Annotated in this window: 55 protein-coding genes and 1 pseudogene (1 of these 56 running past the window's edge); 25 read left to right on the top strand and 31 right to left on the bottom strand. The window is 70.3% G+C overall.

The features are described from left to right. Positions 1-169, bottom strand: the 5' portion of a protein-coding gene (locus tag AB0M56_RS44645) for an NAD(P)H-dependent oxidoreductase (protein WP_364187987.1). It extends 401 nt beyond the left edge of the window; only the first 169 of its 570 coding nucleotides appear in the window; the start codon lies at positions 167-169; its stop codon lies off the left edge, out of view. A 338-nt stretch (positions 170-507) separates the two neighbouring features. On the opposite strand from AB0M56_RS44645, the gene AB0M56_RS44640 reads away from it, so the two are divergent. The 4 genes from AB0M56_RS44640 to AB0M56_RS44625 are packed head-to-tail and all read left to right on the top strand — an operon-like array spanning position 508 to position 2,715. Then, complete coding sequence (locus AB0M56_RS44640; RefSeq protein ID WP_364187984.1) at positions 508-1,503, top strand: LacI family DNA-binding transcriptional regulator; 996 nt, start codon at positions 508-510, stop codon at positions 1,501-1,503. Positions 1,504-1,543: 40 nt separating this feature from the next. Further along, positions 1,544-2,104, top strand: coding sequence for a helix-turn-helix domain-containing protein (locus AB0M56_RS44635; protein WP_364187981.1), 561 nt, complete (start codon positions 1,544-1,546; stop codon positions 2,102-2,104). Continuing rightward, positions 2,101-2,229: a hypothetical protein gene (locus AB0M56_RS44630; RefSeq protein WP_364187978.1), complete on the top strand. Its 129-nt coding sequence runs from the start codon at positions 2,101-2,103 to the stop codon at positions 2,227-2,229. The genes AB0M56_RS44635 and AB0M56_RS44630 overlap by 4 nt, the downstream gene beginning before the upstream one ends. Before the next feature lie 9 nt (positions 2,230-2,238). Further along, positions 2,239-2,715 (top strand): class I SAM-dependent methyltransferase, encoded by a 477-nt coding sequence (locus tag AB0M56_RS44625; RefSeq protein ID WP_364187976.1) that lies wholly within the window; start codon positions 2,239-2,241, stop codon positions 2,713-2,715. Positions 2,716-2,974: 259 nt separating this feature from the next. Here the strand turns inward: AB0M56_RS44625 and AB0M56_RS44620 are convergent, their stop codons facing one another. From AB0M56_RS44620 to AB0M56_RS44610, 3 genes and pseudogenes are all read right to left on the bottom strand, one after another. Continuing rightward, the gene (locus tag AB0M56_RS44620) at positions 2,975-3,865 is read right to left on the bottom strand and encodes an ROK family protein (RefSeq protein WP_364187973.1); all 891 of its coding nucleotides are present in this window, start codon (positions 3,863-3,865) and stop codon (positions 2,975-2,977) included. Then, a pseudogene (locus tag AB0M56_RS44615) lies at positions 3,862-6,776 on the bottom strand (beta-mannosidase). Before AB0M56_RS44615 ends, AB0M56_RS44620 begins: the two are co-directional and overlap by 4 nt. Then, positions 6,773-8,227 (bottom strand): APC family permease, encoded by a 1,455-nt coding sequence (locus AB0M56_RS44610; RefSeq protein ID WP_364187971.1) that lies wholly within the window; start codon positions 8,225-8,227, stop codon positions 6,773-6,775. The pseudogene AB0M56_RS44615 and the gene AB0M56_RS44610 overlap by 4 nt, the downstream one beginning before the upstream one ends. Positions 8,228-8,333: 106 nt before the next feature. Between AB0M56_RS44610 and AB0M56_RS44605 the strand changes: the two genes are divergently transcribed. Further along, positions 8,334-9,536, top strand: coding sequence for an ROK family protein (locus tag AB0M56_RS44605; RefSeq protein WP_364187968.1), 1,203 nt, complete (start codon positions 8,334-8,336; stop codon positions 9,534-9,536). 3 nt (positions 9,537-9,539) lie between these two features. On the opposite strand, the gene AB0M56_RS44600 is transcribed toward AB0M56_RS44605, so the two are convergent. Continuing rightward, positions 9,540-10,166, bottom strand: coding sequence for a TetR/AcrR family transcriptional regulator (locus AB0M56_RS44600; RefSeq protein ID WP_364187965.1), 627 nt, complete (start codon positions 10,164-10,166; stop codon positions 9,540-9,542). A gap of 248 nt (positions 10,167-10,414) precedes the next feature. Between AB0M56_RS44600 and AB0M56_RS44595 the strand changes: the two genes are divergently transcribed. Further along, the gene (locus tag AB0M56_RS44595) at positions 10,415-11,512 is read left to right on the top strand and encodes a DnaJ domain-containing protein (RefSeq protein WP_364187962.1); all 1,098 of its coding nucleotides are present in this window, start codon (positions 10,415-10,417) and stop codon (positions 11,510-11,512) included. Positions 11,513-12,302: 790 nt separating this feature from the next. Continuing rightward, a complete protein-coding gene (locus tag AB0M56_RS44590) occupies positions 12,303-12,908 on the top strand; it encodes a LysE family transporter (protein ID WP_364187959.1) in 606 nt (201 codons plus the stop codon). A gap of 47 nt (positions 12,909-12,955) precedes the next feature. On the opposite strand, the gene AB0M56_RS44585 is transcribed toward AB0M56_RS44590, so the two are convergent. Beyond that, positions 12,956-15,412 carry a M14 family zinc carboxypeptidase gene (locus AB0M56_RS44585; protein WP_364188033.1) on the bottom strand — a complete coding sequence of 819 codons (2,457 nt, stop codon included), beginning with the start codon at positions 15,410-15,412 and terminating at the stop codon, positions 12,956-12,958. A gap of 199 nt (positions 15,413-15,611) precedes the next feature. Here AB0M56_RS44585 and AB0M56_RS44580 point away from each other — a divergent pair, with 199 nt between their 5' ends. Continuing rightward, positions 15,612-16,286: a DUF998 domain-containing protein gene (locus AB0M56_RS44580; RefSeq protein WP_364187956.1), complete on the top strand. Its 675-nt coding sequence runs from the start codon at positions 15,612-15,614 to the stop codon at positions 16,284-16,286. 27 nt (positions 16,287-16,313) lie between these two features. On the opposite strand, the gene AB0M56_RS44575 is transcribed toward AB0M56_RS44580, so the two are convergent. The 10 genes from AB0M56_RS44575 to AB0M56_RS44530 form a co-directional block, all read right to left on the bottom strand. Beyond that, positions 16,314-16,706, bottom strand: coding sequence for a hypothetical protein (locus tag AB0M56_RS44575; protein WP_354877522.1), 393 nt, complete (start codon positions 16,704-16,706; stop codon positions 16,314-16,316). A 129-nt stretch (positions 16,707-16,835) separates the two neighbouring features. After that, entirely contained in the window at positions 16,836-18,767 is a 1,932-nt protein-coding gene (locus AB0M56_RS44570; protein WP_364187953.1) for an AMP-binding protein, read from the bottom strand. Positions 18,768-18,806: 39 nt separating this feature from the next. Beyond that, positions 18,807-20,024, bottom strand: a complete 1,218-nt coding sequence (locus AB0M56_RS44565) for an acyl-CoA dehydrogenase family protein (RefSeq protein WP_364187950.1) — start codon at positions 20,022-20,024, stop codon at positions 18,807-18,809. 136 nt (positions 20,025-20,160) lie between these two features. Further along, complete coding sequence (locus AB0M56_RS44560; RefSeq protein WP_364187947.1) at positions 20,161-20,784, bottom strand: TetR/AcrR family transcriptional regulator; 624 nt, start codon at positions 20,782-20,784, stop codon at positions 20,161-20,163. A gap of 5 nt (positions 20,785-20,789) precedes the next feature. Continuing rightward, positions 20,790-21,563 carry a LuxR C-terminal-related transcriptional regulator gene (locus AB0M56_RS44555; protein WP_364187944.1) on the bottom strand — a complete coding sequence of 258 codons (774 nt, stop codon included), beginning with the start codon at positions 21,561-21,563 and terminating at the stop codon, positions 20,790-20,792. Positions 21,564-21,864: 301 nt separating this feature from the next. Next, positions 21,865-23,013, bottom strand: a complete 1,149-nt coding sequence (locus AB0M56_RS44550; RefSeq protein WP_364187941.1) for an SDR family oxidoreductase — start codon at positions 23,011-23,013, stop codon at positions 21,865-21,867. Beyond that, a complete protein-coding gene (locus tag AB0M56_RS44545; RefSeq protein ID WP_220238784.1) occupies positions 23,010-23,774 on the bottom strand; it encodes an SDR family oxidoreductase in 765 nt (254 codons plus the stop codon). The genes AB0M56_RS44550 and AB0M56_RS44545 overlap by 4 nt, the downstream gene beginning before the upstream one ends. Next, positions 23,767-25,146 (bottom strand): MFS transporter, encoded by a 1,380-nt coding sequence (locus tag AB0M56_RS44540; protein WP_364187938.1) that lies wholly within the window; start codon positions 25,144-25,146, stop codon positions 23,767-23,769. Before AB0M56_RS44540 ends, AB0M56_RS44545 begins: the two co-directional genes overlap by 8 nt. Then, complete coding sequence (locus tag AB0M56_RS44535) at positions 25,143-26,033, bottom strand: polysaccharide deacetylase (RefSeq protein WP_364187935.1); 891 nt, start codon at positions 26,031-26,033, stop codon at positions 25,143-25,145. The genes AB0M56_RS44540 and AB0M56_RS44535 overlap by 4 nt, the downstream gene beginning before the upstream one ends. Positions 26,034-26,085: 52 nt before the next feature. Continuing rightward, positions 26,086-27,075, bottom strand: a complete 990-nt coding sequence (locus AB0M56_RS44530; RefSeq protein ID WP_364187932.1) for an asparaginase — start codon at positions 27,073-27,075, stop codon at positions 26,086-26,088. A 147-nt stretch (positions 27,076-27,222) separates the two neighbouring features. Here AB0M56_RS44530 and AB0M56_RS44525 point away from each other — a divergent pair, with 147 nt between their 5' ends. Next, a complete protein-coding gene (locus AB0M56_RS44525; protein ID WP_364187929.1) occupies positions 27,223-28,290 on the top strand; it encodes a LacI family DNA-binding transcriptional regulator in 1,068 nt (355 codons plus the stop codon). Between the two features lie 40 nt (positions 28,291-28,330). On the opposite strand, the gene AB0M56_RS44520 is transcribed toward AB0M56_RS44525, so the two are convergent. From AB0M56_RS44520 to AB0M56_RS44500, 5 genes are all read right to left on the bottom strand, one after another. Continuing rightward, positions 28,331-28,690: a DoxX family protein gene (locus AB0M56_RS44520; RefSeq protein WP_364187926.1), complete on the bottom strand. Its 360-nt coding sequence runs from the start codon at positions 28,688-28,690 to the stop codon at positions 28,331-28,333. A 16-nt stretch (positions 28,691-28,706) separates the two neighbouring features. Beyond that, a complete protein-coding gene (locus tag AB0M56_RS44515) occupies positions 28,707-29,228 on the bottom strand; it encodes an NAD(P)H-binding protein (protein ID WP_364188030.1) in 522 nt (173 codons plus the stop codon). Next, positions 29,225-29,368 carry an NAD(P)H-binding protein gene (locus tag AB0M56_RS44510; RefSeq protein WP_364188027.1) on the bottom strand — a complete coding sequence of 48 codons (144 nt, stop codon included), beginning with the start codon at positions 29,366-29,368 and terminating at the stop codon, positions 29,225-29,227. The genes AB0M56_RS44515 and AB0M56_RS44510 overlap by 4 nt, the downstream gene beginning before the upstream one ends. Positions 29,369-29,869: 501 nt before the next feature. Next, entirely contained in the window at positions 29,870-31,996 is a 2,127-nt protein-coding gene (locus AB0M56_RS44505) for a bifunctional polysaccharide deacetylase/glycosyltransferase family 2 protein (RefSeq protein WP_364187923.1), read from the bottom strand. Then, the gene (locus AB0M56_RS44500; RefSeq protein WP_364187920.1) at positions 31,996-32,472 is read right to left on the bottom strand and encodes a hypothetical protein; all 477 of its coding nucleotides are present in this window, start codon (positions 32,470-32,472) and stop codon (positions 31,996-31,998) included. Before AB0M56_RS44500 ends, AB0M56_RS44505 begins: the two co-directional genes overlap by 1 nt. 1,010 nt (positions 32,473-33,482) lie before the next feature. Here AB0M56_RS44500 and fabG point away from each other — a divergent pair. From fabG to AB0M56_RS44450, 10 genes are all read left to right on the top strand, one after another. Further along, positions 33,483-34,244, top strand: a complete 762-nt coding sequence (fabG, locus tag AB0M56_RS44495) for a 3-oxoacyl-ACP reductase FabG (protein ID WP_364187917.1) — start codon at positions 33,483-33,485, stop codon at positions 34,242-34,244. A gap of 5 nt (positions 34,245-34,249) precedes the next feature. Next, a complete protein-coding gene (locus tag AB0M56_RS44490; RefSeq protein WP_285968699.1) occupies positions 34,250-34,702 on the top strand; it encodes a MaoC family dehydratase in 453 nt (150 codons plus the stop codon). A 157-nt stretch (positions 34,703-34,859) separates the two neighbouring features. After that, complete coding sequence (locus AB0M56_RS44485; protein ID WP_364187914.1) at positions 34,860-35,885, top strand: phosphotransferase family protein; 1,026 nt, start codon at positions 34,860-34,862, stop codon at positions 35,883-35,885. Positions 35,886-35,887: 2 nt separating this feature from the next. Then, positions 35,888-37,111, top strand: a complete 1,224-nt coding sequence (locus tag AB0M56_RS44480) for an acyl-CoA dehydrogenase family protein (protein ID WP_364187911.1) — start codon at positions 35,888-35,890, stop codon at positions 37,109-37,111. Then, positions 37,108-38,286, top strand: coding sequence for an acyl-CoA dehydrogenase family protein (locus AB0M56_RS44475; RefSeq protein WP_364187909.1), 1,179 nt, complete (start codon positions 37,108-37,110; stop codon positions 38,284-38,286). The genes AB0M56_RS44480 and AB0M56_RS44475 overlap by 4 nt, the downstream gene beginning before the upstream one ends. Beyond that, positions 38,283-39,401: an acyl-CoA dehydrogenase family protein gene (locus AB0M56_RS44470; protein WP_364187906.1), complete on the top strand. Its 1,119-nt coding sequence runs from the start codon at positions 38,283-38,285 to the stop codon at positions 39,399-39,401. Before AB0M56_RS44475 ends, AB0M56_RS44470 begins: the two co-directional genes overlap by 4 nt. A gap of 155 nt (positions 39,402-39,556) precedes the next feature. Next, complete coding sequence (locus tag AB0M56_RS44465; protein ID WP_364187904.1) at positions 39,557-40,411, top strand: alpha/beta hydrolase; 855 nt, start codon at positions 39,557-39,559, stop codon at positions 40,409-40,411. A gap of 369 nt (positions 40,412-40,780) precedes the next feature. Beyond that, positions 40,781-42,613, top strand: coding sequence for an amidase (locus AB0M56_RS44460; protein ID WP_364187901.1), 1,833 nt, complete (start codon positions 40,781-40,783; stop codon positions 42,611-42,613). Beyond that, complete coding sequence (locus AB0M56_RS44455) at positions 42,610-42,810, top strand: hypothetical protein (protein ID WP_364187898.1); 201 nt, start codon at positions 42,610-42,612, stop codon at positions 42,808-42,810. The genes AB0M56_RS44460 and AB0M56_RS44455 overlap by 4 nt, the downstream gene beginning before the upstream one ends. A 51-nt stretch (positions 42,811-42,861) precedes the next feature. Next, positions 42,862-43,425, top strand: a complete 564-nt coding sequence (locus tag AB0M56_RS44450; RefSeq protein ID WP_364187895.1) for a GrpB family protein — start codon at positions 42,862-42,864, stop codon at positions 43,423-43,425. Positions 43,426-43,585: 160 nt separating this feature from the next. On the opposite strand, the gene AB0M56_RS44445 is transcribed toward AB0M56_RS44450, so the two are convergent. Genes AB0M56_RS44445 through AB0M56_RS44435 form a run of 3 tightly spaced genes read right to left on the bottom strand, consistent with a single transcriptional unit; the run spans position 43,586 to position 46,894 of the window. Then, positions 43,586-44,197 carry a TetR/AcrR family transcriptional regulator gene (locus AB0M56_RS44445; RefSeq protein ID WP_364047859.1) on the bottom strand — a complete coding sequence of 204 codons (612 nt, stop codon included), beginning with the start codon at positions 44,195-44,197 and terminating at the stop codon, positions 43,586-43,588. Between the two features lie 54 nt (positions 44,198-44,251). Beyond that, a complete protein-coding gene (locus AB0M56_RS44440) occupies positions 44,252-45,226 on the bottom strand; it encodes a phosphotriesterase-related protein (protein WP_364187892.1) in 975 nt (324 codons plus the stop codon). Between the two features lie 12 nt (positions 45,227-45,238). Continuing rightward, on the bottom strand, positions 45,239-46,894 hold the full coding sequence (locus AB0M56_RS44435; RefSeq protein WP_364187889.1) for an AMP-binding protein: 1,656 nt from the start codon (positions 46,892-46,894) through the stop codon (positions 45,239-45,241). Positions 46,895-47,174: 280 nt separating this feature from the next. On the opposite strand from AB0M56_RS44435, the gene AB0M56_RS44430 reads away from it, so the two are divergent. Next, complete coding sequence (locus AB0M56_RS44430) at positions 47,175-47,537, top strand: hypothetical protein (protein WP_364187886.1); 363 nt, start codon at positions 47,175-47,177, stop codon at positions 47,535-47,537. A 215-nt stretch (positions 47,538-47,752) separates the two neighbouring features. On the opposite strand, the gene AB0M56_RS44425 is transcribed toward AB0M56_RS44430, so the two are convergent. Beyond that, the gene (locus AB0M56_RS44425; RefSeq protein WP_364187883.1) at positions 47,753-48,100 is read right to left on the bottom strand and encodes a transcriptional regulator; all 348 of its coding nucleotides are present in this window, start codon (positions 48,098-48,100) and stop codon (positions 47,753-47,755) included. Between the two features lie 728 nt (positions 48,101-48,828). On the opposite strand from AB0M56_RS44425, the gene AB0M56_RS44420 reads away from it, so the two are divergent. Further along, positions 48,829-49,992, top strand: a complete 1,164-nt coding sequence (locus AB0M56_RS44420) for a hypothetical protein (RefSeq protein ID WP_364187880.1) — start codon at positions 48,829-48,831, stop codon at positions 49,990-49,992. Between the two features lie 2 nt (positions 49,993-49,994). On the opposite strand, the gene AB0M56_RS44415 is transcribed toward AB0M56_RS44420, so the two are convergent. Genes AB0M56_RS44415 through AB0M56_RS44400 form a run of 4 tightly spaced genes read right to left on the bottom strand, consistent with a single transcriptional unit; the run spans position 49,995 to position 53,088 of the window. Continuing rightward, positions 49,995-50,768 (bottom strand): ESX secretion-associated protein EspG, encoded by a 774-nt coding sequence (locus AB0M56_RS44415; RefSeq protein ID WP_364187877.1) that lies wholly within the window; start codon positions 50,766-50,768, stop codon positions 49,995-49,997. 18 nt (positions 50,769-50,786) lie between these two features. After that, the gene (locus tag AB0M56_RS44410; protein ID WP_364187875.1) at positions 50,787-52,034 is read right to left on the bottom strand and encodes a hypothetical protein; all 1,248 of its coding nucleotides are present in this window, start codon (positions 52,032-52,034) and stop codon (positions 50,787-50,789) included. Between the two features lie 35 nt (positions 52,035-52,069). After that, the gene (locus AB0M56_RS44405) at positions 52,070-52,627 is read right to left on the bottom strand and encodes a DUF3558 domain-containing protein (protein ID WP_364188024.1); all 558 of its coding nucleotides are present in this window, start codon (positions 52,625-52,627) and stop codon (positions 52,070-52,072) included. Positions 52,628-52,680: 53 nt separating this feature from the next. Continuing rightward, positions 52,681-53,088 (bottom strand): hypothetical protein, encoded by a 408-nt coding sequence (locus AB0M56_RS44400; RefSeq protein ID WP_364187874.1) that lies wholly within the window; start codon positions 53,086-53,088, stop codon positions 52,681-52,683. Positions 53,089-53,313: 225 nt separating this feature from the next. On the opposite strand from AB0M56_RS44400, the gene AB0M56_RS44395 reads away from it, so the two are divergent. Beyond that, positions 53,314-53,904, top strand: coding sequence for an NUDIX hydrolase (locus tag AB0M56_RS44395; RefSeq protein ID WP_364187872.1), 591 nt, complete (start codon positions 53,314-53,316; stop codon positions 53,902-53,904). On the opposite strand, the gene AB0M56_RS44390 is transcribed toward AB0M56_RS44395, so the two are convergent. Beyond that, the gene (locus tag AB0M56_RS44390; RefSeq protein WP_364187869.1) at positions 53,848-54,984 is read right to left on the bottom strand and encodes a tetratricopeptide repeat protein; all 1,137 of its coding nucleotides are present in this window, start codon (positions 54,982-54,984) and stop codon (positions 53,848-53,850) included. The two genes, AB0M56_RS44395 and AB0M56_RS44390, sit on opposite strands and share 57 nt — an antisense overlap. Before the next feature lie 167 nt (positions 54,985-55,151). Continuing rightward, entirely contained in the window at positions 55,152-55,532 is a 381-nt protein-coding gene (locus AB0M56_RS44385; protein ID WP_364187867.1) for an XRE family transcriptional regulator, read from the bottom strand. Positions 55,533-55,698: 166 nt separating this feature from the next. Here AB0M56_RS44385 and AB0M56_RS44380 point away from each other — a divergent pair, with 166 nt between their 5' ends. From AB0M56_RS44380 to AB0M56_RS44370, 3 genes are read left to right on the top strand one after another with little or no spacing between them, the layout of a single operon-like run. Further along, positions 55,699-55,893, top strand: coding sequence for a helix-turn-helix domain-containing protein (locus tag AB0M56_RS44380; protein ID WP_364187864.1), 195 nt, complete (start codon positions 55,699-55,701; stop codon positions 55,891-55,893). Next, a complete protein-coding gene (locus AB0M56_RS44375) occupies positions 55,890-56,222 on the top strand; it encodes a WhiB family transcriptional regulator (protein WP_364187861.1) in 333 nt (110 codons plus the stop codon). The genes AB0M56_RS44380 and AB0M56_RS44375 overlap by 4 nt, the downstream gene beginning before the upstream one ends. After that, on the top strand, positions 56,219-56,596 hold the full coding sequence (locus AB0M56_RS44370; protein ID WP_364187858.1) for a hypothetical protein: 378 nt from the start codon (positions 56,219-56,221) through the stop codon (positions 56,594-56,596). Before AB0M56_RS44375 ends, AB0M56_RS44370 begins: the two co-directional genes overlap by 4 nt. Positions 56,597-56,630: the final 34 nt, after the last annotated feature.

The raw sequence follows: 56,630 nt of genomic DNA, 5'->3' as shown, positions 1-56,630 counted from the left end.
GCCGCGCGGGGTAACACGCCGGGATCGCGAAGTCGGCGAGGTCGACCACGTCGAGGTCCAGCCCGGTGCGCGCACCGGCCCGCTCGACGAACCACCGGCCGACGCCGTCACCCACCCGGCCCTCCCGGGTGCTGGCGACGACCACGGCCACCCGCAGTTTCTCCTGCACACCCTGAAGGCGCCAGATGCGCGCGAGCCGCCGCCAGATTCGATCTGGCGGCGCGCGTCAGGCGTAGAACGGGTGCGGCCGCGGCCGGCCCGACCCACCGCGCGTGCCGCACGTCAAGCACCGTTGAAACGAGCGCCGCGGCGCCGACCAGCATCGCGACGCCGGCGGTGAAGCCCTCCCTGCGTGAACAACGGCTTACCCGTCAGCAGCACCACAGCACGAGGTTCACAGCGCCGACGCCAACGTGCTCCGGCCGGGACCGGTCCCGCGCCGACGGCGCCCGCTGAAACGTTTCATCATCGTGTTAGGCTGGCCACCCCAAGGGCGAGGGGAGGGCCGTGGTCGGCATCAAGGAAGTCGCGAAGCGCGCGGGCGTTTCGATCGGCACTGTGTCCAATGTGGTCAATCGGCCCCACGTCGTCGCGACGGCCACGCGCAACCGGGTGCTGTCGGTCATCCAGGAGCTGGGCTACGTGCGCGACGAGTCCGCGCGGCAGCTGCGCGCCGGGCGATCGCGGATCATGGCGCTGCTCGTGCTCGACCTCGGGAACCCGTTTTTCGTCGACGTCGCCCGCGGGGCTGAGGAAGCCGCACACGCGCAGGGGATCAACATCATCACGTGCAACAGCGGGCAGCGGGTCGAGACCGAGGCGTCGTACCTCGCGATGCTCGCCGAGCAACGCGTGCGCGGTGTGCTGCTGAGCCCGGTCGACACCGCCGGCGACGCCATGCAGGCGTTCCGCCGTAGTGGGATTCCGTACGTGTTCGTGGACCGCAAGGTGCCCGCGGACGAGGCGAGCTCCGTGTCGGTCGACGACGTCGCGGGCGGTGCGCTCGCCGCCCGGCACCTGCTGGAGACCGGGCACCGCCACATCGGGTTCGTGAACGGTCCCACCATCCTCACGCAGTGCCGCGACCGCGACGCCGGCGTGCGCTCCGTGCTCACCGGTTCGGGCGCGCAGCTGTCGGGGGTGGAGGCAATCGGCCTCGACGTCGCGTCGGGCCGCGACGCGGGCGCGCGCCTGCTCGGCATGAGCCCCCGGCCGACGGCCGTCTTCTGCGCCAACGACCTGCTCGCGCTCGGCGTGCTGCAGGCGATGGTCGGTGCCGGCGTGCGCGTGCCGGACGAGATGGCCATCGTCGGCTACGACGACATCGAGTTCGCGGGCGCGGCGGCCGTCCCGCTCACGTCCGTGCGCCAGCCCGCGTTCCGGCTCGGGCGCACGGCCGCCGAGCAGCTGCTCGCGGAGACGGAGGAGAACCCGGCGCCGCGCCGCGAAGAGGTCTTCACGCCGGAGCTGGTGGTGCGGGAGTCGACGCGCGTTCGCCGGTAACTGTTTACACCTGGGTGTACAGAGCGCTATAAACACTTTCGTGGACACCGGCCGCAAACTCATGCCCCGCGCCGAACGCCGCGCGCAGATCCTCGCCGCGGCGCGGACGGCCTTCGCCCGCGACGGCTACGCGGCCACCACGATCGAACTGGTCGCCCGCGAGTCCGGCGTGACGGCGACGATCATCTACCGCCACTTCGCCGGCAAGCCCGACCTGTACCGCGCCGTGCTCGACGACGTCGGCGACCGCCTGCGGATGGCCACGTCGGGCCGCGTCGACCTGGTGCGTGCGGCGGTCGCCGCCGCGGCCTCCGATCCGGACGGCTTCCGGCTGCTGTTCCGCCACGTCGCGCGTGAACCGGAGTTCGACTCGTGGGCGGCCGACTTCCGCTCCCGAAGCTCCCTGGTGGCCGAATCGGCGCTGCCGGCGGAAATCCCCGATCCCTCGCGCCGGGCTTGGGCCGCGACCCTGCTGACCACCCTCTCGGTCGAAACGATCCTCACCTGGCTTGACGCCGACCGCCCCGCTCCCGAGGAGACCGTCGCCACCGCCATCGACGCCGCCTCCGCCGCCCTCATCGCCACGATCGGAGCACCATGACTTACCACGACGTCGGCCGCTTCGACGCCCGTGCCGACACCTACGACAAACCGACCATGCAGGGCTTCTTCGGCGCCGTCCACCGCGCGACGCTCTCCTTCGCCGCCGCTGCCCCGCCCCACTAGGTCCTCGACGTGGGCGCCGGCACCGGCGAGCTCCTCGCCCTGGTCCACACCCGCTTCCCGGATGCCGCTTTGTCCGGCGTGGACCCCGCGTCCCGCATGCTCGCGCGGGCGCGCGAAAAGCCTTTCCCTGCCGCGTTTTCCGTCGGCACCGTGGAATCCCTCCCGTACCCTTCGGAGAACTTCGACCTGGTGCTCTCGACGATGTCGTTCCACCACTGGGCCGACCCCGCCCGGGGCCTCGCGGAAAACCACCGCGTCCTCGCTCCGGGCGGCACCGCCGTCGTGGCCGAACACTTCACTCATGGGTGGCTGCGTTTTGCTTCCCGCGTCCTGCCCCGCCGCAACCGCACGGAGACCGTCTCGGAAGTTGTCGCACTGGCTCGCGACGCCGGCCTCGACTTCGCCGGCCAAGCCACCGTCTTCCGCCTCGCCGGGCTGCCTTTCGTCACCGCTCTGCGGTTGCGCAAGCCACAAGCTCCTGAGTGACAACACAAGAACCGTGTGCGGGCGGGCCACCAGCCGCCGGGAAACAGCCCCCGCCCTCCCTGAGGGGGGTGTCCCCACGTCCATTCTATCGGCCACCCCCGACAAAAACGGGGCCCAAGCCGAAAAGGAGCCGAGCTGTCCACAACTCCGGCCTGCTGTGGACAAACGGCTGAGGGGCAGCACCGAAAACTGCACCGCCCCTCAGAACGCGGGTACCCGAAGCTGTGCCGGGTCGGGGCACCGGCACACCTTCGGGCAGCTATCCCCCCGTACCCAGCCGCATGGCCAGAGCCACCGCGCCGAGCAACGACGCGTCCTGGTCGAACCGGGCCGCCACCAGGTCCGGCGGGAACGGCACCGCGCCCGCCAGCCGGTCGCGCAGGGCCGGCAGCAACACATCGGCCGACCGGACAAGTCCGCCACCCACGGCGATCCGCGAGGGATCGAACGCGATGGCCAGATTGGCCACGTGCATGGACAACTCGTCCAGCGCCGACGTGACCAGTTCCTTCGCCTGCGTGTTCTCCCGGGCGAGCGCGAACAGCGATGCAGCCGTCACCGGGCGGCCCAGCAATTCCGCGGCCCGGCGGCCCAGCCCTCGCCCGCCCACGGCTTCCTCCAGCGGCGCGGAGCCGCTGGCGAAGCCGTCGGTCCCCTGGGGCGCGAGCAGGTTGTAGCCGATCTCGCCCGCGGCCCCGTTGGCGCCGGCCAGCACAACACCGCCGATGAGGACCGCGGCGGCGATGCCGGTGCCGAGGGACAGGAAGACCGCCGGGTCGGCGCCGGCGAGGGTGCCGAACTCCCATTCCGCCAGGGCGGCCGCCTTGGCGTCCGTGCCGGTGGCGATGGGGACGCCGCCGAACTCGGCAGCGACCAGCGAGCGCAGGTGCAGCTGTTCCCACCCGGGCACGTTGGGCGCGAGCAGGATCCGGTCCTCGAGAACGATCCCGGGGCTGACGACACCGACCGAGTCGACGCGCGCGCCCTCGTCCGCCACCAGGGCCTTGGCCCCGGCGAGGGCGCGCGTCACCACCTGCTCGGCCCCCGCCTCGGCGTCGGTGTCCAGCCGGCGCGTGGCCAGCAGGGTTCCGGCGTCGTCGGCGAGCCCCAGCGCCACTTTCGTGCCGCCGAAGTCGATACCCAGGATCACTCGCGAGTCCCCTCGATCGCCGGCGGGCGGACGGCGTGGCCACCGTGGTGGCCGTAGCCGCGGGCGGCGGGCACGACCACGTTGCCGGTGTTGAACCCGTCGACGCTGATCACGGCGGGAGCGCCGTGCAGGTCGGCGGAGCGGTAGGTCACCGTCAGCGTCTGCGACTCGCCGGGCCACAGCGTGATGTCGTTGTCGTCCCACGTCGCCGCGGCGAGCTGGCTGTCGCCGGACGCCACGCCACCCGAAGCGGTGCCCCGGCGGACGTCGGCGCGCAGGAAGAACCCGACGGATGGCGTCTTCGACGTGTTGGTCACCGTCACCGTGGTCGCCGTGTCGGCCCCGTCGGGACCCGCCACGTGCTTCGTCGAGCTCTCGACGCCGATCTGCGCCTTCGGCAGGTCGCGCAGCGCGGACATGTCGCTGTACTGGCTGAGCGTGGCCTGCGGCTCGCCCAGGGTCTTGTTCCAGTCGACGACGTCCTTCTGCGTGGAGAGCCAGTAGACGTTGCGGTCGACGACCTTCCCGCCCTGCGTCACCTGCAGCTCCACGAAGTACACCTGCGCCTTGGCCGGCGCCTTCGTCTCGGCCGGCACCTTCGGCTTGAGCAGACCGGTGACGACACCCTGCGAATTCAGCGACACGTTCTTCGCCGTCTGGTCGTCGAGCACCTTGCCCGCGGTGTCGTAGACCTTGGCCCGCACCGAAACGCCGGCCTGCGTGCCGCCGCCGAGGTTGGCCACGGTCACGGAACCGTTGTCGTAACCGTAGATCGCGTGCAGCGGCGCGTTGGCCTTCTTGGCACCGAAGAACGCGCCCGGCTGGTCACCGTCGTCGTTGTAGAGCGACCACAGCAGCGTCGGCCAGCCCTTGTTCAGCTGCCAGTACACGACACCGGTCGACGGGTTGTCCTTGTCGGTCGAGTGCGCGATGAAGGACTCGAACTGCGAACGGGTGTTCTCGTAGTTCGCGACCTGTGCTGACTCCACATAGGACTCCAGCGAGTCCCACTTGCCGTAGCGCTGGGTGATGGAGTTGTTCAACGTGTACAGCGTGCCGAAGGCGTAACCGCCGTGGTCGGGCTCGAAGTTCGCGTGGTACTGGTTGTACGCCGGGTCCTGCCACAGCTTCGCCTGCTCCTCGGGCGAGAGGAACCGCTTGATGGAGTCCAAAGTGGGCACCGTGTGCCCAGCACTCTGCTCGCTCGCGAAGCCCCACGAGCCACCGGCGTTGGTCCGGCTGGAGTCACCGGAGTCGAAGTGCGACGTGTCGTACCAGTAGGCCGGCGGGACCCAGTCGTACGGGCCTTCCTTCTCGCCCGAGACGCCGAGCGTCGGGGTGCTCTTGTACTCCGCCGAGGCGATCACCGGAACCTGGAAATCGGCTTCGGAGAACGCCTTCAGCGTCTCGGACTCCTGGCGCGCGACCGGCTCGTTGTCGCTCCAGCCGTAGTTGAACACGCTGGGGTGGTTGCGCTCGCGCTGCGCGATCGAGTACGCGGAGTCGTGCATGATCCGGTAGTCGCGATCGGTGAGCTTCGAGGCGTCCTCGGGCTGCCAGGCGTCGCAGCACAGGAAGCCGCCGATCACCAGCAGGCCCGCGCGGTCGGCCTGGTTGTAGAAGTCCTGCGGCATGTCGTGGCCCTCGAGCCGCACGCCGGACAGGCCCATGTTCTTGATCAGCGCGATCTGGTGCGCGGTGTCGGCCTTGTCGTAGCGCAGGAACAGGTCCGGGGCGAAACCGCCGCCGCGGAACACGAAGTCCTTGCCGTTCACCGCAAACAGCCGCGAGCCCTGCGGCAGCGGCGCGGACTTGCCGACGAGCTTCGAGGTCACCGTGCGGATGCCGAAGGTGTCCGAAGAGGACGTGGACACGACGCCGCCCTGGGCCACCGAGGTGTCCAAGGTGTACAGCGGCTGCGCACCCATCGAGTACGGCCACCACACCTGCGGCTTGCGGATCTTCAGCGCGGCGAACTTCGCCGGCGTGAACGTCACCGTCTGCTTGGCGTGTGCCGGGACCTTCACGCTCTGCTTGACCACGATCGGCGCGCCCGACGGCGGGTTCACCGTGGCCGTGACGTCACCGGTCTGCGCCGAGCCGGCGTTGTTGGTGACGTCGACCTTCACCGTCAGCGAGGAGGTGGACAGGTCGGCGGCGTTGTCCTGCACCACGTGGGCGTTGTCGCCGGTGAGCGCGTCGGACAGCTGCAGGGTGGGCGGGTACTGGATGCCGGTGTTGTTGTCCGGCGGGATCTGGCCCCAGTCGACCTGGTCGAGCGTGTACATCGTGAGGGGGTTGTTCGGGTAGACCTTGATCGCCAGCGTGTTCTTGCCCGGCTTCAGCAGCTTGGTCACGTCGAAGGTGTGGCCGGCGAACGCGCCGCTCACCACGTCCTTGCCGCCACCAGCGTGCCGTTGACCCACACGTCGCCCTCGCCGACGATGCCCGGGATCGTGAGCTTGCCGTTCTTGCCCTTGGCGAAGCCGGGGTCGAAGTCCGTGCGGTACCACCACGGGTCGGAGAACGGCTTCGTGGTCACAGGGCCGAGCTTGTCGACGTACCCGAAGCACTTGCGCATGTTGTCGGAGTAGAAGACGTCGGGGCACTTGCCGTTCTGCACCAACGCGTTGATCTCGGTGCCCGGCGCGCCCGCGTCGTCGGACTTGACCGGCAGCCAGCCCTTCGTGGCGTACCCGGGCTGCGAGACGCGGTCACCGCCGTCCTTCACACTCGCGGTGGTGAGCACCTGCCAGCCGGAGGTGCCGATCGTGGACAGTCCCTGCTCTCGCGGAGCGTGGTGCTGGGGCGACGCGGCGGGCGCCTGGGCCGACGCCGTCGCGCTCACCACCCCGGGGACCAGGATCAGCGCGGCGGCCGCCGCGATCCCGGCGACGAGCGGTTTCCTCATGCCTCAAGCCCCTCTTCGGTCGGCTGCTGCTGCGCGAGGACGAACTCCTCGCGGATCTCCTTGGGCCCGAACGGCCACGTCTTCTCCGCCGCCGCGTAGATCAAGAACGCGACGACGCCGAGCACGATCCACGCCACCGAGAGGATGATCGAGAGCGTCGTGGCGGAGATGTAGATGTACACCCAGCCGGCGAGCGCGATGATCGTCGGGATCGGGTAGAGGAACTGGCGGTACGGCCGCTTCAGCGCGGGCTGGCGCCGGCGCATCACCCAGATCGCGGCGACCTGCGCCAGCGACTGGATGATCACGAGCACGGTCACGGCCGCGTTGATCACGTCGGTCAGGGTGAACAGCGAACCGATCGCGGTGATCACGCCCATCGTCAGCACGCCGGCGGTGGGCAGGTTCAGCTTCGGGTGCAGCTTGGCGAACACCGGCAGGAACACCTTGTCGCGCGCGGCTTCGAACGGCACGCGCGAGCCGCCGAGCAAGCCGGCGAAAACCGAGCCGATGGCCGCGATGACGATGAAGACGGTGATCACCTTCGCGGTGACCGTGCCCCACGCCTGCTCCAGCACGGTGGAGGCGACCGACGTCGCGTTCTTCAGCTCGTCGAGCGGGATCGAGCCGAGCACGCCGACCTGCAGCAGGAAGTAGAGCGTCATGATGCCGAGGATCGAAAAGATGATCGACCGCGGGATCGTGCGGCCGGGGTTGCGAACCTCACCACCGAGGTAGGCGGTGGTGTTGTAACCGAGGTAGTCGTAGATGGCGATCACGAGGCCGGCGCCGAGGCCACCCCAGAACGCGCCGCCCGAGCCGAACGCGCCGGGCGTGAAGGCGAACGCCTGGCCGCCGCTGAAGTGTGAGAAGGCCGCGACGATCACGGTCAGCACGGCGAACAGCATGATCACGAACAGCACGGTGGTGAGCTTGCTGATCTGGCCGATGCGGCGGAACAAGGCCAGCACGATCACGGCGATGATCACGATGCCGATGATCTTGCCGAGCGGCGTCACGCCACCGTCGTCGACCACACCCGGGATCAGGTACCCGAGGTACTGGACGAGGCCGATGATGCCCGTGGACATGATCAGCGGGATGAACAGCACGGCGCTCCAGGCGAACAGGAACGGCATCAGCCGCCCGGTGCGGTACTGGAAGGCCTCGCGGAGGTAGATGTAGGTGCCGCCGGCGCCGGGCAGCGCCGCGCCGAGCTCGGCCCACACCAGCCCGTCGGCCAGCGCGATGATGGCGCCGATGATCCAGCCGAACATCGCCTGCGGGCCGCCCATCGTGGCGACCATCGCCGGGATGGTCACGAACGGGCCGATCCCGCACATCTGCGTCATGTTGATCGCGGTCGCCTGCAGCGGCCCGATCTTGCGTTCGAGACCGGTCCGTGGAAGATCCGCCGTTCCGGAACCCCCCGAACGGGTGGGTGAGCTCACGTCGTGCCTCCATCCAATAGTTAGTAAAGCTTCTTAACATAAGATTTGCGGGGTCGGAAGAGCCGCGTTCGTAAAGTTGTGGAAACGGCGAGGGGTGGCGGTGAGCATGGCAGGGCCGCAGGTGGGCACACCGGCGAACATGCGCGAGCTGAACCAGCGGCTGGTGCTGGACCGGTTGCGCACCGGCGGTGAGGCCACTCGGCCCAGGATCGCCGCGGACACAGGGCTTTCGAAGCCGACCGTGGGCCAGGCGCTGCTCGATCTGGAGCAATGCGGATTGGTCCGGGCCACCGGCCACGGCCCGTCGGGGCCGGGGCGCGCCGCCGTCGTCTACCGCGTGGCGCCCGAGGCCGGACACGTGGTGGGCGTGGACATCGGCCGGCGTTCGATCCGCGTAGCTGTCGCTGATCTGGACGGAAGCATCGTCGCGCGGCTCGACGAGCCGAACCGGTGCCGTTCGGGCAGCGCGCTCGTCGGGACGGTCGGCGACGCGGTGGGCCGCGCGGTCGCGGCGGCCGGGCTGGAGCCGGCCGACGTCGTGGCCACCGTGGTCGGCACGCCGGGCATTCCGGACGCGCGCACCGGAACCGTGCACCGGGCGCCGAACCTGCCGGGGTGGGAGCGCAAGGGGCTGCTGCACTCGCTGGCCGACCGGCTGTGCGCGCACGGTTCGGACCTTGTGGTGGAGAACGACGCGAACCTGTGCGCGGTCGGCGAGCACGCATTGGGGGCGGCGCTGGGCGTGGACGTGCTGGTGTGCCTCACGGTGGGCACCGGCATCGGGATGGGCGTGCTGGTCGGAGGGAAGCTGTTCCGGGGCGCCCACGGCGCGGCGGGTGAGATCGCGGACCTGCCCGCGGGCGCCGGTGCTTCCGGGGCGCGTGCTCATCGGCCCGGGCCGATGGAGGACGTCGCTTCGGCGCACGCGATCGTCGCGCGCGCCCGAGCGCTGGGCTTGACCGCTCGAAGCGCCCGGGAGGTCTTCCGGTCGGCCGCGGACGGGGATCCGGCGGCGCTGCGCGTGGTCGAGGAGGAGGCCGCGCACCTGGCACACGTGGTGGCCGCGGTGACCACGGTGCTCGACCCCGGGCTCATCGTGCTGGGCGGCGGCATCGGGAGCAACGCGGCGCTGCTCGCCGGGCCGATGCGACGCGCGCTGGCCGCGACGACGCCGTTCGCCCCGGAGATCGTCGCCGGGCAGCTGGGGTCCGACGCCGTGCTGGCGGGCGCGGTGACCACGGCCCTGGGCACGGCGCGGGAGCTGGTGTTCAAGCGACGCGAACCCCGGCGGACGGCCGCGCAAGCCTGAGCGTCACTTCGCGGCGGCCTCGACGATCGTCAGCAGGTCTTCGAGGTCTTTCGCGAACTCGGCGTCGCAGTCGACGTGGTGCGGCAGCGGGCCGAGGCGGTGGTGGGCGGGCAGGTCGGCAGGGCCGAGCTCGACGCGGCGCGAGCGGGCGAGGCGGGTGCTCGCGGCGAAGCGGCCTTCGACCTCCGAGAGGACGTAGCCGAGGACGAACGTGGACAGTAGGCGTTCCAGGCGCGGGACTTCGGCCTCGGGCACGCCCGCGTCCAGCAGGGCTTGGTAAACGCGTTCGGCCGGGAGGAGGGACTCCTCGCTCGCTGCCGGACGGGTGAACAGCAGACCGGCCACGGCCGGGTGCTCGCGCGCGACCGCCCGCGCTCCCCCGGCCAGTTCACGCAACCGGGTGAAGGGATCGAGGTCCGCGGAGGGCGCAGGCAGCAGGGTGAGCAGGTGGGCGGCGATGCCGTCGAGAAGGTCGTTCTTGCTGCGGAAGTAGCCGTACAGCGCCATGGGCGTGAGGCCGAGCCGGGCGGCGACGCCGCGCATGGACAGAGCGGGCAGACCGCGTTCGGCCGCCAGCTCCCAGGCCGCGCCCACGATCTCGGACCGCCGGGCGGTCTTGAGTCTGCGCACCCCGCGGAGTCTGCACCGTAGACCCGCGGGTCTACGGCGTAGATCACACCGGGGCCACCCGATCGATCACACAACGGAACCCGATCGAGCGATACTGCGCAGCCAGGCCGTGGTCCGCACTGTCCACTGTGGTCACTGGCGCGCGACGATGAACGGGGTTCACCCCGGCGCGCCGCGGAGGCGGTTGCCGAGGGCGATCACCGACCCCATATCGTTGCGCGGCAGCCATTCGGAGGTGGAACGCGAACGTGCCCGAAGTCGACTACTACGCGGTGCTCGGCGTGGGGAAGACGGCGTCGCCCACGGAGATCAAGGCTGCCTACCGCAGGCTGGCGAAGACGCTGCACCCCGACGCGGGCGGCACCGTCGGCACGTTCCAGCTGCTGCGCGAGGCCTACGACACGCTGAGTGATCCCCGCGCTCGCGCTGCGTACGACGCCGGGATCCCGACCGTGCACGCGCGCCCGCCGGCGAAGCCGAAGCGCCGCCGGTTCAGCGAGGAGCCCGGGTTCGTGCCCGAGCCGCTGGACCTGGAGCCGGACGAGCTCGAGTGGTGGGAGTTCGCGGCGCAGGACCCGCGCGTACGCCACGGGCGGCGCCGCGGCCCCGGGCACACGCCGGTGGTCGCGGCCGTCGCCGGGATGGTGCTGGTGCTGGCGCCGCTGGTCCTGGGCGTGGACTTCACGCCGCCGGTGCTCATCGTGTGGCTGGTGCTCACGGCCGGCACGGCACTGCTGGTGCAGCGCCTGGCCCGCGGCTACCTCGCCGCGCGGCGCGCCCGCAGCGAGTTCGCCGCGGAGTTCGGCGGCGGCGCGGTGTTCGGCAGCCCCGGCGTCGAAGCCGACGAGCTCGCCGAACGCCTCACAGCCGACCTCCTCGAGCGCTACCTGACCCGGCTGCCCGCCGCCCGCATCTTCCACGGCCTCGCCTGGCCGGGCTCCGTCTTCGCCGATGTCGACCACGCTGTGCTGTGCGGCAAGCGCCTCGTGCTCATCGAGTCGAAACAATGGCTCCCCGGCCACTACGAAACCGCCGACGACGGCCGCCTGCTCCGCAACGGCCGCCCCTTCCGCGGCGGCGGCTCCCGCCTCGCCGAAAGCCTCGACTCCTACCGCGACCTGCTGCCCGGCATCGCTCTGCGCGGCGCCATGATCGTCTACCCGAGCCACACGGGCGCCATCACCACCACCGACGACGCCGACGGCGCCGACGGCGCTCCGCCCATGACACCGGAACAGTTCCTGCACGAAATCGGCGGCTGGCTGTCGGCAGAACCGTCCACTGTGGACCACAACGCGCTGCGGACGCTGCGGGGGCAGGTCGTGGGGAGTGGTCGGGCCGCCTGACCACGACGTCGGCTGCGGGTGGCGCAGGATCATGTCCGCTCCGCGCCGGGGGCGCGCGGTGATGCACCAAAATTCGCCACCGGGGCGACCCCGCCACCCGCCACGCACGTGCGAAGCAGCAAAGCCCGACCTGACGCCCCACCGACCACGGCAGCGAAACCGCGGCAGCCGGCGACGCCGGTCTGCGCCGGCGACGGCACGGCGCAAACCGAGCAGCCACACCCGGCACGACGCCTCCCGCGCAGCAACGCAACTCGCCACCGCAGCCGGTTCCGCCCGACCCGCGCCGCCCTCAACCCCGCGACTGCGCCTCGTTGGACGCAGCAGCGCAACCCGCCACCGCGCCGGCTCCCGCCGCGCCACCTCTCCCGGCAGACACGAGCCAAGGAGCCAAACGCCGCGCGGCACCATACCGACCACACCGCCGCAACTCGCCGCAGCAGCCGGTTCCGCCGGACCCGCGCCACCCTCAGCCCCCGCGAATGCCCCCGCCGAACTCGCCACGGCAGTCCCCGCCCGACCCCCACCCGACCCACGCCACTCTCAGCCTCCGCCAGCGCCCCAGCCGAACTCGCCACGCCAGTCCCCGCCCGACCCCCACCCGACCCACGCCACCCTCAGGCCCCGCGAATGCCCCGGCCGAACTCGCCACGGCAGTCCCCCGCCCAACCCCCACCGGACCCGGGCCACCCTCAGCCCCCGCCAGCGCCCCAGCCGAACTCGCCACGGCAGTCCCCCGCCATCCCCGCCCGACCTCCGGCGCCCCGCGCACACGCGAGAGGATGGCGGTGTGAACACCGCAGCGACTCTCGGCACGGTGCTGCTCGTCTACGCGCCCGCGGCGGTGACGCCGGGGCCCAACTTCGTGCTCATCGCGCACACCGCGGCGGCCGGGTCGCGCAGGGCGGCGGTGGCCGTGGCGGCGGGGGTGGTGGCGGCGGGCGGGCTGCTGGCCGCGGTCGCCGTGTTCGGGTTGGGGGCATTGCTCGCGGCGACGCCGTGGCTGGCTACCGCGTTGCGGATCGTCTGCGGGCTTTACCTGGCGTGGCTGGGGATCAGGCTCTGGTCGAAAGCGCGAGCACCCGACCGAGAGCCGCTGCCGGAGCGGAGGAGTGCGTTCGGGCAGGGCATGCTGAGCAACGTCACCAACCCCAAGGCCGCCGTGTTCTTCGGGAGCGTGCTGACGGCCACGTTGCCGCCGACGGAACCCACGGCGACGAAGGTGGCGGCGATCGCGCTCATCGTCCTGGCGTCTGCGACGTGGCACCTGTCCGTGGCGCTGCTGTTCTCCTCCCCCGCCACGCAACGCTGGTACGACCGGGCGCGGCCGGTGCTCAACCGGGTCGTCGGGGCGGTGCTCGTCGTGCTCGGGGTCGCGTTGGCTGTGACCGGCTGAGCAGGTCCGTGAAGGGCCCGAAAGCGAACCCTTCACGGACCGAAACCTCAGCCGTGCGAGCGGTTCTTGGCCGCGCGCGCCGAGTTGGTGCAGATCTCGCCGACGTCGATGGTCTGGCCGCGGTCGAGGTACACGTCCGCGATGCCCGCCAGCTTGCCCTTCGCGTTGGTGCAAGTCAGCTGGTAGGCCTCCTTCGGTCCGTAGGTCGGCGGCACCGGCGACGCGAACGACACGCCACCGGTCCAGTCGTCCACCTGCGCCGGGTCGGCCTGGGCGTAGTTCACCAGCACCGCGCGGTAGTCACCGGCGGGCGGGTCGAACAGCACGGCGTGCTCCGAGGTGGTGCCGCCGTTAGCCGAAGACGTCACGGCGTTGCCCGCGGCGTCGTACACGTACAGGTCCCAGTCGGTGTCCGGGTTGGCCCAGTTCACGTCCACGCTGAACTTCCCGTTGTCCACCTTCGGCAACCCGTCGACGTGGAACGTGAAGCTCTCCGACGCCGGGTTGTCCGGGTACGACTCGTTGATCGGCGGCACACCCGCCGGGTTCGACACGGCGTACCCGGCCTGCGCCGGCCCCTGCGGGTCACGCCCGTAGCGGCCCGCGACGTACGGCCGCGTCGACGGGTTCACCGACCACGCGAAGCGGCCGCCCGTCGAGGTGTAGGTGGAGTTGAGGTTGTCGGTCACGTACACGGGCGGCTTGGTGGAGCCGTCCGGCTGCAGCACGGGCGATGTCGGGGTCTGGAACGTCTTGTGCAGCTTGAGCTGGTAGCCCTTCGGCGCCGTGCCGATCAGCGTCGAGTGCGCGGCCGGATCGGCGGTGTTGCGCAGCATCTCCAGCAGCGCACCGCTGTTGCCGCCCTTGCCCGCACCGGTCGACGGGGCCAGGCCCGCGTACTCGGCCACCACACCGACCTCGTACGGCGTGTGGAAGCCCGTACCGCCGATCTCGATCGTGAAGCCCCAGCCGCCGGTGGCCCAGTGCGACCAGTCCTCGGTGGTGCCGGTGGTGTCGTAGAGCGCCCAGCTCGGTTCGTTCGTGTACCCGTTGTGCGCGGCCAGTTTCGCGCCCAGCGCCTGGTACACCGGGTCTTCGAGCGGCGGCCGCACGTCGGCGACGCCCGGCGGACGCAGCACGAGCGCCGCGTTGGTGTGGAAGGTGATCAGGTTCGTCACCTGCCGCGACGACACGACCGAACGGACGTTGCGCGACTCCGGCTCGCTGAACGGCGCCGAACCGCGGAACGTCTCACTGCTCCACGACAGGCCCGCTCCCCCGCCGCCCCAGAAGCCGGCGTAGTTGCGGTTGGGGTCGGTGCCGCGCTGTGCGCCGCCCGGGTTCGCCTTGCAGACGCCGGTGGCGAACTGCGGCGGGGAATCGGCGGCGTTGCAGTTCTTTCTCTTCATTTCATAGTCGAACCTCGTGAAATCCCCACGGGGTTCGGCTTCGCGGGAAATCGAGAAGCCGTCGGGGTTCACGATCGGCACGATGATGTTGCGCGTTTTGCCGACCAGCCCGCGGATCGTGGTGTCGTGGGCGTAGCCGTTGATCAGCTGGTACGCCCATTCCATCGTGGTCTCACCGGCCGGCCATTCGCGCGCGTGGTGCACGCCCATGGTGAAGTCGACGGGCTTGCCGTCGGCGGTGTTCGCGACGTCCGTGGCGATCTCGAGCCCGACGACGTCGCGGCCCTCCCACGTCGGCTCCGGCAGCGTGAACGCCTTGACCAGCTTGGGGTTCTTGCGCGCGAGCTCCTTCATCTCGTACTCGTAGTCGTACAGGTGGCGGTAGCTGGTTCGGCCGGACGGCAGCACCGAGGCGGCCGTCTTCGCGGCGTACTCGCGGTCGGTTTTCGCGTCGCGGATCGACTTCGCCGAGAGGTCCGGCTCGACGACGGTGGATTTCAGCCCGCTCGCAGCGAGCGTGCGGCGGTCGGCGTCGCCGGCGAGCACGACCTCGACGCCGGTCGCATCACCCTTTTCGGTGACGTCGAGGCCGAGTCCGAGGAGCTTGTTCTTGTCCGCACGCGAAGGCGTGTGCACGCGCACCAGCTCGGCGCGCTGGGCCGGCGCGGCGGATCCGGTCGGGGTGCCCTGCGGAGTCAGCGCGAGGAAGTCGACACCCAGCCTCGCCTCCTTCGCGTTGCCCGCGTACCGGCAGCCCTGGATCACGAGCTGCTGGCCCTTCTTGACGAAGCTCTCGGCGAGCTCGTGGCTGCGCAAGGCCGCCGAGGCCGCGACGAGCGCCCCGGTGGCCTTGTCGAACACGGCGAGGTCCCAGTCGCCCTCGGCGCCGGCACCCGGCGTCAGGCGGGCCTGGACCAGGCCGTCGACCGTCGAGGCGACCTCGCGGCGGTCGGTGCCGGGCGCGCCGGCCGGCTGGAGCGCGGCGAAACACGACCGCACGACGGAGCGGTCAGCGTGCACCACGTTCTGCGCGGCCGTGGCCGACGTCGGCAGGGCGACGAACGTCCCCGCCAGGACGCCGGCCGTGGCCAGCAGAACCCATGGTCTCCGCGTTCTCGAAAGTACTCCCGAAACTGCTGAATTCCCCACGAACGGACCTCCCAGGGCCGAGCCGGGGCCGGGACGCTCCGGCAGCGAACGACCATATCGGTGCAAATCGGCCTGGGTAACCTCCGGAAGTACTGGACCAATCGGCTCACAGCGGGCACATGGGCCGGGTGGCTAACCTCGAGAGATGACCGCCCTCGCCGAGGACCGCCGCCCCGCTCTGCTGTCGATCGCCGGCATCGCCGGCATCGCCGCGTTCGCGATCGGCGCCGCGCTGGTCCTGCTCCTGCAGCTGGTGCCGCCCACCGACGAGATCAGCGTGACCAGCCGGACCATCAGCGAGTACGGCCTCTCGGACAACAAGTGGGTGTTCGACCTCGCGGTGGTCCTCGTCGCCGTGGGCTCCGCCGTGACGCTCGCCGTGCTGCGGCTGCAACGGCGGCTGCCCGTGGTTTCCGCCGTGTTCGGTGCACTGTGGACGATCGGCTTGCTCGTGATCGTGGCGTTTCCGAAGACCAACTGGGCCACCGCCACCGGTGGCGCCGCGGGCGGCACGCTGCACCGGGTCGCGAGCGTGGTCGCGTTCGTCTGCCTGCCGCTGGCGATCCTGATGGCCGCGCGGACGACGTTTCCGCGCTCGCCGCGCCGCCGGTTCGCCGCGCGGCTGCTCGCCGCGCTGTCGCTGGGCTGGCTGGCGATCATCCTCGGCGCCGTGGCGGTCGCCGCGGTGAACGACGAACGCTGGTGGCTGCTCATCCCGCTCGGCCTGGTCGAACGCGGGATGGCGCTCACGGAACTGGTCGCGTTGGCGGTGCTGGCGGCACCGGTCCGCGCGAAGAAACCGGCCCGCGTTTCGAGCTGAAGCTCAGTACGCGCTGCCGGCCGGCGATCAGAACTCGTCGCCCTGCCCGAGGTCGTGTTCGAGCTGGTCGGCACGGGCCACCAGGGCGCGCAACGGCCGGTCCAGCTCGTCCTCGATGTCCAGCGACGCGAGCGGCACGGCGTGCTTGATCAGCGCAACGCCGTCGACCACGGCCGCACCGCCGACGCCGGACTCGCCGACGAGCTCCAGCAGCCGGCGCAGATCGACGCGGTCGGCCCAGCCGACGGGCGAGGACAGCTCGGCCCAGGCCACCCCACCGTGGTCGGGCAGCAGGTGGACGGTCGCCTGCTGGCTGCGGCCGTCCTCGGTGGGCAGGCGGAAGCGCAGCCAGCCGTCGTGGTCCTCGAGCACCTCGTAACGCAGGCGCACGAAACTGATCACGTCGTTCCAGATCGTCACGGTCGACACCTCTCGCCCCTCGGCCACGGCGCCAGCTTATCGGGCAACCGCGCCGCCCCGCCCGGCGCACGCTCCGGCGAACCGGACGCGCCACCGGTACGGGCCGACGCCTGGCGAAGGGCGGGAAGCTCAGCGGGCCGCGGACACCGCCGTCAGCACCGCGTCCAGGGCACCGGGGTCCTCCATCGCGCTGGTGTCGCCGCGCGGAGCGCCCTCGACGAGGACGTCGCGCAGCAGGCGCCGCATGGTCTTGCCCGTGCGGGTCTTGGGCAGCGCAGTGACGGGATAGACCTTGGCCAGCCGCGCGTAGCCGCCGAGTTCCTCGCCGACGCGGCGGATCAGCTCGGCCGACACCGCGTCGGCGTCGGCTCCGGCCAGGAGCGTGACGAAGGCGATCGGGACCGTGCCCTTCGTCGGGTCGGGCACGCCGACCACGGCGGCCTCCGCGACACGCTCGTGGGCGGTCACGACGCCTTCGATCTCCATCGTGGAGATGCGGTGCGCTGCGACGTTGATGACGTCGTCCGCGCGGCCGAGCACCCACAGGTGGCCGTCGGCGTCGAGGACGGCCTCGTCCTTGGTGTTGTACTTGCCTGGGTACTGGCTGAAGTACGCCGACAGGTACCGCTCGTGATCACCCCACACCGTGCGGGCCAGGGTGGGGAACGGGCGGGTGATCACCAGATTTCCCTTGGTACCGGCGGGAACCGGCACGCCGTCGTCGTCCACGACCTCGCAGTGGTGGCCGGGCAAGGGGCGCCCGGCGGACCCCGCCTTCAACGCGTCGACGCCGGTCACGGGGTAGGTCCAGGTGGAGCCGGTCTCAGTCTGGCCGTAGGCGTTCACGATCGGGACGTCGAGGTGCGCGCCACCCCACGTGAACGTCTCGGCGTCGAGCGGCTCGCCCTGCACGGTGATCAGCTTGAGGTGCGGCAGCGGGTGCGCGGCGCACAGGTCCTCGCCGAACGAGCGCAGCATCCGCAGCACGGTCGGCGCGGCCAGCACCTGCGTGACCTCGTGGCGTTCGCAGAACTCGTAGAAGCGTTCCTTCGTCGGGGTGTCGAGCGCGCCCTCGTAACACGCGATCGTGGTCCCGCACGCCAGCCCGCCGATCACGGCCTGGATCGGGAAGGTCAGCCAGCCGACGTCGGCGGCCACCCAGTAGACGTCGCCCTCCTCGAGCCCGGCCTGCCAGTAGGCGTTGGCCCACGTGCCGACCAGGAACCCGGCGACCGAGTGCACCACACCCTTGGGCGTCGACTCCGTGCCGCTGGTGAAGATCAGGAACGCCGGGTCGTTGGCCTCCAGCGGCACGGCCGGCGTGCCTTCGGGGTGGCGGGCGACGAGGCCGGCGTAGGAGACCTCGCCCGCTTCGAGCGGCAGGTCGCGGCCGGTGCGGTCGAGCACCACGACGTGGCCGAGGTCGGGCAGGGCCGGCCGGGCCGTGCGCAGTGTCTCCAGCAGCGGCACCAGCTTCCCGCGCCGGTAGGACGCGTCGGCGACCACCACGGCCTTCGCGCCGGAGACCTTGAGCCGCGCGGCCACGGCGTCCTTGCCGAAGCCGGAGAACAGCACCGTGTAGATCGCGCCGATCCGGTTGCATGCGTGGATGGCCGTGAACGCCTCGACGAGGTTCGGCAGGTAGATCGCGACCACGTCGCCCTTGCCGATGCCCAGCTCCAGCAGCCCCGCCGCCAGCGCCGAGGTCTCCAGGGCGAGCTCGGCGTAAGTCACTGTGCGGGTGTCCCCCGGCTCGCCCTCCCACACCACGGCGGCGCGGTCGGCCGTCGCGGGGTCCTCGGCCCAGCGGTCGACGCAGTTGTCGGCGACGTTGAGCAGGCCGCCCGTGAAGTAGCGGAACTCGGGCAGGTCACCGCTGCGCACCTCGTCCCACGGCCGCATCCAGCGCTGTTTGCCCGCGGCCCACGCCCAGTACTCGTCCGGGTCGCGATCGTGCAGCGCCCGCGCGCCCGCGATCTCCTCGGCCCGGCTCGCCGAGCGCCACCGTTCCGGAAGTTCCTGCAACGGGACGGAGATCAGCTGTTCCACACTGTCGGCCACGGGCACACTCCCTTGTGTGTTCGATCGATCGGCACCTGCTCAGACGGCCAGCCCCAGTGAACGCGCGATCAGCATCCGCTGCACTTCGGACGTGCCCTCACCGATGGTGAGGATGCGGGCGTCCTGGTGGTGGCGGGTCGCGGCCGTCTCTTCGATGAAGCCGTAGCCTCCCTGCAGCTGGGTCGCCAGGTAGGCGGCCTTGTTCGCGGCTTCCGACGCGACCAGCTTCGCCGTGGCGGCGGCCTCCCTGATCGACAAGCCGTGATCGTACTTCCACGCCCCGTCGTACGTCAGCGTGCGGGCGGTGGCGGCGAGGGCGGCGATGTCCGCGGTCTGGAACGCCACCGCCTGGTGGTGGCCCAGCGGCTTGCCGAAGGACGTGCGCTCGGTGACGAAGCGCAGGGTGTCGGTCAGGCAGCCGCGGGCGAGCCCGGCGCTCATCGCGGCGATCGGCAGCCGTGCCCACGTGAGGAACTCGAGCGCGTCGCGGTAGCCGCGGCCCGGTTCGGACAGCAGCGCGTCGCCGGGCACGCGGACGTCGTCGAAGAACAGCGGATGCGTGTCGGAGGAGCGCCAGCCCAGCTTCGGGTATCCCTTGCCGACGGTGACGCCCGGCGCGTCGAGCGGGACGAGGAACGCCGAGACCGGGGGCCGGCCGCGCTCGTCGTCGCCGACCGCGGCGAGCAGGATCACGTAGCGCGAGAACGGGGTGCCGGAGTTGGTGATGAACTGCTTGGCGCCGTTGATGATCCAGCCGTCGCCGTCCTGGCGCGCGACGGTGGTGATGTTGCCGGCGTCCGACCCGCCCGAAGGCTCGGTGAGGCCGATGGAGATGAACGTCTCGCCGGTGGCGGCCGAGGGCAGGATCTCGTGGCACAGCTCGGGCCGGTCCTGGGCCAAGTGGGCCAGCAGTGCGGCGCAGATCGCCTGGACGTGCACCGTGACCGCCAGCGAAGAGTCCACTGTGGCCAGCTCCTCGATCGTGAGGCACAGCGTGCGCAGGTCCGCGCCGGCGCCGCCGAACTCGGCCGGCACCATCAGGCCGAAGACTCCGAGCCGGCCCGCCGCGCGGACCAGGTCCGCGTCGAACTTCGACTCGATGCTCCGCCGGCCGGCCTCGGGCGCCACCACTTCGGCGGTGAACTCCCGCACGGTGTCGCGCCACTGCAGGTGCTCGGGGGTGAAGGCCCAGGGCAGCTCGTACCCGTGGTCGGCGTGCTGGCCACCCCGCACGGAGTTCGTGGTGGTCGCGGTCATGTGCATCACCTGTTCTCGGGGTTCCCCGCCTCGGGGCAGGCGGGAGCACGGGTTCGTCGGGCCCGGCCGGGGACTGGGCCATCCGGACCAACGGTAGGCGCGGCGGGTTCGCGCGGATACCCACGAGTGGGGGTGGTCAGTCGCCCTTGCGGAGGAACGGCGCGACGAGCAGATCCGCGAGCTCGTCCGCCAGCTCCGCGGGGCTCACGGCGCCGGCCGGGTCGTACCAGTCGGGCAGGTAGGCCAGCGTGCCGTACGCGATTTCCAGGCACAGCCGAGCTTTCCGCGGGTCCGTGCCGAGCTCCAGCGCCGTCTCCTCGAACACCTTCGCGTGCTCGCGCCGCAGACCCAGCACGGCCTCGGCCAACGCGGGCACGCTCACGCGCGCCTTGAAGAACAGCGGCACGTACTCGGGGTAGTCGCGGACCTCGATCAGCACCTGTTCGCGGAACAGCCGCCGCAGCCGTTCCCGCGGCTCGGGTTCGGCCTCGACGATCGCGCGCAGCCGGGCGGACACGTCGGCCGACGATTGGCGCAGGCAGCGCAGGAAAAGCTCTTCCTTCGAGGAGACGTAGTAGTAGAGGCTGGCGCCACGCAGGTCCAGCTCGGCCGCGATGAGGTCGAAGTTCGCGCCCTCGTAGCCGTGGTCGGCGAACACGCGCGCCGCGGCGCGTTCGAGCCGCGCCACCCGTTCGGCCCGTTTGCGTTCGGCCCGGGTCACCGGTGCCTCGTCGGACCCGCCGGCCGTCAGGCTCCCCACCGCGGTCACGGTAGCAAGCCGGCCATCCGCGCGCGGTAGACGGCTTCGCCGCGGGTGTGACTGTCCAGTTTGGCCATCGCGCTCTTCAGGTACGACTTCACGGTCTGCACGGTGAGGCCGAGCCGACGGGCGACGTCCACGTTGGCGTGGCCCATCGCGACGGCCGTGAGCACGTCCAGCTCACGCGGCGAGAGCCGGATCGGCAGGTCGTCTTCCGCCGGTTTCCCGGACAGGCTCGCACCCAGCTCGCGGAGCCGCCGGCGCACCACGGGGTCGGTGACGGCGGCCGCGATGTCGTCGAGCTCCGCGGCGATGTCGCCGGCCGAGCGCGGCGCCGGGCTCGGTGGTTCCGCGGCCGCAGAGCGCTTCACGAGGTCGACCGCCCGGTCGATCAGGCCCTCCCCGAACTCCACCGACGTGCGCGCCGCGCCGTAGACGACGTCGCGCACCACGCCGTCGGTCTTCACGGGCACGGCGAACATCGCGCTCAGGCCCTCACCCGCCACGGCGCCGTCGAAGCGATGCGTGATGCCCTTGGCCGCCACGTAGTCCCGGACGAACACCGGCCGTTCCAGGGCGATGCACCGGCCGCCGACACCCTCACCCCGCGGGATGACCAGGTTGCGCAGCAGGTCGGTGCGGGCGCCGTCGAACCGGTCGAGCACGAACGTGCCCGTGCCCTGGTCGACGCGGGCGGCGAACGCGATGTCCACGGGTTCGAGCGCGCGGACGGCGCGAAGCACCCCGTCGACGCGGACTCGCGGTGTCGCCGTCGACATCCGCGCCTCCTTCCGCCCGTGCTGAGACCGACATCACTTTACGCAGGGTACCCTAGGTTTTCTAGTCGGCTCTTGAAAATCCGTCGATGCCGGGGTGTTCTCCACGCCCGCAGTGCCTCTTCTGGCTGCCGATCGATTGCCATGCCGGTGCGGATATCGCCGAGCGCGGTGCGGGAGAAGCCGGTGCCGACGTCGCCGGTGTAGACGAGGTCGCCGGCGTCAGGGTCGTGGGCGCGCATTTCCGGCGGCGCCGCAGCCTTGATCCGCCGTAGCGTCCTCGGCCATCTGGTCGCGGGTCACGTCACGCGTGTGCAGCACGCCAGGCAGCGTCAACGGAGCCACGTACGTGACCTGGCTCGAGGGTCTCAGCAGCGAGGAGTTGATTCACCTTCACGGCAGTGGTGCGGTACCGGAAGCCGTGATGATGGCGCGCAGCAACCGGATCTCGGTCCGGTACCGCGCTTCGAGTTCGGCGGTCGGGGTGATGGCGGTGGCCGGCGCCGCGGCGAACACAGCCGACCAGACTTCGGCCACGGTCGCGCACGGCACCGGCCGCCGCCCGGGGAGGGCGACGGTGAAACCCTCGGGGCGGCCTGTGACCCGGATCCGGTTGCCCGCCACGGCGCACAGCGCGTCGAGGACCTGGCCGGCGATCAGGTTGCCGCGGGTACTGCGGCCGTCCGGGAACACCGGATCGGCGACGACCGTCCGGCCGCAGGCTCCGCACACCTCGAACCCCTTTCCCGCAGGCGATTTCAGGGCATGACGTCGCCGGAGTTCGGCCCCAGCGTCTGCCCACGAACAGATTTCCGCCCGGATCGGCGGCCAGCAGCAGCGCCGCCGGGGCGACCTCTTCCGGGGTCCCGAACCGGCCCAGCGGCAGCTCGGCTCGCTTCGCCACCTTCCACGCCTCGGAAATGCCGTCCACCAACGGGGTTTCGATGGGGCCGGGAGCGATGGCGTTGACCAGCACGTTGTCCGCCGCCACCTCCAGCGCCACCGCCTTGGTGAACCCGATGACCCCGGCCTTGGCCGCGCTGTAGTGGCCGAGGCCGGTGCCGCCCTTGATGCCCAGCTGCGAGGAGATGTTGATGATCCGGCCCCACCGCTGCGCCCGCATCGGCTTGAGCACCTCCCGGCAACACAGGAACACCCCGGTCAGGTCGACCGCGATGGTCTCGTTCCACACCGCCAGGTCCATGTCCTCGACCGGCGACTCGGTGAGCAGACCGGCCGAGTTCACCAGCACGTCGACCACCCCGAACTCGGTGCGCACCGCGGAGAACGCCGAACGCACACTGTCCTCATCGGACACGTCCACGGCGATCACGTCGGCGCCCGCGGTCCGGTCGAGCACGGCGACGCGGTCGCCGTTGGCCCGGAACGCCGTCGCGATGGCCTGGCCGATGCCGCTGGCACCGCCGGTGACCACGACGGTCCGGGCGGTCACGCGCGCATCCGGACGGTCAGGCCGCCGTCGACGACGATGGCCTGACCGGTCACGTAGCCGGCGGCCGGCGAGGTGAGGAAGCCGATCACGTCGGCCACCTCCTCCGGCCGGCCGACGCGGCCCCACGGAATGTCACCGCCGGCGCGCGCGAGCCCGTCCGGGCCGAGCGAGTTGACGGGGTCGAGCGACTGCGGCGTCTCGATCAGACCGGGGATCACCGCGTTGGCCCGGATCTGCCGCGGCCCGAGTTCGACCGCGACGCTGCGCACCAGGCCCAACACGCCGGCTTTGGCCGCGGCGTAGTGGGCGTGGTCCTCCCAGCCGTAGACGCCGCCGGCGATGGAGGACACCGCCACCATCGCGCCGCCCTCGCCCATCCGGGTCGAACCGGCCCGCAGGGTGCGCAGCACGCCGGTCAGGTCGACGTCGAGCATGTCGTGCCAACGCTCGTCGGACAGGTCGGCCAGTGCGGAGTTGCGCAGGACGCCGGCGTTGGCGACCGCGTAGTCCAGCCGGCCGAACTCGTCGACCGCGCGCTGCGCGAACGCCTCCACCTGCTCGGTGCTGCGCACGTCGACCTCGTGCACCACCGCCTTCCCGCCCGCCGCCTCGACCTGCCGGAGCGTCTCGGCCGGGTCGTGCGGGTCGCCGGGGAACGTACCGATCACCGTGTGCACGCCGCGGTGCGCGTAGTGCACGGCCAGCGCACGGCCGATGCCGCTGGCGGCGCCGGTGACGATCGCCGCTTTCGGCTCAGACATCCGCGTGGTCCTCTCGCAGGGCGGCGACGGGCGGTTTGGCGGCGATCATCAGCACACCGGAGACCGCGGTGCCGAGCGCGCCGACCCACAGGGCCGCCGCGCCGGTGCCCGCGCCCGCCGCGACCGCGGTGAACAGCGCGCCGCCGATGATCGTGCCGGGCTGGCTCATCGCGCCGATGAACGACGTGCCAGTGGCGCGGCAGCTGACCGGGTAGCACTCGGCCATGAAGTACTGGATGGCCGCGTACGGGCCGACCAGGAAGAACAACCCGGCGCCGTAGGTCAGGATGATCACGAACGAGCTGCTCGCGGCCGGGCTGAGCATCACCGCGAAGCACAGGCCGGAGATGATCCAGCCGATGATGATGGTGCGCTTGCGGCCGATCCGGTCGCCGAGCCAGCCGTGGAAGACGTATCCGAAGTAGCCGATCGCGTTGATCACGATCAGCATCCAGAACGCGCTGGACAGCGAAACGTCCTTGGCGTTCTTCAACACCGAGCTGCCCAGCACGCTGAAGATCGCGATGCCGAAGAAGTTCAGGATCCACGCCAGCGACAGCACGATCGTGTTGCGCCGGAACGCCGGTTCCCACAGCCGCTTGAGCGGCGAGGCCGAGGAGTGCTCGACGCCGTAGGACGCGGCCAGCGCGTGCGCGTCGGTCGCGCGCCCGCCCTTCTCCAGCTCGGTCAGCTTCTGGTGCAGCTCGAACTGCGGCGTCTCACGCAGCTTGCGCCAGATCACCCACACCACGATCGCCGCCGGGACCGCGGCCGCCACGTACAGCGCGCGCCAGCCCAGCGAGTCCAGGAAGACGAACGCGAGCGCGCTGGAGAGCAGGAAGCCCAGCGGCCAGCCACCCTGGATGAACGAGTAGTAGAAACCGGGGCGCTTGCGGCGTTTCTCGTCCTCGGTGACCTGGTAGACCTCGTTCATGTAGGTCGCGTTCACCGCCTGCTCGGAGAATCCGAGCCCACCGAACGAGCGGATGACGGTGATGATCACGCCGCTGACCGCGCCGAGCGCGGCCGGGATCAGCGCGGTCAGGGTGGAGATGATCGCGGTGCCGCCGATGGTGGTCATCATGCCGCGGCGGCGGCCGAGCCGATCGATGATCGGGCCGATCCCGAAGCACACGATCGCGGTGCCCACGGCGATCCAGGTGTTGATCTGGTAGGCCTCGGACGCGGTCCAGCCGAACGACTCCTGCATCGCGGGCAGCAGCGTGCCGAACAGGCCGTAGTCGAACACCGCGATGGTCCAGGCGATCAGCGCCAGGACGGTGGCGGTGCGGGTGGCTTTCCGGGAGAAGACGGGGAATCTGCGCTTCTCGTCGACGGCGGGCGCCGTCAGGTCGAGGGGTTCGACGCTCACGACCCTGCTCCCTTCCGGGGGTTGCGGGCGAGGAAGGAGTCGGCGATCTGGTCGAAGGTCAGCCAGCTGACACCCTCGTGACCGTTGATGTGGTCGATCAGCCGCTCCAGCATGAGCAGGACCTGCGGCCGCCCGGACACGTCGGGGTGGATGGTCATGGTGAAGGTCGCCTCGTCCATCTCGCGGTAGACCCAGTCGAACTGGTCCTGCCAGGTCTGGCCGAGCTCGCGCGGGCTGACGAAGCCGTGCGAGTTGGCGGAGGCCTTCACGAACATCATCGGCGGCAGGTCGTCGAGGTACCAGTTCGCCGGGATCTCGACCAGGTCCGTCTCCTCGCCGCGGACGAGGGGCTTCATCCAGGTCTCGGCCGGCTGGGCGTAGTCGATCTTGGTCCAGCTGTCGCCCACCCGGACGTAGTACGGTTCGAAGTCGCGGTGCATCAGCGAGTGGTCGTACTTGATGCCCCGCTCCAGCAGGATCTCGTTGGTGACGGGGGAAAACTCCCACCACGGCGCCACGTAGCCGGTGGGCCGGCGGCCGGCGACCTTCTCGATCAGTTCGATCGAGCGGTCCAGGATCGCCGTCTCCTGCTCGCGGGTCATCGCGATCGGGTTCTCGTGCGAGTAGCCGTGCGCGCCGATCTCGTGCCCGGCGTCGACGATGGCGCGGGTCAGGTCGGGGAAGGTCTCGATGGAGTGGCCGGGCACGAACCACGTCGTGGTCAGCCCGTACCGCTCGAACAGGCGCAGCAACCGCGGCCCGCCGACCTCGCCGCTGAACATCCCGCGGGAGATGTCGCACGGCGAGTCTTCACCGCCGTAGGAGCCGAGCTGGCCGGCCACGGCATCGACGTCGATGCCGAACGCGACCTGGATGTCCTTCGTCATGAACAAGCCTTTCGTGGAGTGGGGAACAATGGAAGCGGGCCGAGCAGCGGAGTCAGGGTTCGCCTCCCCTCCGCGCGAAAGCCGCCGCGATGTCTTCGCGGGACCACCCGAGCCGCAGGAGCAAAGACAGCAGGACGAGCGTCTGGGAAGGACGCAGCAGCCCGGCCGGAATCGCTCCGGCGGCCAGCAGGTCCTTGCCGCCGCCGGCGCCGTACACCGGGACGACCGGGCCGGCCTGCACGCGGGTGCTGGTGACCACCACCAGGCCCTGCGCGGTGGCCTCGGCGACGGCCTCGCACAGCACCGGGTTGGCGTTGCCGATCCCGGTGCCCTGCAGCACGATCCCGGCCGCGCCGGCGGCCAGCGACGCGCGCAGGTGCGCCGCGTCGGCGCCCGGGTAGGACGCCACCAGGTCGACGCGGCAGCCGGCGCCGCCGTCCGGCAGCGGCAGCGGCTCGGGCCGGTCGCCGGCCCAGCCGTCGCGGCCGTCGTCGGGGTTGCTGAACGCGTGCGCTCGCAGGGTTTCCGACTTGCGCACGCCGCGGGCGGGAAACACCTCGCCGGCGAAGCAGACCAGCACCCCGCGGTCGCGGGTGTCCGGCGCGCCCGCGAGGGTCAAGGCGCGGGCCAGGTTGGCCGGCCCGTCCGGGTCGGCCGCGTCGGCGGCGCGCTGCGCGCCGGTGAAGACCACCGGCCGCGGGTCGGCGTGCACGAGGTCGGCCAGGAACGCCGTCTCCTCCATGGTGTCGGTGCCGTGGGTGACCACGACCCCGACCACGGCCGGGTCGGCCAGCTCCTCCCGGATCCGGGCGCAGACCAGCAGCATGTCGTCCACGTCGAGGGTGTACGAACCGACCCGCAGTACGTCGACCACGCGCACCGGCAGCGAGTGCGGGCCGCCGGTGCTGCGCAGCAGGTCGTCGGCGCCGTCCGAGGCGATGGCGGCGCCGTCGAGCTCGGCGCGGCTGCGGGAGGAGATCGTGCCGCCGGTCGCGAGGAGCACGACGTGCTCACCCCGCTCGCTCGACAGGCTCGTCGTCACGGCTGCTTCACCTCCATGCCTCTCGGTAGCCGTACCCAATCGTTTGGGTAGCGGTGCGCGTGGCGTACCCAAACGATTGGGTACGATGGGTGCGGACTGTACGGTGTGCGTCGAATCGGGGTCAATACCCCGCGGAGAGGTGGGGGCTTGCCCAGGGCGAAGGCTGCGAGGGAAGGCGATGGCACGGCCGCCGGAGACGGGGCGGCCGTCGAGCGCGTGCCGACCTTGAAGGACCTGGCCCAGCAGCTGGGCATCCACCCGTCGACCGTGTCCCGTGTGCTGCACTCCGATCCGGCATCGGCACGCGGCGCGGCGTCGGACGCCACCGCGCGCCGGATCCGGGAGCTCGCCGCCGAGCTCGGCTACTCCCCCGACCCGCAGGCGTCCGGCCTGCGCACGCGCCGCACGCGGTTGCTCGGTGTGGTCGTGCCGCGGCTTTCGGACCTGGTGCTGGCCGTGATGTACGAGGGGGTCGAAGCCGAGGCCGCGACCATCGGCTACTCCTCGTTCGTCACCAACTCCCGCGACGACGTGGACGAGCAGCGCCGCAAGGTCGAGCTGATGCTCGCGCGCCGCGTCGACGGGCTGATCATCGGCGACCGGCACCTGGACGTCGACGTGGTGCTGTCCGACCTGCGCCGCCGCGCCGTGCCGTTCGTGCTCATGAACCGCCGTCACCCGGAGATCCCGTCGGCCACCTGCGACGACACCCGCGGCGGCGAGCTGGTCGCAGAACACCTGTGGGACAAGGGACACCGCGACGTCTGCGTGATCGCCGGCGAGGCCTACGCGACCACTGGTGTGGACCGCACCGCCGGCTTCGTGCAGCGCTGGCGCGAACTCGGCGGCGACATCGACGCCACCGACATCGTGCTGTCCCGCTTCGACACCCAGGGCGGCCGGGAAGCGGCCGAACGGATCCTCGCCTCGGGCCGCCGCCCGTCCGCGCTGTTCGCAGTCAACGACTTCGCTGCGATCGGCGCGATGGGCGCCCTGCGCTCCCACGGCCTCACTGTGGGCCGGGACTGCGCGATCGTCGGGTTCAACGACACCTCACTGGCCGCCGAGCTGCCGATCCCGCTGTCCTCCGTGCGCTCCCCGATGTTCGAGATCGGCCAGGCCGCCGTGCGTCTCCTGCACGCCGTCATGCACGGCGAACCCGCCGAGTCCGCCCGCCTCACCCCGACCCTCCAAGTCCGCGAAAGCAGCAGCTGACCGCGGCGACAGGCCACCGACCGCGCGCGGCGAGCGCGGGTCAAGCGGCCTGCAGGCCCAGCAGCAGGGCGGCGACGTTGAGCAGCAGGAAGGCGACGGCGAGCCCGAACTGCGCGGTGTAGTCACGTGCGCAGGCGTGAGTGCAGAGGGCGCAAACGAAGAACAGCACGAGGCCGGTCGCGGCCGCTCGGCCCACTTGCGGGACGCCCAGGACCCCTGCCAGCAACCCGACCGCGCCGGCGGTTTTGAGCGTGCCGATCGGGAACGTCAGCCAGGACTCCGGCACCCCGGCGCGGGTCATGCCCGGCAGGATGGGTCCGAAGTGGAGCAACGCGGCGATGCCGGAGAAACCGTTGCACAGCACGGCGATCAGAGTCACGACGAGAAAAGTGGTGGACATCGGAGACGCTCCAGGGTCAGTACGCGACGGCGATCGAGTGCCCCACGGTCTCGGGCATCCCGAGGCACGCGAGCACGAAGTGGGCGGCATCGGCCCGCGCGATGCGGTAGCCGCGCGGGACGCTCTGCTCGCAGGAAGTCCGGTAGCGCCCGGTGGGCGGCCGATTGGTGAGCACCGACAGCTGCACCGACGTCCAGTCGAGACCGCTGGCGCGCAGGTCGTCCTCCATCCGCGCCACGTCGGCGTAGTGCCCGCCCAGGCGCAGCCGCGCGAGTGGACCCAGCACGGTCCGCACAAAGACCCCCACGCCGGGGTCGCCCGGCGGGTGCGGCCGTGCGGGTGTCGGCAGCGCGAGCACCCCTGTGACGCTGACGACGACGAGCCGGCGCACGCGCTCCGCCCGCATTGCCGTGACGATGGCGCGCGTGCCGCGCGAGACGATGCTGTACTCGGCCGCCTTGCGCGGTCCCAGCCCGGAAAGCACGGCGTCCGCGCCCGCCACGGCCGCCTCGAGGACTGCCGGGTCGGGGTCGTTCAGGTCCGGACGACGGTGCGCACAGATGCGCGAAGCGCGCCGGGGTCGCGGACGACGGCGGTGACGTCGTGACCGGCGGCCAGGGCTCGATCGAGCACGTGGCCGCCGGTACCCCCGGTGGCGGCGAAAAGCGTGAGTCTCATGACGGTCATCCTCGAGCCCGAATCCATATCCTACGATAACCATATAATATGAGTTACGTATTACTCGGTGATCCGGACCGGCCCGGCGGCGTTCGAGGGTTGCCGTCAAGGAGTCGCTGCGCGAGCCGCGGAACCAGCTGCCGCTGTTCCAGCACCAGGTCGGCAGACAGCCGAAGCTCGTCGACCTGGACTGCCTCGAGCTGGACTGCCTCGAGCTGATCGCCGCGCACGGCCCGAGGCACGCTCGCCCGCCTCGGCGCGCTCCACCCGGCGACCATGACCGGGATCCTCGCCCCCGGCTCCCGCGCGGCGGCTGGATCGTGCCGAGCGCGACCCCGATGCGTCGGACCGGCGCGCGATCACGGTTCGCGCCGTGCGCGGGCGCAACGGGGAGCTGTCCGGCTCCACGCCGGGATGATCACGGCGCAGGGGTGGGGTCTCGTGCTGACGAGCCGGGGGCGAAGCCCCACGGATCCCGGACCCCCCGCGATGCGGTGCCCGCTACGACCCGCCGGACAGGTTCCCAGCGTCGACGTCGAGGCCGGTGCGCCGAAGCTTCTGCCAAGGCAACTGCGCCCCGGCGAGCGCGGTCACCACGGACTGCACGACGACGAGGTACATCAGCTGCCGGTACACGAACTGCTGAAGGGGAAGCAGCAGCAGCGAACGCAGGCGCTCACCGTCGAGCCGGAACGCGATCCCCGCGGGTATCGCTTGCAGCGCCAGGAAAACCAGCCAGTACGCGCCGACGGTGAGCCCGTCGCTGGTGAGGATCGCGAAGAGCGCGGCGGCGTCCACGAGAGGCGCCAGCACCGGGAGCAGCACCTGGAACAGCAGCAGGTACGGCAGACCACGTCGGCCCAAGCGGCCGGCAGCACCGCGTTCGAGCACGGCACGGCGGTGCTTCCACACCGCCTGCAGCGTCCCGTAGCACCACCGGTACCGCTGCTTCCACAGCTGCCCGAGCGTCGCCGGCGCCTCGGTCCAGGCCCGCGCCTCCTGCTCGTAGACGACCCGCCAGCCGGCGCGTTCCATGGCCATGGTCAGATCCGTGTCCTCGGCCAGCGTGTCGACGGGAATGCCGCCGAGTCGCAGCACCGCGGACCGGCGGAAGGCCCCGATCGCGCCCGGCACGGTCGGCATGCACTGCAGCACGTCGTAGAGCCGGCGGTCGAGGTTGAACCCGATGACGTACTCGATGTGCTGCCACTGCCCGAGCAGGCCGCGGCGGTTGCCGACCTTCGCGTTGCCGGACACCGCCCCGATCCCGGGGTCGGCGAAGTGCTGGACCAAGGTGCGCACGGTGTCGGGTTCCAGCACCGTGTCTCCGTCGACGAGCACCACGAGGTCCGTGCTCGCCGCGGCGATGCCGGCGTTGAGCGCCGCGGCCTTCCCCGCGTTCGCCTGGCGGATCAGCCGGACGCGCCGGCCGACGTACTTCTCGACGAGTTCGGCGGTGCCGTCGGTCGACCCGTCGTCGACGACGATCAGCGCGACGCGGTGGTCGGAGGCGAGGACCGAGCGGATCGTGGCCTCGATCCCGGCCCGCTCGTTGTAGGCGGGGACGATGACGGTCACCGGTGCGGTGACGGCGCGGAGCCTCCTCGACCGGCGCCGCCGGACGTGCATCGCGGTGGTGATCAGCGTGACCAAGGTGCGCAGCCCGGCGAGCACACCGGCGATGATCAGCAGCACGGTCAGCGCACTCGCGACCACGCCGCTGGCCTGCACCGCGCCGATCAGCAGCCAGCCGGCCGCTCGCTGGCCGAAACCGGCGGGAGCCCCGGCCGAGCCGAGACCGACCGCGGCGCTCACCGGACCCAGCCGCCACCCCTTGGCCTGCAGCTGGGGGATCAGCCGGTCGAGCGCGGCGACGGTTTGCGAACGATCACCGCCCGCATCGTGCATGAGCAGGACAGCACCCCGATCGTTCTTCGGGGTGGAGTTCGCGACGATCGAGGTGATCCCGGGCCGTTGCCAGTCTTCGGAGTCCGTGTCGGAGAGCACGGCGATCTTGCCGTCGGCGCCGATCCGCTGGATCGACGCCCAGGCCGGGCTGTCGATCGAAGCGGGCGTGGCGGAGTACGGCGGACGGACCAACGCCGGGGACTGCCCGGCCGCACCGGCCACGGCGAGATCGGTGAAGCGCAGTTCGAGCTGCGTACGCAGGTCGTCGGCCGAACGGAGATCGACGTGGGTGGCCGTGTGGTTGCCGATGTCGTGACCGCGGGCCGCGATTTCGTGCACCAGCCCCGGGTACTCGGCCGCGTGCCCGCCGGTGACGAAGAACGTGGCCTTGACGTGATAGCGGTCGAGAACGGCGAGGACCGCCGGAGTCCAGGTCGGGTCGGGTCCGTCGTCGAAGGTCAGGGCCAGCGTCTTGTCCGGCGGGCGCCGCACGTCCGGCGAGCCGTTGCGGGCATCGATCAGGGAGCCGCCGGTGCGCACCTCGTCGGGTACGCCTGACGAGGTCGTCTGGGGCGCGGTCTCGTCGCTGTGGAACTCACCCAGAACCACGGCGTGCAGCGCGAGCAGGCCGACGACGGCGGCCAGCACCACGATCAGCAGGAACCAGTGCGCGCGCGGGGCCGGAGCGCCTCTCCGGGGCCGGTGGCGGCCGGTGGCCATCAGGGCCGCGGCTTCTTGCCGTGGTCAGCCTGACCCGGTGGCGTGTCCGGGGCGTGGGTACTGCGATGGTCGGGGCCTGAAACCGTCTCGGCGGGAGGCTGCCCGGTGGCGGTCGAGGGCACCCCGCCGGTGTCGACCGGACCGGCGCCGCCGCGGGCAGAGGTGGCGTCGGCACTGGATTCCGGCGCCGGCGGGGCGTCGGTCGTGGTGCTCTGCTCCGGCGGATCCGCGGGCGTGGTCGTGACATCGGTGTGCCCGGGGCCGAGCTGCGTGATCGGGACGAGCAGCGGCGACGGAACCGGGGCACCCAGCAACGCGGCGACCAGAACCGCGACGTACCCGATCGTCAGAACCCCTCCGCCGACGGCCACTCGGCGGAAGATCTTCCGCCGCCGCCCCGTCGCGTCCACGAACACCGGCGAATCCAGTGCCGTGTCTGCGGCGTCATCGTCCAATAGATCAACCGGTTCGGGCATGCTTCACTCCATCGGCGGGGACGCCTACCTAAACACACCACGATCCGTGATCGAACCACGATCCGCGTTGCGGCAGGCAATCTCACACACCGATCAAGCCGAAACCTTGGTAGGGCGTGACTCCAGCGGCGGAACCGGGCGCCGGCCTTACCGCCCGCCGCACGGACGGGGACGCGAGGCGGCGAGCCCGCCCCCCGGGCGAGTGCATACAACCGAATGGGGGAGCGGGAGAATCGACAGGATTATCGAACCAAACGAAAATCCAGCCGCGAACGTCAAGAAGCCTCGCCGTCATCAGAGCCTTCGCCGCGAATTGTCGTATCAACAGCTCTCCGATATCAACGCGCCAACCGAGCACACAGCACAGCGAAAACCCGGCGGTAGCAGCGATCGCCTGCTGCGTACACGTGGGGCACTCCGATGCCGTCCGCACGGCACGAGGCCCGGTGGGCGCGACTGGGCCTACGCCACCCTCGGATCGGCGCGGCCGGAATCACCGCCCACTGGCTCCGCTGAACCAACGGACCTGCGTGGAGCGCAACGTCGGCTACGCAGTCGATGCGGCGCATGTAGGCCACGCCGGCGATCACCAGCCCGGAACCGCTCTCACGTACGTCTCAGCAGCGATTGTGGCGTGACCTGTGTCACGGCCACTGGCCTCGATCACCGACCCTCGTCGCGTCCGTCGTGACGCCGCGCAGGCCCTTGCTCGCCACGAAGCGGCGAGAGCTTCCGGCATCGAGCAGGCCGGAAACATCCGATCAATGTGCGCTGTCGGCGCCCTGTCGCGCCTTGCCCACCGACCCGGAGGCCGAACCTTCGGACGACAGGACACGGCTGACCGGCACGAAATCGAGTTGGCTTCCACGGGTCTGGACCTTGATGTCCGCCAGAGTTTCAGGTATGGCGTCCCAGAATCGGGGAATACTCACCGGGTACCCTTACAAAGCGGCCGCTTAGTCAGGCAGACTGCTGCCCGATCGCTGTTTCTCAACGATGAGGAGGTCCTCGTGACCGATTCCCCCGCCCGGGTTGCCATCGTGACGGGAGCCGGCCGCGGCATCGGTGCCGCCGTCGCTCGCCGCCTCGCCTCCGACGGGTTCGCCGTCGGCCTGCTGGACCTCGACGAGGCCGCGGTGAAGGCCGGTGCCGAGGCGATCGTGGCCGAGGGTGGCCGAGCTGTCGGCGTCTCGCTGGACGTCAGCGACGCCGACCAGGTCGAGGCCGCCGTCACGCGCGTCGCCGAGGAGCTCGGCGCGCCGACCGTGCTGGTCAACAACGCCGGCATCACGCGCGACAACCTGCTGTTCAAGATGACCGAGAACGACTGGGATTCCGTGCTCGGCGTGCACCTCAAGGGCTCGTTCCTCATGACGCGCGCGGTGCAGAAGTACCAGACCGAAGCGAAGTGGGGCCGGATCGTGAACCTTTCCAGCACCTCCGCGCTGGGCAACCGCGGCCAGGTCAACTACTCCGCCGCCAAGGCCGGCATGCAGGGCTTCACCAAGACCCTCGCCATCGAGCTGGGCAAGTTCGGCGTCACCGCCAATGCGATCGCGCCGGGCTTCATCGCCACGGACATGACCGCGGCCACCGCCGAGCGCCTCGGCATGGACTTCGAGGACTTCAAGAAGGCGGCCGCCTCGCAGATCCCGGTGCAGCGGGTGGGCACGCCCGACGACATCGCCCACCTGACCTCGTTCCTCGTGAGCGAGGGCGCGGGCTTCGTCTCGGGCCAGGTCATCTACGTCGCCGGCGGACCGAAGGACTGATGGCCATGCGCGTGTTCACGAACGTCGACGAGTTCGCCGCCGCGGCGGGCGAGCACCTCGGCGAGAGCGAGTGGCTCACCGTCACGCAGGAGCGGGTGCAGCAGTTCGCCGACGCCACCGACGACCACCAGTGGATCCACCTCGACACGGAGAAGGCCGCGGCGGGACCGTTCGGCACCACCATCGCCCACGGATTCCTCACGCTGTCACTGCTGCCGCACTTCGGCTCGCAGGTCTACCGCGTCGATGGGCTGAAGATGGGCATCAACTACGGCCTCAACAAAGTGCGGTTCCCGCAACCGGTGAAGGTCGGGGCGAAGGTGCGCGGCAGCGCGGACCTGCTCGAGGTGACAGACGTGGCCGGTGGCAAGCAAGCTGTGGTGCGGTGGACCGTCGAGATCGACGGCGAGGCCAAGCCGGCCTGCGTCGCCGAGTTCGTCGCCCGCATGATCGCCTGACCCGCCCGGCAACGCCGCCTGACAGAACTCCTGACAGAACTGCCCGACAACCCGCCTGACCACGCGAGAGGCACCCGGCCCGGGGACACCCGGGCCGGCGGCTGTACGACATACCGACTAGTCGGTAGCGTGGCCCGGTGACCCCCGAGGAGGCCCGATGACCCCGTCCGACCCGCCAGGACTCGACTTGGCCCGCCTGCGCGCCTACCTCGACGAGCAGCGGCCCGGCCTGGTCACCGGCGAGCTGACCGCCGAGGTGGTGCAGGGCGGCCGCTCGAACCTCACCTACATCGTGGGCGACGGCACGCACCGCTGGGTCGTCCGGCGGCCGCCGCTCGGGCACGTGCTGCCGACGGCGCACGACATGGCGCGCGAGTTCAAGGTGATCTCCGGCCTGGCCGGCACGGCGGTCCCGGTGCCGGGCACCGTCGTGCTGTGCCAGGACGCCGACGTGCTCGGCGCGCAGTTCTACGTGATGGAGTTCGTGGCCGGCACGCCGTACCGCAGCGACTCCGAGCTGGCCGTGCTGGGCACCGAGCGCACGCGTGAGATCGGGTTCCGGCTCGTGGACACGCTCGTCGATCTGCACGCCGTGGACCCGGAAGCGGTGGGGCTCGGCGACTTCGGCCGGCCCGACGGCTTCCTCGAACGCCAGCTGCGGCGCTGGAAGAAGCAGCTCGACGGCTCCCGCAGCCGCGACCTGCCCGGCGCCGACGAGCTGCACGACAGCCTCGCCGCGAAGCTGCCGGCCTCCGGGCCGGCCACGATCGTGCACGGCGACTACCGGCTCGACAACGTGCTCGTGGACGGCGACGACCGCATCACCGCCGTGCTCGACTGGGAGATGTCCACCCTCGGCGATCCGCTCACCGACCTCGCGCTGCTGGTGGCCTACGCCGAGCGCGACAAGGTGTCGCTGCAGATGGTGTCCAACGCCAGCTCCGCACCGGGCTACCCGAGCACCGACGAGGTGATCGCCCGCTACGCCGAGCGCTCCGGCCGTGATGTGTCGGCGCTCAACTGGTACGTGAGCTTCGCGTTCTTCAAGCTCGCAGTGATCCTGGAAGGCATCTACTTCCGCTACAGCAAGGGCCAGACCGTCGGGTCCGGGTTCGAGGGCATCGGCGACGCCGTGGCCCCGCTCGTCTCCCACGGCTACGAGACGCTCAAAGAGGAGAAGTAGTCATGGATTTCGCGTTCGACGCGCGCACCGAGGAGCTGCGCGGGCAGCTGCTCGAGTTCATGGATTCGCATGTCTACCCCGCCGAACCGGTCTTCGAAGCGCAGCTCGCCGAGCGCGAGAACCCCTGGTCGTCGGTGCCGATCGTCGAGGAGCTCAAGGCCGAGGCGCGCAAGCGCGGCCTGTGGAACTTCTTCCTGCCGGGTGAGGACGGCGCGGGCCTGACCAACCTGCAGTACGCGCCGCTGGCCGAGATCACCGGCCGCAGCCCGCGGCTGGCCCCGACCGCGGTGAACTGCGCCGCGCCGGACACCGGCAACATGGAAGTGCTGCACATGTTCGGCAGCGAGCAGCAGAAAAAGCAGTGGCTGCAGCCGCTGCTCGACGGCGAGATCCGCTCCGCCTTCGCGATGACCGAGCCCGACGTGGCCTCGTCCGACGCGCGCAACATCGCCACCAGCATCCGCCGTGACGGCGACGAGTACGTGGTCAACGGCCGCAAGTGGTTCATCTCCGGCGCGATGAACCCGAACTGCAAGATCATGATCGTGATGGGCAAGACCGATCCGGGCGCGCCCGCGCACCAGCAGCAGAGCATGATCCTCGTGCCGCGCGACGCCGCGGGCGTGACCATCAAGCGCGGCATGCACGTGTTCGGCTACACCGACGGCGACCACGGCGGCCACGCCGAGGTGCTGTTCGAGGACGTGCGCGTGCCGGCGGAGAACCTCATCGCCAGCGAGGGCGCCGGGTTCGCGATCGCCCAGGCCCGCCTCGGCCCCGGCCGCATCCACCACTGCATGCGCGCGATCGGCATGGCCGAGCGGGCGCTGGAGCTCATGTGCCGCCGCACGCTGTCGCGCGAGACGTTCGGCAAGCCCATCGCCGAGTCCGGCGTGGTGCAGGACTGGATCGCCGAGTCGCGCGTGAAGATCGAGCAGCAGCGGCTGCTGGTGCTCAAGACCGCGTGGCTGATGGACACCGTGGGCAACCAGGGCGCGCACACTGAGATCCAGGCCATCAAGATCTCCACTCCGATCACGGTGGAGTGGATCCTCGACAAGGCCGTGCAGGCCCACGGCGCCGGTGGCGTGAGCCAGGACTTCCCGCTGGCCGAGCTGTGGGCGGGCGTGCGCACGCTGCGCCTGGCCGACGGACCGGACGAGGTGCACAAGCGCTCGCTGGCGCGTCGTGAGCTCAAGAAGTACCGGGCGGAGGCCGGCCGATGACCCCCGACGACCTCCGGGCCCAGGTGGCCGGGTTCCTGGCCGCGCACGACCCGAAGACCACCGAACGGCTGGAGTTCCTGCGCGCCCGCTACGACGCGGGCCTGGCGTGGGTGCACTTCCCCGAAGGCCTGGGCGGCCAGGGCGCGCCGCGCGCGCTGCAGCCGGTGGTCGAGGGCGCGTTCGCCGCGGCCGGCGCCCCGGACAACGACCCGCGCCGCATCGGCATCGGGCTCGGCATGGCCGCGCCGACGATCCTCGCGTTCGGCACCGACGAGCAGCGCACGCGCTTCCTGCGTCCACTGTGGACGGGCGAGGAGGTGTGGTGCCAGCTGTTCAGTGAACCCGGCGCGGGCTCCGACCTCGCCGCGCTGGCCACGCGCGCGGTGCGCGACGGCGACGACTGGGTCGTGACCGGGCAGAAGGTGTGGACCTCGGGCGCGCACAACTCGCAGTGGGCCATCCTCGTCACGCGCACCGACCCGGACGTGCCGAAGCACCAGGGCATGACGTACTTCCTGTGCGACATGACCGCGCCCGGCGTCGAGGTGCGGCCGCTGCGCCAGATCACCGGCGAGGCCGAGTTCAACGAGGTGTTCCTCACCGACGTGCGGATCCCGGACGCGCAGCGGCTCGGCGCCGTCGGCGAGGGCTGGAAGGTCGCGCAGACCACGCTGATGAACGAGCGCGTGGCCATTGGCGGCAACGCGCTGCCGCGTGAAGGCGGCCTGATCGGCATGGTCTCGAAGACCTGGCGGGAGCGGCCCGAGCTGCGTACGCCGGAGCTGCGCGACCGGCTCGTGCAGCACTGGGTGGAGGCCGAGTCGCTGCGGCTGGCCGCTTCCCGTCTGCGCCAGCAGCTCACTGCCGGTGCGCCGGGGCCGGAGGGCTCCGCGATGAAGGTGGCCTTCTCCGAGCTGAACCAGAAGCTCACCGGGCTGGAGATCGAGCTGCTCGGCGAAGAGGGCCTGCGCTACGACGACTGGACGCTGCGGCGGCCGGAGAAGGTCGACTTCCTCGGGCGCGAGGCGGGCTACCGCTACCTGCGCGCGAAGGGCAACTCGATCGAGGGCGGGACCTCGGAGGTCCTGCGCAACATCATCTCCGAACGCGTGCTGGGGCTGCCGTCCGAGCCGCGGGTGGACAAGGACGTCGCCTGGAAGGACCTGCCGCGATGAGTGAGCTGCCCACCCCGGACCTGTTGTACTCCGACGTCGAGGAGGACCTGCGCGCGTCGGTGCGGGACCTGCTCACCGACCAGGCCTCGCCGGCCGCGCTGATCGCGCGCGTGGAGACGGCCGAGCCGTACGACCTGAAGCTGTGGAAGACGCTCGCCGCCGACCTCGGCGCGGCCGGGCTGATGGTGCCCGAGGAGCTCGGCGGGCACGGCGCTTCGGCGCGCGAGATGGCCGTGGTGCTCGAAGAGCTGGGCCGCAGCGTGGCGCCGGTGCCGTTCCTCGGCAGTGCGGTGCTGGCGACGTCGGCGCTGCTGGCGGCGGGCGGGTCGGTCGCGGCCGAACTGCTCCCCCGGCTCGCCGCGGGCGAGCTGACGGGCGCGCTGGCCGTGCCGCTGTCGACCGCGCCGGGTGCGGCTTTCCCGGCGACGGTGTCCGTAAACGGTGACGGGACGCTGAGCGGGCGGGCCGGCACGGTCGTCGACGCGTCCGTGGCCGAGCTGCTTGTGGTGCCCGCGACCGGGCCAGACGGGCCGGGGCTGTACGCGGTGGAGGCTTCGGCGGCCCAGGTGACCGAGCTGGTGTCGCTGGACCTCACGCGGCGCGTGGCCGACGTCGAGCTGGACCAGGCGGCTGCTCGGCTCGTCGTCAGCGGAGCGGCTGCGGAGACGGCGCTGGACACCGCACTGACCACGGCGGCGGGGCTGCTCGCGTCGGAGCAGACGGGGCTCACCGAGTGGGCTTTGACGACCACCGTGACGTATTTGAAGGGCCGTTACCAGTTCGGGCGGCCGGTCGGCGGGTTCCAGTCGCTCAAGCACCGGCTGGCGAACCTGTACACGGACCTGGTGAACGCGCGCGCGACAGCGCGGTACGCGGCCGACGCGCTCGCCGGCGGCTTCGACGTGCCGATCGCGGTGGCCGTGGCGCAGGCGCGCGTCGCGCCGATCGCGGTGCACGCCGTGGAGGAGGCGATCCAGCTGCACGGCGGGATCGGCATGACGTGGGAGCACCCCGCGCACCTGTTCCTCAAGCGCGCCAAGAGCGACGAGCTCGCGTTCGGCACGCCGGGCCGGCACCGCGCACGGCTGGCGGATCTCGTGGACCTGCCTGCCTGAGGTCGTTTTCCGGGGCCCCGCCCGCCGTTTCGGCTGGCGGGGCCCCCGCACGTGGTGGACACTGTGGACGGTGGTGCCCGGCACGTACGAACAGGCGGCAAGAGTGCACTTTTTCCTGTGGTGGCCGGAAGCTTCGGCTTCCTAGCCTGGTGATCATGGTCCCGGGCACCGAGCAGCTGACGATCACCGTCGGCACCCACCGCCACAGCGCGCTCGCCGCCGGCCCCGCCTCCGGGGAGCTCGTCCTGTTGCTGCACGGATGGGCGGAGTTCGCCGACTCGTGGACCACGGAACTCGCGGCGCTGGGCGCGGCCGGCTACCGCGCCGTCGCGGTCGACCAGCGCGGCTACGCCTCGGGCGCGCGACCGCTGGATGTCGACCAGTACTCGGTGCGCCACCTCATCACCGACGTGATCGCCTTCGCCGCGGCGCTGGGGTCGGACCGCTTCCACCTTGTCGCGCACGACTGGGGCGGCATGGTCGGCTGGGCGTTCGCCAGCGCGCACCCGGACCAGCTGCGGTCCCTGACCATCCTCACCACCCCGCACCCCGCCGCCCTGCACCGCGCCGCCACCGACGACAAGCGCCAGTTCCGCGACCTCGGCTACGTCCGCTTCTTCCGCCACCTCGACGGCCGCGCCGAGGCCTCCCTGCTCGCCGACGACGCCGCCGAACTGCGCGCCGCGTACGGCGACCGCGTGCCCACCGAGCTGGTCGAACGCAACATCACGCGCCTGACCGAGCCGGGCGCGCTGACAGCCACGTTGAACTGGTACCGCGGCCCGGCCGCCAGCGAGTTCGACATCCCCGCCGGCCACATCTCCGTGCCGACGCTGTACCTGTGGGGCAGCGAGGACCCGTACCTTGGCCGCACGGCCGCCGAGCTGACCCGCTCTTACGTCGACGGCGAGTACGAGTTCGAGGTCGTGGAGGGCGCCAGCCACTGGCTGCCCGAGGAGGCCGGCGACTTCATCATGCCGCGCCTGTTGGACCACCTGACGCGCCACTGAATCTTCTGTCTCGGCTCCGCCGAGACGGCGAGATCGCCTTTGAGCCGGTTTCTGGATTGAGCGGTCTGATCGGCCGGGGGCCGATCGCACCGCCCAATCCAGAAACCGGCGCGATCTCGCGCCGTGGTCGGGTTGCCGTCTCGAACCACGGTGGACGGGTGCACCGAATCGTGGCGGCGACGGGGTACTGAGGGCTTCGTTGTCGGGCAGAGGTTCGTGGAATCACCGATGTGGCTGAACACGAAATGTCTTCGTAATACTCGAAAACTCCCCCGCAACCGTGGGGTCCTAGCGTCGCGTCTGCCCTTCCCCACCGGTTCAGAAGCGAGGCAGTACGTGGCACAACCAGGAAGACTCACGCGGAGATCCGTGCTCGGCGGCGCCGGTGCGGCGGTCGCCGGTGGCACCCTTTCCCTCACGCTGGGTGCGGCGCCGGCGAGCGCGGCGCCGTCCGGCGGCCCGGCGCTGCCGTCGGTGAACCAGATCCCCCACCGCGGCCGGCTCGTGGACTACGAGATCACCGAGCTCGCCGCGCTGCTGCGCGCGGGCCGCACGTCGAGCGTCGAGATCACCCAGGCCTACCTGGGCCGGATCTCGAAGTTCAACGGTCCCTTCGAGGTCTACGGCGACAATGGCGCGTACAACGCGTTCGTGCGCGTCGACACCGCCGGCGCGCTGGCCGCCGCGCGAGCCGCCGACCAGCGGATCTCGAACTGGCGCCGGCACGGCGGCGACCTGTCGCCGCTGTGCGGGATCCCCATGGGCATCAAGGACTCCGTGGGCATCAAGGGCCTGAACGCGCAGGACGGCAGCGCGGCGTTCACCGGCAACAAGGCGCTCCAGGACGCCACGGTCGTCGCCCGGCTGCGCGCGGCCGGCGTGGTGCTGCTGGGCAACACCATCTGCTCGGCGTTCTCCGGCTCGATCACCGGCACGTTCGCGGGCAACGCCTGGAGCCCGTCGCACGTGCCGGGCGGATCGAGCCAGGGCTCGGGGGTCGCGCCCGTCGCGCGGCTCGCCGCGGCCTGCATCGGCGAGGAGACGGGCGGCAGCATCATCATGCCGTCGGCCGCGAACGGCGCCAGCGGGATCAAGCCGTCGCTGGGCACGGTGTCGATCGCCGGGCTCATGCCGCTCTCGCCGGGTTACGACGTGCTCGGCCCGATCTCCCGCAGCGCACGGGACTCGGCGCTGATCCTGAGCACGATCCTCGGTCCGGACCCGGTGAACGACCCGCAAACGCTCTCGGCACCCCTGCCGTTCCCGGTGATCCCGTCGTCGCCGCGGCCCGGGCGGACTCCGTTGCGGGGCCTGACGATCGGCGTCCCGCAGACGGACTGGATGAACGTGGGCGGGACCATCAAGACCGGGGTCAGCCCGCAGGACACCTACGGCGCCGAGCACCTGAAGGCGTTCAACCGGCTGGTGGGACAGCTGAAGAGCCTGGGCGCCCAGGTGAAGGAGTTCCCCGGTCTGGACATGACCGACCCCGCGCAGAACCCGTACTTCGCGTCGGCGGACGTGCTGGCGACGGTGGACGGATCGCCCGTGTCGCCCTCGGCCGCGGTGGTGAACGCGAACCGCTACGAGGTCCGGTTCGTCGCGGCGGTGGCGGACTTCTGCGCGAGCGGCATCCCGACGGCCGACGCCGTCGCGACCCTCACCGGCCAGTACGGCCGGCGCGCGCCCGGTGAGACGGCGGCGAGCTTCGCGAGCGCCGACCGCTTCAACGGCGGCATCCCCGCCTCCGTCCGCTACGAGGGCGAACAGCGGCGGCGCCGGCTCATCGCCAACTACACCCGGGCGCTGGAGGACGCCGGCGTCGACTTCATGCTCGTGCTGGCCTTGGGCGACGTGATCGGCGAACGCGCCGGCGGCGGCCCCGGCTTCCCGGTGTACCGGGCGTACTACCAGGTGCCGAACGCGCTGGGCTGGCCCATGGTGAGCTTCCCCGTCGGCGCCACCGCGGGCCTGCCGATCTCGGCCCAGTTCTGGGGGCCGCGCTTCGCGGAGCCGGCATTGGTCCAGTCGATGGTGGACTACCAGGCCCACTTCCCCGATTACCACACCGCGGCCCCGCCGGACCCGGTCTTCGGGACCCTCACCCCGAAGATGGCGCCGCGCGCCCTCGCCCCGGCCGTCGAGGACCCGACCAACGACCCGATCCTGGGCGAGGAAGCGATCAGGAGGGCTCTCTCGTGAGCGTCGCCGAACCCACCCGGTTCCTGACCGTGGACTTCTCGACCCCGGTGGACATCGGATTCCTCCCCCAGCACGCGGAGACCCCCGCCGTACCCCAGCTGACGATCGGCTGGGCCCCGAGGCTGGGCACGACGTACCTGCCGTTCGACCCGGCCGACGAAACGGTGCCGAGCAGCACGATCCCGCCTCGCCCGTGAACCCCCGGCGGGCACCGAAACTGTCGGTGCCCGCCGGTAGCGTGCGTGCCCATGAGTGATCCCCCGGCTTGGGCTTACGAAAAACCGCACGTCACCGCCGCCGACCCGATGTGGGCGGCACGTGGTGCGACCTTGTGCGCCCGCTTGGCCGAGGTGCTCGGGCCATGGCTGGTCGACGGGGTGGAGCACGTCGGGTCCACGTCGGTGCCGGGGTTGGCGGCCAAGCCGGTGGTGGACGTGATGGCATCGGTGCGCGACGTCGATGCGGTGGTGGCTTCCGCTCTTGGGGTCCTTTCGGCAGACGGGTGGGCCTACGTGCCGCCGTCCCTCGACGTCAGCGCGCAATGGCGGCGGTTCTTCGTGCTACCCGACACCACCAACGAGCACCGGCTGGCGCACCTGCACCTGATCCCCGCCGGCCACCCGCGTTGGCAGGCCCAGCTCACTTTCCGCGACGCCCTGCGCGCAGACCCGGCGCTGGCCGCGGAGTACGCCGCGCTGAAACACCGCCTGACCACGGAAACCACGGACCGCGAGGCCTACACCGCAGGCAAAACAGACTTCGTCACCCGCGTCCTGACGCGCCACGGGGTGGTGATCGCGCCCATGGAATGAGGTGCGCGAACCCGACCACGGCGCGAGATCGCGCCGGTTTCCGAATTCAGCGGTGCGATCGGCCCCCGGCCGATCAGACCGCTGAATTCGGAAGCCGGCTCAAAGGCGATCTCGCACGCCTCGGCGGAGCCGAGGCAGAAAAATACAGCCGAGGCAGAAATTACGGCCGGAGCATCGACAAGAGCAGGTCCGCGAATTGGTCCCCCACCTCGCGCGCCGACAGCGACCCACCTCGGCGATACCACGTGCCCAGGTGGTGGACCGAGCCGAAGAAGAAGTCCACGACCAGGTCCGCGGGCTTGTCCGTACGGAACTCGCCGGAAGCCTGGCCTTCTTCGATCAGGCGGCGGAACCGTTCGTGGTACTTGCGGCGTTCGGCGCGCACGGCTTTGCGCTTGTCGGCGCTGAGCTGGTGCATGGACTGCAAGAAGATGGTGTTGTCGTCGAGGTTGTCGATGCTGCTGACGACCACGTCTGACGCGGCGGCGGCCAGGCGTTCGCGCAGGGGCGCGGCGCTGGAGGCGACGCGTTCGAGCTGGGAGGTCTGCTCGCGCAGCACGCGGGCGTAGATCTCGTAGAGCAGGTCGTCCTTGGAGCCGAAGTAGTGGTACATGGCGCCTTTGGTGACGCCGGCGGCCTCGACGATCTCCTGCACCGACGTGCGGTCGAAGCCTTTCTTCGCGAAGAGCTTCGTCGCGTGCTGAAGCAGGCGGCGAGGCACCGCGGGCGACTCGTCGGAGACGACGGCCTTGCGCGTGCCGGCCCGGGTCATCGCCACACCCCCTCCGGGAACTCAGAGAACAGCCAGCCTACCGGCCGAGGCCGGTCAGTACGCGCCCCCGTGGTCGAGCAGGCGGCGCGGGTTGTCGACGAGCATCGTGGTGAGGTCGGTTTCGCTGACGCCGCGTTCGCGCAGCGCCGGGAGCACGTCGTTGGTGATGTGGAGGTAGTGCCAGTTGGGCAGCACGGCCTCGCGTACCGGTGCCTCGAGCCAGTCGAAGTAGCACGACGCGTCGTGCGAGAGCACCATGCTGCGGGCGTACCCGCGCTCGCACATCGCCGCGACCGTCGCCACGCGCTGTTCGAACGGCAGGTACACGTCCACGCCGAAGCGGTCCATGCCGAGTATCGAACCGCGGTCGGCCAGGGCCGTGAGGTAGCCGAGGTCGGCCGAGTCGCCGCTGTGCCCGATCAGCACGCGGCTCAGGTCCACGCCCTCGGACTCGAACACGTCCTGCTGCTCCAGCCCGCGCCGCGTGCCCGCGTGCGTGTGGGTCATGATCGGCACGCCAGTGGCCCGGTGGGCCTTCGCGACCGCGCGCAGCACCCGCTCGACGCCGGGCGTCATGCCGGGCTCGTCCGTGGCGCACTTGAGGATGCCGGCCTTCACGCCCGTGCCGGCGATACCCTCGGTGATGTCGCCGACGAACATCGCGACCAGCGGGTCGTCACCGCCGAGCATCGTGCCCGGCCCGCGCAGCGAGAGGTAGTGCGGCACCTCGTTGTAGGTGTACAGACCCGTCGCCACGACGATCTGCAGGCCCACCTCCGCGGCGACCTTCTGCACGCGCGGCACGTAGCGCCCCAGCCCGATCACCGTCGGGTCCACGATCGTGTCGATCCCGGCGTCCTTGAGCGCCTGCAGCTTCGCGATCGCCTCAGGCACGTGCACGGACTCGTCGAACCCGTCGTGCTCCGGGTAGTTGGTCACGAATTCCGGGCTCAGCACGAAGATGTGCTCGTGCATGAGGACCTTGCCCAGCGCCGCCGCCTCGACCGCACCGCGGACCGTCTCGACCACCGTCACGTCCTCCTAGCCTCGGGCGCGCAACTCGCGCCTCAGGATCTTCCCGCTCGTGGTCTTCGGCAGCTCGGCCAGCACCTCGACCGATCGGGGGTACTTGTAGGCGGCCAGCCGCTCCCGGCAGTAGGCCATCAGCTCGTCCGGATCGGGCGCCACGCCCGGCGCCACGCTCACGTACGCCTTCACCGTCTCGCCGCGGTACTCGTCCGGCACCCCCACCACAGCGGCCTCGCGGACGCCGGGGTGCGTGTACAGCACGTCCTCGACCTCGCGCGGCCACACCTTGAACCCGGAGGCGTTGATCATGTCCTTCTTGCGGTCCACGACGTAGACCCAGCCACGCTCGTCCATGAACCCGACGTCGCCGGTCAGCAGCCGCCCGCCGGGCAGCGCCTCGGCCGTGGCGTCGGGCCGGTTCCAGTAGCCGGGCACGACCATGGGTCCTTCGACGGCGATCTCGCCCGCCTCGCCGAACGGCAGCTCCGTGCCGTCGTCCGCGAGGATCCGCACGATCACGCCGGGCACCGGCAGCCCGATCGACAACGTGCCCGAGACCGGGTCGACCGGCGCCTCGACACCGCTGGGCACCACGACGCAGCCGGCCGTGGTCTCGGTGAGGCCGTAGCCGTTGTGGATGTACTGGCCGAACCGGTCGCGGAACGTGTTGACCACCGCCGGAGGCAGCGCTGCGCCGCCGGAGTACAGGGCGTCGAACGACGCGAAGTGCTCGGGGCTGACGTCCGGGTGCGCCATCAACGCCATGTACGCCGTCGACGGGCCGACCATGTACGCCGGCTTGTGCTCCAGCAACGCGCCGAGCACCACGCCGGCTTCGAAGCGGTAAGCGAGCGCCAGCGTGCCGGCGATCTCGATGGCGTAGGCGACCTCGCACACCATCCCGGTGATGTGGAACAGGGGCGCGAGCGCGAACACCGTGGCGCCCGGTTCGACGCGGCCGGCGCCCGCGAGGATCACGGCGTTGGTGCCGAGGTTGCCGTGGGTGTTGGTGGCGCCCTTGGGTTTCCCGCTCGTGCCGGACGTGTAGCTGATCAGCGCGACGTCGTCGAGGCCGAGCCCGGGGTCGCGCGGCGGATCACCGGGCGTCGAGCGCAGCACCTCGAGCAGGTCGGCCGCGCCCGGCGTCGCCTCGCGGCGCACCTTGCCGAGCACGCGCTCGTCGTCGCGGGTCTGCAGGTCGAGCTCGCTGGTGGTCACGGCGATCGTCACGGAGCTGTCCGCCACGAGCGCGCCGACGTAGTCGTGCCACGCGGCTTGTGAGCAGACGAGCGCCGTCACGCCGGCGTCGGTCAGCACGTGGCTCAGTTCGCCCGCGCGGTACATCGGGTTGACCGGCACCACGATCCCGCCGGCTTTCCATGCGCCGAGCAGGGCGATCACGAACTGGGGAATGTTCTGCAGCACCAGCGCGAGCCGGTCGCCGCGACCGAACCCGGAGGCGGTGAGGTGGCGGGCGAAGGCGTCGGAGAGTTCGTCCAGCTCGCGGTAGGTGATCCGGGAGTCGAAGTACGCCAGCGCCGTGGTCTCCGGCGCCTGCGCGACGGCGCGGCGGAAGGTGGCCAGCGGCGTGGTCGGCGTGAACTCGCTCGCCGCGGCGCGCTGCTCGTCGTAGCTCGCGAGCCAGGGCTTCGCGTCGTACCAGCTCATCCCGCGGCCTCCCTCGGACACCGACCAGTCGGTATGGGGACGCTAGAGAGCCCGCGGGCCGTGCGTCAACCCCATGTACCCGGAACGGGCAAGCCGGAACGCACGGACGGGCACGCGAGGCGCAAGCGACCCCATGCGGCGTTCGGTGCGCCCAACTCACCGAATGCGAAGTCTTATTTGGTTGCATAACTGTGACCTGGGCATCTGCGGCCAAACGATCGCTGGCAGCTGCCTGCCACCTGACCGACTTGGTGGCAGGCAGCTCCTGCTGCCGGGCATCATGGGCCTCGTGAATGAGCCTCGCGGCGCGGCTTCGCAGTACAACGGCCCGGCGAACTACGCCGATCAGTTGCGGCAGCAATCGGCAGCGTTCCGGTTGTGTTCCGAACAGGAGAGCGGGCACACCACGATGTTCGCGGGGCTTGCCGAGCGTGGCCTTTCTGGCGCTGCCGAGGTGGCCGCCCGTTCTGAGCGGGCGGCGCGGATGCTTGGGCAAGTCGCGTCCGTGGCGGCCGCGCAGGCCATGGCATACGACGAGATGATCGCGGCCGGTGGCCCCGAAGACTCTCGCGCCTACGTTGAGTACGAGGCAATAACCCGCCGCCTCAGCGCGCTGCTGCCTACCGACAACCTCACGGACTGAGGTGCCGGGCAGTACAGGGCCGGGTCGGGTCGCGGTATCACAACCCGTCCCAGCTCTGGGACGGGTCTGGATCGGCGTCTAGCAGGCAAAACGCGGGTGGGACGGGTGGGACGGGGCGTCGGGGAAACCCGTCCCACCCTGCTTTAGTGCCCCGCTTGCGCGCCATACGAGAGAGGTGTCCCGCCCACTTGTCCCGGCCTGTCCGGAGCGCTTCCTCACTGCTGGTTGTTTGTCCGCGCCGAGCGGACTGCGGACGAGGCCAGCGACATGAGGCGTTCCCAACTGGCGAGGTGCATGGCCAACTGGTCGATGCCGCAGTCCGTGATGCGCCACGACGATCGTCGCCCGTCTGATGACGGCCGGGTGTCGAGGTAGCCAGCTGCGCGCAGGGTGGTCAGTTGCTTGGACAGAACGGGCGGACTCAACCTCAGCGACGCGCGCAGAGCGGCGAACTCGTGCCATTGCTGGTCGACGAGGGTGGCCACGATGAGCATCCGCACCGGCGGGACGAGGACCGGGTCAATTCCGTCAGTGAAGCCTTTGACGCGGACGAATCTCGCCATCAGGCGCCTGCTGTCAGCTCGGGGGCAGGCGGTGCGTGGCGCAGGCACTCCGTGCAGGGCATCCCTCGCAGCGCGTCCATGAGCTCGAGTTCGCCAGGGCCGAACTCCGCGCCGCAGACTGCGACGAGCCGGGCTGGTGTTTCGCCCGAGGGAGGAACGGCGAACAGGTGCACCACCCGGCGCGTTTCTCCCACTGTTCCGCGCAGAGGCCGGGCCAGAAACACGTGCCCGGTCACTGCGTACCGCCCGTGGCGGCCGAGGTTGCGCCGAGAACGCGCACGGCACGTTGGCCCCTGTGGCGAAGCCGGGACCACAGCGAGGCCCTGCGGTGTCGGGTTCGCCGGGGCTGTCGCGCTGGCGCTCGGACCAAAGTTCGGGCGGAGACATAGGTCCAGCAAGCCCTGCACCGCGAGCCTGGTGCCTGCAGCATCGAACCCACGACGACGACATGGCCGCAGACCGCCGGATAACAACCCTCGGAGCCAGTGCGCCGTCCCTGCGCGAACTGCTCGTCCGTGATTGCATGATCGCGCCCGTCACGGGCGCAGGTATGCCAAGCCACGTAGAGCCGGTACTCGTCGGTTGCCACTGTTCGGTCCCTTCCGCCGGCCGCAGAACCAGCGCCCTATCACCTGCTTTGAGCTGATATAAGCGTGTATGGTGGAGCTATTTCAGCGAAGGCCATACGCGGGCCGGAGCAGGGCCATTGCGGGGACACGGGGAGAGGCATGGCGGCTAACGAACGCGCACGACGTCCTCGGACGCTGCTTGAGCAGCGGATCTGGCAGCGTAATCAGTCGCTTGCGGAGTTCACGGAGGAAGCAGAGGAGTTCGCACGCCGTTCTGGAGAATCCGGCACGCTCAGCGAACGAAACCTCAAACGTCTGGTCGCCGGGCATCGGACAGACGGCGCGCGGATCGGCCGCCCACGCCCCGCTACGGCACGGTTGCTCGAACGGATCTTCGATACCGGCATCGACGAACTTTTGACCCCGCTCGAATCAACGACCAGCGAGGTAACAGGCGAGCACGAGCTGAACGCCGCCTTCGCCACTTCGCGCCGGGTCACTCCAGATGTGGTCGCCCTCTTCCACAGCCAGCTTGAGGCGGTGCGGCAACTGGACCGGCGGCTCGGCGCCATCACCGCTTATGACGAGGTCGCGGTCAAGGTCGACCAGGTATCGCGATTGCTCTCCTACAGCTTGGCTGCCGGGACACGCAAGAACCTTGCCGCGCTGCTCGCGGAGTTGAGCGCCCTCGCCGGGTGGCAGGCCCTCGACCGTGGCCAGATCTCCACGGCCTGGGACCACTACGAACGCGCGAAGCAGGCCGCGAGTCAATCCGGTGATCCCGCCCTTGAGACGCACACAGAGGCCGAACGAGCTTTCGTACTGCTGGATCTCGGACAAGCGAGCGAGGCCGCCGAAATGCTGGCGACGGCCGAAGACCATGCGCGAGGAACCACCGGCCACACGCTGCGCGCCTGGCTGGCTGCCGCGCACGGCGAAGCGCTCGCCGCGTGCGAACTACGCTCGGCAAGCCTGCGTGCCTTCGATCGCGCAGAATCGCTGCTGCCGCCCCGTCCAGCGCCTGATGACGGCCCTTATGTCGTTCTCGATGACGTCCACCTCGCACGCTGGCGTGGGAACGCTCTCGCCCGCATTGGCGAGCCGGAAGCGGTCAATGTCCTCACCGATGCCCTGCATGAGCTAGACCCCACGTTCACCCGCGCCGAGGCCGGACTACGTGTCGATCTGGCGACCGCGCTTACCGCGAACCGGGAACACGACGAAGCACACACCCACGCCGCGAAAGCACGGACACTGGCCACGGAGATCGGCTCGGCTCGCCAGCTACGCCGACTCGCACGGCTGCCTGCGGTGCAAATCTGACGTCAGGCCCGCATGCTGCGCATCGTGTTGTCCAGGGTCCCGCTGATGTAGTCGGCACTCCCGGGACCACAGGTGATCACGTCCTCGCCATCGGGGCCGTCCTGGAGAACTGTCAGAACACGCCCCTCACTGATCGTGTCCACCACCGTCAGCGGAAGACTCGACGACCGCACCCCATCGGTCCTGTTGGCCACGTAGAACTGATGCACGGCACTGCGCGGGGCAGCCATCAGCGCGCGAAGTCGCTCAACCGGGTCGGGCGCGGTGTAGTCGCTCGTCACGTCCAAGTCGTACGAGTCGGCGACCCGACTCGACCCGAACTCCGATCGCCGCACGGTGACCTCAGCGAGGCCGGCCGGGCGCACGTCGGGCAGCGTGCCCACGGCGGCCTGGCAGACTCGGCCAGTCGAGATCCTCGCCAGCGTCACCTGGTCATCGTCCACAGTGAACAACAGCCCCGATCGGCCGGTGACTATGGCTAGCGCGGCCGACTTGCGCGCGCTGCGATCGCTGGAGATGCGATAGCACTCGGTATCGGCAGTGGAAACACCCCACAACACGTCCCGGAACTCGCCGGTGAGACGTTTGCGGCGCAAGTCGTAGAACCCGGGTTCGGCAAGTGCCTGCCGGATCAGCTCGTCGAACTGGCCTGACACGTCGTCTTCGAGCCACCACTCCACTACGCCCAGCACAGGATGTGCCGGACCGACATTCTCCCATTCCCACGCCCTGGCCAGCGCCACGCGCGGCACCGTCACCGGTTCGTCTATGAACATGTCGACGTCCGAAGGTGACTACTTGCCGATCACGGGTGGGGTGGCCTTGCCGTCGTAACCGAACAGCGCGTTCGGGTCCGGTTCCAGCAAATAGGAGGCCGACTTCTTTTCCTTGTCCTCTTCCTTGTTGCCTTTGCCGCCCCCGGCGCCCATCGGCATGCCGTTCGCACCGCGAGAACCGGCAGCCCCGGGCCCGCCCCGTCCAGCAGGAGGCTCCTCCGCCGCGCCGAACCGGCCCGCACCCGTCGACCGCCCCGGCCCAGCGAGGTCGCCGGAACGCGAACCTGACCCAGGCATCCCTGCTCCGCGACCACCAGCGCCCGACTCCCCAGAACCGGAACCACCGCTCGTGAAGCCACCGGCAAATCCGGGACTACCGAATCCGGGGCCAGTGCCCGGGCCGTACGACGATGAGCCGCCACCCGGGCCGCCCGGAGTGAACCGTGTCGCGTCACCGCCACCCCGGAACCCACCAGCCGTCGGGTCTGTGGACGGGACGAAACCAGCCGTGTTCGTGCCATCTCCGCCAGGCGTCTGAGCGGCCGGAAGCTGCGCGTAGTTCGACGAACCGGGGCCGCCGCTGTACGGCGAGGACGGCGACGTCGCCGGGGCGCCGTACTGACCCGGCTGCGAGACCCCACCGTCTATACCACCGGAAGAACCCCGCGGCTGCAACGCGGAATGTTGCGCGTTCGTCGCATTCTGATTCGTCGCGGCAGACGAGTTGCCCACCGTGAAGTCGCCCTGCGCGTCGGTAAGCTGGCCGTAGTCGGTCGGCATCCTCTGCGCATTGCCGTCGCTGGTGGAAGTAAAACCTTGGTAGATCTGGTTGTTCTGCTGGATCGCGGCATTACGCGAGTTGATCTGGTCCTCGACGTCGGTGTCCCACGGCGTCACCACGTCGACCAGCCCCCGCTCCGGCGGCGAGTCCGACACTTCCTTCAGCGAGTCCCGAGTGGACTGGAAGGCGTGAGCCTGATCCGTCAAGGTGTTCTGGCTCGTGCCCAAAGCCGTCGAAGACGCGGTAGCCACATTCGCCAGTGGCTGCAGCCCACCCCGGGCCGCGTCACCACTCTGCCCGGACCACGCGGACTCCAACCGGGACACAATAGCCCGCGTGTCCGCCTCGATTCCTTGTTGCTCGGAGGCTTGGGACATGCTGATGTACTGAGCCTCGCCGAGGCTGCCCAGCCCAGCACCGCCCCGGACCCGGCGCACCAGCTCGCCAGGCAAGATCATCTTGCCCTGTTCCTGCTGCTGCTCCATCCACGCCTGCACCACACCAGCCGGACCCGACGCCATCACGAGCCCCCTTTCAACGTGGTGACCGCAAGATCCGCGACCTTCCGCGCATCCTCACACGGATCCCCCGTGCCCACCGCCGAGTTGGCTACCTGCACATCAGCTTCGAAAGCCGCATTGTCGGCGATCCCAACAGCGACACCACACCCGCCCCGTGAGCGATCGTCAGACGGCCCATACGCCACGACGGGATACCCCTGCACCGGAGCCAGGACCTTGAAGAACCCCTGCCCTTGCTTCGCATACACGGTGGCCAATCCGTTTTTCCACGCGTACACCAGCTGGATGCCAACCAAGGAGCCCCGCTCTACGTCATGCCAGTAACAAGCTTTGGCTACTCCCGTGTCCGTCGGCGCGGCGTCGCGCGTGGGTGTGCGCGAGAACAATGTGCCGACCTGAGCAGCAGTGAGGACTGCGCATGCGTCGCCCTGGATCAGCGACGCAGGCAACGGGTTAGAGATTGCTGGGACAGTCGATCCGGTACTCGACACAGGAGGGGCAGCGCTCGACGCGGTAGTCGCCGTTCCCCCCGTAGTGCCTGAGCAGGCGGCGAGCATGCAGGCAACGACGAACGCCCCCGAAGTCCTGCAGATCCTGGATGTCAGACGCATCAGAAACGGTCCCCGTTTCCCTGGACATTGACCGTCTGGGCGGCCTGCTCGTCGTTGGCCGTATGCATCCCGAGCGCCGTCTCGATCTTGCCGATGATCACCGTTACGAAATCATGCTGCTTCGTCAGGAAGTCCAGGTAGGCAAGGCCGGACTTGTTGCTAGCCTCTGTGTTGCGCAGCGACGCCGGATCGTTGCCCGGCGACTCGATTGACCACATGGGCCTTGCCTTATTTCGCTGGACCGTGATTCTGTCAAGCAGGTCGCGAAGGTTCGCAAGTTCGCTGGTCATTGAGGCGCGATCCAAGGTGAACGCCCCGGTAGCCGAACCACCGGACGCGCCTCCGCCACCTCCGCCGGTCACGACGAACCTGGCAGCGTTCACCGCCGCCTGTTCCTGCCCAGCCACTTGCAGCCTCCCCTGACACCGTGGGCACCTCTATCGCACCGATAGTAGCCAATCGGCAACAAACTGTCCCCAGAACGCCATAGATCACCGCAGTGATCGCCCACACCTGTTCTGACCTGGCCGTATAGGTCTACGCGAGGGTTGAACGGAGGCATCCAACAGGCGCGTTCCACGTCCATCGGATGGACGTGGAACGGACGTTGACAGCCCCGTAGGGTGCTGAGCGTGGCTGACGAGCATGGAGCGTGGAAGACCTTCGGTGAGCGGACCGTCTACGACAACAAGTGGGTCCGGCTGGGCCTGACCGACGTGCAGGCGCCGAACGGTGAGCGGTGGGAGTACCACGTGGTGCACCTCGCCCGCATCGCCATCGGCTTGATCGTGGACGAGCAAGATCGGGTGCTCATGCTGTGGCGCTACCGGTTCGCGACGGACCAGTGGGGTTATGAGCTGTTGGGCGGCCTGGTCGAGGATGGCGAAGAGCCCGAGGCGACGGCGGCGCGCGAGATCCGGGAAGAGAGCGGCTATCAGCCCCTCGGCGAGGCCGAGCACCTGATCGGCTTCGAGCCGCTGCCCGGGCAGGTGACCGCGCCGACAGACGTCTACCTGTGGCGCAAGGCCGAGAAGGTCGGCGAGCCGACCGATACCGAGGAAGTCGGGAGGCTGGAGTGGGTTCCCCTCACCCGGATTCCGGAGCTGGCGCTGCGGAAGGAAATCCTCGGCGCAGGAGCCTTGGTACCGCTGCTCTACTACATCGCGTCACGCGGCACCCGGGGCACTGCTGCCGGGCAGGATCAGACCGCTGAGACGTCGTAGCTGCCGATCGGACTTGATCTGCATGGCCAGCCGTCGCGCCTGCCGCGCATGCGCGAGCGCCGCGTCTCGGTCGCCCGCTGCTGCGTAGGCGAACGCCAGGTCGACCAGCATTCCCGTCCTGGCTCGGACGAAGTCCGGCGGCAGGCGCGGCAACGCGTCGGTGATTTGCTGGATGGCGTCTGATTCGCCGAGCTGGCTCAAGGCGTTGCCGCGCCACCGGTCGAGATGTGCTCCACCCAGGAAGAGAAACGGCAACGCCGGGTCTATGGGATCGGTCGGCAGAAGCGTGCCCGCCGCGTCGAATGCGCGTAGCGCCTCGTCGCGTCGGCCCGCTGCGGCGAGGCCTTCGCCGTGCGCTGCGGCCATCCATGATCGCAGCAGTGGCGGTGCTGCCTGCTCGGCCAGCGTGCGGGCTTCCGAGAGTTGACCGACGGACATTTCGACCTCGCCGAGGTCGATCAGGATGAATGCCTGCTGCGCGGTCGAATGGGCGAGCAGGATCGGCGACTCTGCCTCGCGGGCCGCTGACTTGGCAGTTTCGTGGTGCTCCCACGCCTGCCGGATCGCATTGCGGTCGAGCGCTTCCCAGCCTGCCAGGGCCGAGGCCTCGGTCAGCACTACTGCCAACGCGTGGCGTTGTCCGCGCAGTGTGCTGAAGCCGAGCAGACGCTGAAGCTGATCGATGTTGCTGCGCAACTGGTCGAGCAGCGGCACCCCGCCGAGCCTCCGATCAACATGCCGTGCCTGGTCGACCTGGCGCCGGAAGATGTCAACCGACTCAGCGTCGACCGACCGGGCGAGCGCCAGTCGGGACACCAGTTCCTCGGCCTCGTCATCGGTTTCTTCCGGCTCGAATCCGAGTTCTTCGTTCGTGCGTCCGTAAACGTCGCGGAAGAGGCGCCTGTACGGCTGGCTGACGGCCTCGTGCCCGTTTTCCCATCGTGAGACTTTGACCTTGAGACTTGTCGCCGACATGACGGGCACGGCAAGCGCGTCGGCGCGGCGAAGCAGCATCTTGATGACCTCGTCGGCCTTGTATCCGAGCTGCCTGCGCACGGCCTGGAGTCGCGTTTCAGCCATCGGACACGCCTCCGGGATAACCGCTTTGACCTGCGCGGTTAATGGAACTTAATGGATCCGTCGTTAACTTCAGCCACCTGCGAAAAGGCGTCTCACTGTCGTTTCCTTGAGACATGAACGCAGACGGAAACCAGCGAATCCAGCCCGAGCGGTTGACCATCGGACGCCTATTGCTCGTCCCGGCGGCTCAGCACAACAGCGAGGTCGGCCCTCAGCTCTGCGAGGTGTTCGGTGATCTCGGAGAGTCGACGCTCAATCACCGCCAGCCGTGCCGATACCGCATCCTCCATGTCTTCCCGGGGCTGGCTCGGGGCCGGCGGAATGCGGCCGTGCAGCACGGCCAGCAGGTGCTGTGGGTGCAGCCCGAGCGCCAAGGACAACGCTTCAAGCGTGCGGTCGCCGCGCTTGCGCTCCACGGTGTGGTTCTGAATTTCCCGGACGATCGCCTGGGAAACTTGCGAGCGTTCGGCCAGTTCGCGCTGCTTCCACCCGAGCGCCTGCACGCGCTCGTTGATGGTCTTCGCGACCGCCGCCCAGTCTTCCGACACCCATTCCTCCGTGGTCCGCCTCAGCGCCGACATTAGCGCTCGACGGGATTCCGCGGCCCGCGATCAAGGCTGCGTCACGCACCTGGGGCATTCCCATGCCTCTGTGCGACTAAATCAGCTCTCCTTTACCGATTAAATCAGCTCAAAATCTCGAAAGGTCTCATCCATGCAAAACCACAATCCAGACGCCGGTGGACCGGCGTTCTACTCGACAACCCACGCCGCGTGGATTCTCGGTGCCGACCTCAACTCGATCCATCGCGCAATCCGGGTCGGAGAGATCCGCGCCATGCAGCGCCGTTCCCGGCTCGTCATCCCGGCCGCCGAGCTGCGGCGCTTGCTCGGCGGGGGTGCGCGATGACCGAACACACGTACACGGAGATAGCCGCTCGTCTCGACCGGTACACCGACATCCCGAACGATGTGCTCACGAACGTGGTGACCAGGGACGGTCTGTGTTTCTGGGCGTTCGACCGGGAGGGCATGCCCGAACTGACCGGGGACGACCCGCCGGACAGAGAGTTGGCCGCCCGGCTGTGCGCCGGATGCCCGGTGATCGACGAGTGTCTTGAACTCGATCTCCGCACCGCCGGCGCGAACACGCTGGGAGTCTGGGGTGCGCTGCCGGACACTGACCGGCGTGCGCTCTACCCGGTGTGGCTGCGCCGCCGGGGAGGTGAGGCGCGATGACGCTCTCCCTCACACCGATGCAGATCCTCGCCGGAGCTGGTGTCATGTTCGCGTTGTTCGTGGTCTGGCGGTTCGGCGCGCGGAAGGCGCGCCGAGCGGCCGATACGGCACGGGCGGGCGCCCGGGTGGTGTCGCTCGTCGGGCGGGTGCTTTTCACGGGCGCGGCGTTCATAGGCGTTCAGTGGCTGGTGATCACGCATCCGGGCAATCCGACGCTTCTGCTCGTGGTGCTCGGTCTGCCGGACTTGATCGCGGCACACGTCCTGACGCGTGCCCTGACGGTCACGTCGCTCGATAGCACGCGCCGGGGTGGTGGTAGCCCTCGGCGCTGGCCGGGGCATCGGCATGTCCCAGTGTTGCGCCGACCGCGGTGACCGCGGCCGCGGCGAGAGTGTCGCGGTGGGTGTC

It is taken from the genome of Amycolatopsis sp. NPDC051372 (assembly GCF_040682095.1).
Lineage (GTDB): Bacteria > Actinomycetota > Actinomycetes > Mycobacteriales > Pseudonocardiaceae > Amycolatopsis.
This window is presented reverse-complemented; position numbering and strand designations above follow the sequence as displayed.

What these genes read in the sequence shown, in the direction of transcription:
- AB0M56_RS44630 (WP_364187978.1), top strand. Translation starts at nt 2,101, where the DNA reads ATGACTTACCACGACGTCGGCCGCTTCGACGCCCGTGCCGACACCTAC.
- AB0M56_RS44605 (WP_364187968.1), top strand. Translation starts at nt 8,334, where the DNA reads ATGGCAGGGCCGCAGGTGGGCACACCGGCGAACATGCGCGAGCTGAAC.
- AB0M56_RS44580 (WP_364187956.1), top strand. Translation starts at nt 15,612, where the DNA reads ATGACCGCCCTCGCCGAGGACCGCCGCCCCGCTCTGCTGTCGATCGCC.
- AB0M56_RS44565 (WP_364187950.1), bottom strand. Translation starts at nt 20,024, where the DNA reads ATGACCGCGACCACCACGAACTCCGTGCGGGGTGGCCAGCACGCCGAC.
- AB0M56_RS44555 (WP_364187944.1), bottom strand. Translation starts at nt 21,563, where the DNA reads ATGTCGACGGCGACACCGCGAGTCCGCGTCGACGGGGTGCTTCGCGCC.
- AB0M56_RS44545 (WP_220238784.1), bottom strand. Translation starts at nt 23,774, where the DNA reads ATGTCTGAGCCGAAAGCGGCGATCGTCACCGGCGCCGCCAGCGGCATC.
- AB0M56_RS44535 (WP_364187935.1), bottom strand. Translation starts at nt 26,033, where the DNA reads ATGACGAAGGACATCCAGGTCGCGTTCGGCATCGACGTCGATGCCGTG.
- AB0M56_RS44520 (WP_364187926.1), bottom strand. Translation starts at nt 28,690, where the DNA reads ATGTCCACCACTTTTCTCGTCGTGACTCTGATCGCCGTGCTGTGCAAC.
- AB0M56_RS44510 (WP_364188027.1), bottom strand. Translation starts at nt 29,368, where the DNA reads ATGAGACTCACGCTTTTCGCCGCCACCGGGGGTACCGGCGGCCACGTG.
- AB0M56_RS44505 (WP_364187923.1), bottom strand. Translation starts at nt 31,996, where the DNA reads ATGGCCACCGGCCGCCACCGGCCCCGGAGAGGCGCTCCGGCCCCGCGC.
- AB0M56_RS44500 (WP_364187920.1), bottom strand. Translation starts at nt 32,472, where the DNA reads ATGCCCGAACCGGTTGATCTATTGGACGATGACGCCGCAGACACGGCA.
- AB0M56_RS44490 (WP_285968699.1), top strand. Translation starts at nt 34,250, where the DNA reads ATGCGCGTGTTCACGAACGTCGACGAGTTCGCCGCCGCGGCGGGCGAG.
- AB0M56_RS44485 (WP_364187914.1), top strand. Translation starts at nt 34,860, where the DNA reads ATGACCCCGTCCGACCCGCCAGGACTCGACTTGGCCCGCCTGCGCGCC.
- AB0M56_RS44480 (WP_364187911.1), top strand. Translation starts at nt 35,888, where the DNA reads ATGGATTTCGCGTTCGACGCGCGCACCGAGGAGCTGCGCGGGCAGCTG.
- AB0M56_RS44475 (WP_364187909.1), top strand. Translation starts at nt 37,108, where the DNA reads ATGACCCCCGACGACCTCCGGGCCCAGGTGGCCGGGTTCCTGGCCGCG.
- AB0M56_RS44470 (WP_364187906.1), top strand. Translation starts at nt 38,283, where the DNA reads ATGAGTGAGCTGCCCACCCCGGACCTGTTGTACTCCGACGTCGAGGAG.
- AB0M56_RS44465 (WP_364187904.1), top strand. Translation starts at nt 39,557, where the DNA reads ATGGTCCCGGGCACCGAGCAGCTGACGATCACCGTCGGCACCCACCGC.
- AB0M56_RS44450 (WP_364187895.1), top strand. Translation starts at nt 42,862, where the DNA reads ATGAGTGATCCCCCGGCTTGGGCTTACGAAAAACCGCACGTCACCGCC.
- AB0M56_RS44445 (WP_364047859.1), bottom strand. Translation starts at nt 44,197, where the DNA reads ATGACCCGGGCCGGCACGCGCAAGGCCGTCGTCTCCGACGAGTCGCCC.
- AB0M56_RS44435 (WP_364187889.1), bottom strand. Translation starts at nt 46,894, where the DNA reads ATGAGCTGGTACGACGCGAAGCCCTGGCTCGCGAGCTACGACGAGCAG.
- AB0M56_RS44430 (WP_364187886.1), top strand. Translation starts at nt 47,175, where the DNA reads ATGGGCCTCGTGAATGAGCCTCGCGGCGCGGCTTCGCAGTACAACGGC.
- AB0M56_RS44425 (WP_364187883.1), bottom strand. Translation starts at nt 48,100, where the DNA reads ATGGCGAGATTCGTCCGCGTCAAAGGCTTCACTGACGGAATTGACCCG.
- AB0M56_RS44420 (WP_364187880.1), top strand. Translation starts at nt 48,829, where the DNA reads ATGGCGGCTAACGAACGCGCACGACGTCCTCGGACGCTGCTTGAGCAG.
- AB0M56_RS44415 (WP_364187877.1), bottom strand. Translation starts at nt 50,768, where the DNA reads ATGTTCATAGACGAACCGGTGACGGTGCCGCGCGTGGCGCTGGCCAGG.
- AB0M56_RS44410 (WP_364187875.1), bottom strand. Translation starts at nt 52,034, where the DNA reads ATGGAGCAGCAGCAGGAACAGGGCAAGATGATCTTGCCTGGCGAGCTG.
- AB0M56_RS44405 (WP_364188024.1), bottom strand. Translation starts at nt 52,627, where the DNA reads ATGCTCGCCGCCTGCTCAGGCACTACGGGGGGAACGGCGACTACCGCG.
- AB0M56_RS44390 (WP_364187869.1), bottom strand. Translation starts at nt 54,984, where the DNA reads ATGGCTGAAACGCGACTCCAGGCCGTGCGCAGGCAGCTCGGATACAAG.
- AB0M56_RS44380 (WP_364187864.1), top strand. Translation starts at nt 55,699, where the DNA reads ATGCAAAACCACAATCCAGACGCCGGTGGACCGGCGTTCTACTCGACA.
- AB0M56_RS44375 (WP_364187861.1), top strand. Translation starts at nt 55,890, where the DNA reads ATGACCGAACACACGTACACGGAGATAGCCGCTCGTCTCGACCGGTAC.
- AB0M56_RS44370 (WP_364187858.1), top strand. Translation starts at nt 56,219, where the DNA reads ATGACGCTCTCCCTCACACCGATGCAGATCCTCGCCGGAGCTGGTGTC.